Below are 55,594 nucleotides of genomic sequence, written 5' to 3' on the forward strand. Positions count from 1 at the left end.
GTATCGTGCACTGATGGACCAGAGCTGGGGTCCGGTAAGGGTCATTATTGCCGCGCAGGAGCTTCACGGCAGCGAGTACGTCAAGCCGCTCTACGACGCCATGGGTGAGGCAATCCATCACGAGGGCAACAAGGACCGCCCATCCGTGATCCGGAAGGCACTGGCCGAGGTGGGCCTTCCGGCAGAGCTGGCCCGCTTTGCCGATTCCGATGAATACGATGCCCGGTTGCGTGCCAGCCACGAGGCCGGCATATCCCTGGTGGGGCAGGACGTCGGAACGCCGGTAGTTGCCTTCAACGGCACTGCGTTCTTCGGCCCGGTGCTGACCCGGATTCCCCGTGGCGAAGATGCCGGCAAGATCTGGGACGCCACTGTTGCGCTGGCCGGGTACCCGCACTTCTTCGAACTCAAGCGGAGCAGGACCGAAAGCCCTGAATTCAACTAGCTCCTGAGGACATCCGGCCCCTGAGCCGGGCTGCCCCTCCGGCTGCTACTTCAGGAACCGCGATGTCCTTCTGTCCGCAAGGATCTTGCCGTTCGTTTGGCATGTAGCGCAGTACTGCAGGGAGGTGTCCGCGAAGGACACCTCCCTTATTGTGTCCCCACACACCGGGCAGGGCTGGCCGGTCCGCGCATGGACCCGGAAGTTGCTCCGCTTGGTGTCTTTAAGCTCGCTTGACGGCTTTCCCGCGGCAGCAGTGACGGCGCTGACAAGGACCTCCTGCATCGCAGCGTAGAGCCGGGAGATTGTTTCTTCGTCCAAGGACTTGGCTATGGCGAAAGGCGAGATTTTTGCCGCATGCAGGATTTCGTCGCTGTACGCGTTTCCGATGCCGGCAATTACCCCTTGGCTCCTGAGCAGGCCCTTGATCTGGTGCGGGCTGGACTTGACGATTTCTGCCAAGGCTTGGCGGTCAAAGTCCGGACTGAGCGGTTCCGGACCCAGGCTGGCTATCCCCGGAACATCATGGGGGTCCCGGACGACGTAGATGGCAAGGCTCTTCTTGGTGCCGGCCTCGGTGAGGTCCATACCGATGTGCGTTTCGTCAGCGGCACGTTCCAGGAGCAACCGCGCAGCAATGTTGCTTTTGCCCATCCGCAGTGCTGCTGCGGAGGGATGCTCGGTGTACCGCACCCAGCCCGCCTTGGCCAGATGGAACACGAAGTACAACCCATCGGCCTCCATGCAAACGAACTTGCCATGGCGCCTGACACCGCTGACTTCCCGGCCTTCCAATGCGGTATAGGGTGGATCGGCGGTCTTGAGCGCGGAGATGGAGTTAATGAGCACGCGCGACACTTCGGCTCCGCGGAGTTGTGTGTCCAGGTAGGTGCACAGGGCATGCACTTCGGGCAGTTCCGGCATGGCATTACTCTGCCACAAGCCGCAGCAAAAAATCCCGGAAACTACAGGTTTGTAGTTACTCCGGAGCCCTTGTGGATCGCCGGGAGCAGGGCAACAATTGTATTTACCCACTTCGAAAGAAGAGGGACACGGAAACCGAAGATTCAGTGATATGCAACCGACGCAGCCTTTGGCAAAGCCGGAAGCAAGCTACCAGTGACGTGGTAGGAAGACCTGAAATTCCGAGGAGTCCGCCAGACTGTCAAGTCGTCACCGGACAGCCGAAAAGTCGAAGCCCCACCAACGGCAAAACGCTGATGGGGCTTCCCCTTTGCCCGGAAACTTGCCCGGCTACTTGCCCGGTCTTCCGGGCCACGACGTGGCTACGAAGCCGGCGTCTCCTCCGGCTGTGCCAGGACAACGTCGCTGACGGTCAGGTCGCCTTCGCCTGACTGGAGGCTGATCTCCTGGGCGTTGGCCGCAGCCTTCAGGTCACCCAAGCCAGCCTTCAGCTGCGCGATGAGCATCTCGTTGGCCGTGATCGAGGCTGAAAGAACCTCGGTCCGTTGCTTGACCTTGGCCTCGGACTTGGCCTTGCGGATGCCGCTGAGGGCCAGGCCCACAGTCCCGAGCATGGTGGTGTCGCCGTCGGAAATTTCCAAGGCGGCGGGCCATGCTGCACGGTGGACTGAACCTGTGCGCCACCAGCTCCACACCTCTTCGGTCGCGAAGGGCAAGAACGGCGCGAAGAGCCGCAGCAGCGAGTCGAGCGTGGTAGCGAGGGCGGCCAGGACGGACGCCTGTTCGGACTCGCCGGCTGCGCCGTAGGCACGGTCCTTGATCAGTTCGACGTAGTCGTCGGTGAACTGCCAGAAGAACGATTCCGTGATCTGGAGGGCACGCGCGTAGTCGTAGTTGTCGAACGCCTTGGTGGACTGCGCCACGACGTCGGAAAGCTGCGCCAGGAGCGCGCGGTCCAGCGGGTTGGTCAGGACTGAAAGATCCGAGGTCACCACGGAGTTCTCGGTGGCGCCCAGGTTCAGGACGAACTTGGAGGCGTTCAGCAGCTTGATGGCCAGGCGGCGGCCGATCTTCATCTGGGCGATCTCGTACGCGGTGTCCGCGCCGAGCTTGGCCGATGCCGCCCAGTAGCGGACGGCGTCCGATCCGTACTCGTTCAACACATCGGTGGGCACCACGACGTTGCCCTTGGACTTGGACATCTTCTTGCGGTCCGGGTCCAGGATCCAGCCGGAGATGGCGGCGTGCTTCCACGGCGCGCTCTTCTGCAACGCGTCGGCACGGACCACGGACGAGAACAGCCAGGTACGGATGATGTCGTGGCCCTGGGGGCGGAGGTCGAAGGGGTACACCTTGGAGAAAAGTTCTTCGTCCCGGCTCCATCCACCAACGATCTGCGGGGTGAGCGAGGACGTGGCCCAGGTATCCAGGACGTCCGCGTCCCCGGTGAAGCCGTTCGGCTGGTCACGCTGTGATTCGTCGAAGCCCGGAGCTGCATCTGCTGCGGGATCCACCGGAAGCATCCCGTCCGAGGGCAGAATCGGGTTGTCGTATTCCGGATTCCCTTGGGCATCCAGCGGATACCAGACAGGGATCGGCACGCCGAAGAAGCGCTGGCGGGACACGAGCCAATCGCCGTTGAGGCCGGCAATCCAGTTCTCATAGCGGGACCGCATGAAGGCCGGGTGGAAGTCGATTTCCTGGCCGCGGCCGATCAGGCGCTCACGCCGGTCTTCATCCCGGCCGCCGTTGCGGATGTACCACTGGCGTGAGGTGACCACCTCAAGGGGCTTGTCGCCCTTTTCGAAGAAGTTCACGGGGTGGGTGATTTTCTTGGGCTCGCCGTCCAGCAGGTCCGCTGCTTTCAGGAGTTCAACCACAGCTTCCTTGGCCGAGAAGGCAGTCTTGCCGGCGATCGCGGCGTAGGCTTCCTTGCCGGCGTCGGTGGTGATCCATTCCGGGGTGTCGGCGATGATGCGACCGTCGCGTCCCATGATGGCGCGGGTGGGCAACTGCAGTTCCCGCCACCAGGTGACATCGGTCAGGTCGCCGAAGGTACAGACCATGGCAATACCGGAGCCCTTGTCAGCCTTGGCCAGCGGGTGGGCCTTGACCTCAAGCTCGACGTCGAACAGGGGAGACTTCACGGTTTTGCCGAACAGCGGCTGGTACCGGTCGTCGTCGGGGTTTGCCACCAGGGCTGCGCAGGCAGCCAGCAGCTCGGGACGGGTGGTCTCGATGTAGATCTTTTCGCCGTCTTCGGTGAAGAAGGGGTAGCGGTAGTAGGCGCCGGGGACTTCGCGGTCCTCAAGCTCCGCCTGGGCCACGGCGGTACGGAAGGTGACGTCCCAGAGCGTTGGGGCCTCTGCCATGTAGGCGTCGCCGGCGGCAAGGTTGGCCAGGAAGGCGCGCTGGGACACCGCGCGCGAGGTGTCATCGATGGTGCGGTAGGTCAGGTCCCAGTCCACGGACAGGCCGAGTGTCTGGAAGAGGTTTTCGAAGACTTTCTCGTCCTCAACGGCAAGTTCTTCGCACAGTTCGATGAAGTTCTGGCGCGAAACGACGTCGAAATCGCGCTGGTTCTTCGCAGGCTGGGCAGGCGGGCGGTAATCGGCGTTGTACGGGATGGCGGGATCGCAACGCACACCGTAGTAGTTCTGGACACGGCGCTCCGTGGGCAGGCCGTTGTCATCCCAACCCATGGGGTAGAAGACATTCTTGCCGGTCATGCGCATGTAGCGGGCCTGCACGTCCGTCTGGGTGAAGGAGAACATGTGGCCTACGTGGAGGGAGCCCGAAGCCGTAGGCGGGGGAGTGTCGATCGAGTAGACCTGCTCCCGGGTGGTGTCCGGGTTGAACTTGTAGGTTCCCTCCTCAAGCCAGCGCTGCGTCAGGGCAACCTCGAGGCCTTCAAGGGCCGGCTTGTCGGGGACGTTGATGGGGGCGGTGGCGGGCGTGTCTGTACCCTGCGTTGATTCAGCCATGGGTCAATTGTTTCATGGCCCGGGGTTACAGCCCGCCTTCGGTGGCGAGGGCCTGGATCGATAGTGTGGTGCCATGACTTTGGCAGCACAGACACAGAACAAGACAGCAGTAGTTACGGGCGCCAGCACCGGCATCGGCGAGGCTACGGTCCGGGCGCTGGCCGCCACGGGATGGAAGGTATACGCCGTGGCGCGCCGGGCCGACCGCCTGGAAGCCTTGGGCGCAGAGACCGGGGCGGTTCCGTTTCCCGCCGATGTGACCAACGACGACGACGTCGCTGCCCTGCTTGCCGCCGTCACCGAGGGCGGGGGCGCCGATACCCTCATCAACATCGCCGGTGGCGCCCGCGGCGCTGACACGATCGGCAATGCGGACACTGACGACTGGGACTGGATGTATCAGGTCAACGTGGTGGGAACCATGAAAACCACCCGTGCCTTCCTGCCCATGCTCCGTGAGAACGGCGAAGGCACAGTCCTGAACCTGACGTCTACAGCCGGACTCGCGGCCTACGAAGGCGGCGCCGGCTACAACGCAGCCAAATTCGCCCAGCACGCCATGACGAACGCGCTCCGGCTTGAGGAAGTGGGAAACAATATCCGGGTGATCGAGGTGGCCCCCGGCCTGGTCCACACCGAGGAGTTCGCACTGAACCGCTTGGGGGACAAGGATGCGGCGGCCAAGGTGTACGCCGGCGTGGACAAGCCCTTGACGGCCGACGACGTTGCGGACGTGGTCCGGTACGCGGTATCCCTGCCCCACCACATCAACTTGGACCAGATCGTGGTCCGGCCCGTTGCGCAGGCGGCCAACCACAAGCTCATCCGCAAGCAGGACTAGGGCCTAGCCGGCAGGAATACTGAGCTGCGCAATGAGGGCGGCGTGATCCGTCCCAGGTACAGGGTGCACTGAGTAGTCGCTGCCGGCAATCCGGGGCGAGGTGACAACGTGGTCGATCACCACGCCGGGCAATGCCCGTCCCTCCAAGGGCCACGTGGGGGAGAACCTTCCCCATGAGGCCGTCCCGACGTCCACCAGCTTGTTGCCGTCCGGGCCTTCATCCAACAGTGCCCTGAACTCGGCGTGGTCATAGGTTGCGTTGTAGTCGCCCATCAGGACCTGGTTGCCTTGGCTCCCGGCCTGGTGGGAGATCTTGAGAAGGTCGCTGCGCCACTGGCTGATCCGCTCATCGACGGGCGGCAGCGTGTGGACATTGGTCAGGGTCAGGGCCGCCTTGGTCCCGGAACCCTCGACCACAACGCGGGTGGCCGCCATGCGGAATGGCGTGTCCGGCAAGAGCCCCTCGGATGACAGGGGGAAGACCGAGTACACAGCGGCGCCGGATCCGTCGTTATTGGGAGTGCTGATCCTGTGGGACAGGAGGGCATCAAGGCCCTCAGTGCTGAGCCGCTCCTGCAGGGCAGGGGAAAACTCCTGAAGGGCCAGCAGTTGGACCCCGTTGTCGCGGACCAATTGCACGATCCTGGCCGCGTCGGCTTCACCAAACTCGGTGTTGATGCTCATTACCTTCAGCGGGACTGTTGCGGTCCCGTCCTTCAAAGCCACGGGACGCCCGTAGTCCAGCGGAAAGAGCCAGAACAACTGCACAGCCAGCAGGGCCGCCGTCGTCATCACCATCCAGCGACGCCGCCCCGGCAGTGCCAGCCCCAAAGCGATCCCGGCCGGTACCGTCAGCCACGGCGTAAAAGCGAGTGCTTGGACCACCGGTAACGGCCATTCAACGTCGATCGCCCGAAACAAAGACGCGCTGGCCACCGGCAGCGCAACCAAGGCCGCGAAAACGGAGCAGGCGATCGAAGCCCTGGGGCGCCCCGGACGGGTAGGACGGAGGGCAGCGGCAGGTTCGGTCATGCCGCTGAGTTTATGCAGCGAGGCCGCCCACAACCGTCCTCCCAAGGGATGAACCTGCGAGTGGAGGATGAAGCTTCCCTGCCGCTAGACTTGGGGTACAAGCTTCGACCCGGCCATCACCGGTGAGCTTCCGGAAGAACAGCGCTGACGGCCCGCAGGGAATGAAGCGCCCAGTAGAACCGGACGGGTAAGCCCGTCACAGCAGTAATGAGAGGCCGGAACATTACGTTCCGGTAAGTGAGGTGGTACCGCGGTACCGGTTTCGGCGAAGATCGAAACCGAAGCCGTCCTCGCATCCTGACAGTCAACCAGCTATCACCAGGATATGAGATGACCCACTACCCCAAGGCCTCAGCATCGCCTTCCGGCACGCAAGGCGTGTCCGCTTCCGTGAAGTTCCCGGAAATCGAAGAGCGCATCCTCAAATACTGGGACCAGGACGGCACCTTCCAAGCAAGCATCGACCAGCGCGAGGCAGGCCAGGACGGCAGCAACGAATTCGTTTTCTACGACGGCCCGCCCTTCGCCAACGGCCTGCCCCACTACGGTCACCTCCTCACCGGCTACGCCAAGGACCTCGTAGGCCGCTACCAGACCCAGCGCGGAAAGCGCGTCGAACGCCGCTTCGGCTGGGACACCCACGGCCTCCCCGCAGAGCTCGAAGCCATGAAGCAACTGGGCATGACGGACAAGACCCAGATCGAAGCCATGGGCATCGACAAGTTCAATGACGCCTGCCGGGCATCCGTCATGAAGTACGCCAACGAATGGAAGGCCTACGTCACCCGCCAGGCACGCTGGGTGGACTTCGACAATGACTACAAGACCCTCAACGTCGAATACATGGAGTCCGTGCTCTGGGCCTTCAAGCAGCTCCACGAGAAGGGCCTGACCTACAACGGTTACCGCGTCCTCCCATACTGCTGGAAGGACGAAACACCGCTGTCCAACCACGAGCTGCGCATGGACGACGACGTCTACAAGAACCGCCAGGACCAGACGGTCACGGTCACTTTCCCCATCAAGGCAGGAGAGTCCGAGGTTTCAAAGGCGCTCGCAGGAGTCCAGGCCCTCGCCTGGACCACCACGCCCTGGACGCTGCCCACCAACCTGGCGCTCGCCGTCGGGCCTGATATCAGTTACGCCGTCGTGCCCGCTGGACCCAACGGCGTCAAGGCCGCTTCTTCTGAAGCTCCGGTTACAGGGAACTTCCTCCTGGCAGCGGACCTTCTTGGGTCCTATGCCAAGGATCTGGGGTACGACGACGGCGCTGCCGCAACCGCCGCCGTCACCGCCACTTACACGGGCTCCCAGTTGGAGGGCTTGGAGTACGAGCCGCTGTGGAACGACTTCGCCGACACGGAGAAGTACGGTACGCAGAACGCCTGGCGGATCCTTGTTGCCGACTACGTCACCACCACTGACGGTACGGGCATCGTCCACCAGGCTCCTGCTTACGGCGAGGACGACCAGAAGGTCTGTGAGGAAGCGGGAATCCCGGTGGTCCTCTCCGTTGACGAGGGCGCCAAGTTCCTGCCCTTGTTTGCCCACGGAGAGCTCGCCGACATCGTTGGCCTGCAGGTTTTCGAAGCCAACAAGCCCATCACCCAGGTGCTGCGCGCCGACGGCCGGCTGGTCCGCCAGGCGAGCTACGAGCACAGCTACCCGCACTGCTGGCGTTGCCGCAACCCGCTGATCTACCGCGCCGTGTCCTCGTGGTACGTGGAAGTCACCAAGTTCAAGGACCGTATGTCCGAGCTGAACCAGGAGATCAACTGGATCCCGGGCAACGTCAAGGACGGCCAGTTCGGCAAGTGGCTCGAAAACGCCCGCGACTGGTCCATCAGCCGTAACCGCTACTGGGGTTCGCCGATCCCGGTGTGGCAGTCCGATGACCCGGAGTACCCGCGCACTGACGTCTACGGCTCCCTCGCGGACCTTGAAGCCGATTTCGGCCGGCTGCCTGTAAACAACGAGGGCCAGGTTGACCTCCACCGGCCCTTCATCGACGAATTGACCCGTCCCAACCCGGACGACCCCACGGGCAAGTCCACCATGCGCCGCGTGGAAGATGTCCTGGACGTGTGGTTCGACTCCGGCTCGATGCCTTACGGCCAGGTCCATTACCCGTTCCAGAACGAGGAGTGGTTCAACACCCATAACCCCGCGGACTTCATCGTGGAGTACATCGGCCAGACCCGTGGCTGGTTCTACATGCTCCACATCCTGTCCACTGCGCTGTTCGACCGTCCCGCTTTCCGCAACGTCATCAGCCACGGCATCGTGCTGGGCTCGGACGGGCAGAAGATGTCCAAGAGCCTGCGGAACTACCCGGACGTCTCCGAAGTCCTGGACCGTGACGGTTCCGACGCAATGCGCTGGTTCCTCATGTCCAGCCCCATCCTCCGTGGTGGAAACCTGATCGTCACCGAACAGGGCATCCGCGACGGCGTTCGCCAGGTCATCCTGCCGCTCTGGAACGTGTACAGCTTCTTCACGCTCTACACGAACGCCTCCAATGGCGGGGCGGGCTACGATGCCAAGCTTCGTTACGACGGCTACTCGGACACGCTGGACCAGTACCTCCTGGCCAACACCGGTGACCTGGTCCGCAAGGTCACCGGGAGCCTGGACACCTACGACATCTCCGGCGCCTGCGATGAAATGCGCAGCTACCTGGATATGCTCACCAACTGGTACGTCCGGCGCAGCCGGCAGCGTTTCTTCGACGAGAACGTGGACGCTTTCGACGCCCTGTACACGGCGTTGGAGGCAGTGTGCCGCGTCGCTGCCTCACTGCTGCCCCTCGTTAGCGAAGAGATCTGGCGCGGCCTTACGGGCGGTCGTTCCGTGCATCTGGCCGACTGGCCGGACGCCGACCTCTTCCCGGCCAACCAGGAACTTGTGGAGGCCATGGACCGGGTCCAGCAGATCTGCTCCACCGGTTCCAGCTTGCGCAAGGCCGCAAACCTGCGCGTCCGCCTGCCGTTGCAGGAGCTGACCGTGGTGGCACCCGGCGCGGATGCGCTGGAAGGTTTCGCCGCCGTCGTCGCCGACGAACTGAACATTCGCTCCGTGCGGTTGCTGGACGCCGCCTCGGCCTCGCCGGAAGAGTTCGGCATCCAGCAGAAGCTGGTGGTCAACGCCCGTGCGGCCGGCCCGCGCCTGGGCAAGAACGTCCAGCAGGCCATCAAGGGTTCCAAGTCCGGCGACTGGTCCGTGACCGATGCCGGCGTGGTTGTGGCCGGTGGGCTCGAACTCGAGCCGCAGGAATACACGCTGGAAACCGTCGTGGCAGAAACGGCCGACGGCGGTGCTGCCGCCGCGGCTGCCGTTCTACCGAGTGGCGGATTCGTGGTCCTCAACACCGAGGTCACGCCCGAACTTGCCGCCGAAGGCCTGGCCCGCGACATGGTCCGTGCCATCCAGCAGTCGCGCAAGGACGCAGGATTGAATGTGAGCGACCGTATCAAGACCACGGTGGAGGCGCAGCAGGACGTTGTTGACGCCCTCAACGCCAACGCGGAGCTCGTCAAGACGGAAACACTGACCTTGGAACTGGACGTCCTGGTGTCAGGCGCCGGGGAACCGAAGATCACCGTAGAGAAGGCAGGGGCCTGATCCATGACTGACGAATTCTCTGTGGAGAGCGTTTACGCCGAGCTTCTGGGCCGTGCCCCGGAGAACAAGATGGAACCGCGGCTGGCCCCGTTGTTCCGCGCCATGGACGTCTTGGGCGAGCCGAACAAGGCCTACCCGATCATCCACATCACCGGCACCAACGGCAAGACCTCTACTGCACGCATGGTTGAGGCCGGGCTTCGTGCCCACGGCCTCAGCACGGGCCGTTACACCAGTCCGCATCTGTCCAAGGTGACCGAGCGCATCAGCATCAACGGCGAACCCGTTCCCGATGAGACCTTCGTCCGTATTTGGGACGAGATCCGGCCGTACCTGGAGATCGTGGACAACGAACTGATTGCAGATGGCCAGCCGCGCCTGACCTACTTTGAGTGCGTGACCATCCTGGGTTTCGCCATTTTCGCCGACCAGCCGGTGGATGTGGCCGTGTTCGAGGTGGGCCTTGGCGGCATCACTGACGCAACCAACGTGGGTGACGGACAGGTTTCCGTGATCACCCCCATTTCCTTGGACCACACCGACCTCCTCGGCGACACAACCGAGGATATTGCCTACGAGAAAGCCGGCATCATCAAGCCCGGCGGCTTCCTGGTCAGCGCAGCACAGCCGGTGGACGCGGCCCAGGTCCTGCTGGACAAGGCACGTGAAGTGGACGTTCCGTTCCGTTTCGAGGGCGTCGAATTCGGTGTGGAGTCCCGGAGTGTCGCTGTCGGCGGGCAGGTAGTCACCATCCAAGGCTTGGCTGGACGGTATGAGGACTTGCTCTTGCCGCTGCATGGTGCCCACCAGGCCGAAAATGCGGCTGTTGCCGTTGCGGCACTTGAAGCATTCTTCGGCGGGGGGGAGAAGGAGCTTGACGCAGACGTCCTGCGCGAGGCTTTCGGGAACGTGAGCTCGCCGGGCCGGCTGGAAGTGGTGCGTACTGCGCCGACCATAGTGGTGGATGCAGCCCACAACCCCGACGGCATCCGGGTATCCGCCGAAGCCATCCATGAAGCCTTCAGCTTCAACAAGCTGGTGGTGGTCGTAGGCATCCTGCAGGAGAAGGACGCTGAAGAGATCCTCAAGACCCTCAAGGAGGCCCTCGGGGATCTTGCTGAAGAGTTCTGCTTTACGCAGTCCAATTCGCCGCGCGCCATCCCGGCAGCAGAGCTCGCCGAACTTGCAGTCGACCTTGGCTTTGGCGAAGAGAACGTGCACATCGCTGAACAGCTGGACGACGCTTTGGAATGGGCTGTGGAGCGTTCGGAATCGAATGATGACTTTGCCGGAGGTGTGCTGGTCACCGGTTCCATCACCTTGGTGGCCGAAGCCCGCATCCTGCTCGGAAAGGCCGGTGCCTGAACATGGCGAAACTGACCAAGGCACAGCGTGAATGGCGCCCGGGCATGCCGAAGAAGCGCCGCTCCACCAAAGTCATGTTTGGCTCCACTGTCCTGCTCCTTGAGGCCTTCGTGGCCTTCTTTGGGACGTTGGTCGTCTTCGGGCTCAAACGCGGCGAAGTTGCGCCCGGGATCATTCTGGGGGTCGGCATCGCCCTGAGCATCATCCTGGTCCTTGCTTGCGCGGTTCTGTCCAAGCCCTGGGGGATCGGCCTGGGTTGGGCGTTGCAGCTGATCCTTATCCTGACTGGATTGGCAGAACCCACCATGTTCATCGTTGGCATCCTGTTTGCCGCCTGTTGGTGGTACGGGATCCGGATGGGCATGAAAATCGACCGGGAAGTAGCCCAACGCGACCGGGAGCAGGCCGAATGGGACGCGGCACACCGGGACGGAGCCGAACCGGAAACACCGTAAACTGGCTGGGAAACCCACCAAGCAACCACATTGGAGCAACTGTGAGCATTGAACGGACCCTGGTCCTGGTCAAGCCTGATGGCGTAGCCCGCAACCTTAGCGGAACCATCCTCGCCCGGATCGAAGCCAAGGGATACACGCTGGCGGAGCTGAAGAAGGTCACGGCTACCCGCGAACTCCTGGAGCAGCACTACGAAGAGCACGTGGGGAAGCCGTTCTACGAGCCGCTGGTTGAATTCATGCTGAGCGGTCCCGTTGTGGCAGCGGTTTTCGAGGGACACCGCGTCATTGAGGGCTTCCGGTCCCTTGCGGGGACCACCGATCCCACCACTGCGGCTCCCGGCACCATTCGCGGCGATTTCGGCCGCGATTGGGGCCTGGCAGTCCAGCAGAACCTCGTTCACGGTTCGGACTCCGTCGAATCCGCCGAGCGTGAAATCAAGATCTGGTTCGAGTAGAAACCCGCCACAGAGCTAAATCACAGAAGGTCCCGTGTTCCAAGAACACGGGACCTTCTGTGATTTAGGGGGCAGGTCCTAGTAGCCGGACGTGCCGGCAAAGACGTGCAGGAATGCGAAGAAGATCGTGGCGATCACAGCGACGTAGAGCAGCGCCACGATGATCCACCCGGAGTCACCCAGCAACTTGGCCAGGGCAGGCGGTGCCTTAATGACTCCGTGGGTGATGTTGCGGATGGTGACCCAAACGAACATGGGAATCATTGCCGCCCAGACCACCATGCAGAACGGGCACAGGACGTTGATGACGTACAGCGCCTGCGACCAGAGCCAGACAACAAAGACAAACCCGAGCGTCACGCCGGCCTGAAGTCCAAGCCAGTAGCCCCGCGCGAACCTGGCCCCGGAGAGAAGCCCCACCGCGGTGGTGATGATGACCGCAAACGCAACAATTCCGATGAACATGTTCGGGAACCCGAAAAGTGAGCTCTGCCAGGTCTTCATGACAGCCCCGCACGAGATCCAGGGGTTCACGTCACATACTGTGATGTGGTTGGGGTCCTGCAGCTGTTGGAGTTTCTCCAGCACCAGTGCGCCCGATGCCAGCCAACCGATGACCCCGGTGACCAGGAGCAACCAGGCGAAAGGCTTGTCACGCACCATGGCCGGCAAAACTCCCTGCCGGGCCGTTGGTTCCTCGTTGGGAGCGGGAGCTTGATGGTCCAGGTTTCCCCTGGCGGCGGTTGGCATCGTTTGTGTTCCTTTGCGACTGATTGCCCGCTATCGCGGGAAGGTCTCTTGGGAGGATTGTAGCCCCGACGGCTGGAGGCTGCGCCCAGCTTCGGGCAGTGCCGGGAGGATCGCGACACCCCTGCCTGCCTGCCGAATGTGCATGGGTGTGAGAGAATGAACTTGGCCGGACGCCGATCCACATTCGTCATTCGGTCCGGTGACTTGTTCCCAAGACCGCCAGCATGAGCAGGGCCTGCCTGGATCACGTGATCCACGGTGAGCCCGCCATGACAATGGACGGCACCTGGTTGTGGCAGCAGAACAACGGGTTCCAGAACCAAGGCACTGGCCTTCCAGGGCTGCCGCACCCCAAGGATGGTGCGAACCGGAAGGAATACTACTGACTTCTGTCAACGCCTGAGGGTTTTGACAAATATTTGCCCCACTGGGCGTCGGATGTGGCGGCGTCGCTGGGGCAGGAGTGTTGCCACATATGGATAATGACCAGGTTGTAGCCGTTAATGATGAGGCAGCTCCCGTTGATGCTGCTGAAGCGCCTAAGAAAGCCACCCGGACTCGGGCCGCGCGCGCACCGCGCAAGACTGCTGCCAAGCAGGCCGGGGCGGTAGCCGCGGAAGCAGCAGAGGCACCCGTCGAGGTACCGGCCGCCGCTGCGCCCGAAGGGGCCGGCGACGCGGCCGCTGTCGAAGAAACTCCCAAGGCACCTGCCCGCCGCAGCCGGGCCCGCAAGAAGACCGAGCCCGCGGAAACCCTCCCGGGCCTTGGCGAGGACGTCCCGACCGATGCCAATCCTCAGGTACCCGAACCTCAGGTAACCGATCCGGAAGCGGACGCCGAGCCGGCGCCCGAAAAGCCGGTCCGCCGTCGTCGTGCGGCCAAGCCCAAGGTAGGGCAAGTAGCTGCCGAGTCTCCCGAGCCCGAAGCAGCGCCGGAGCTGCAAGCAACCCCCGAACCCGAAGCGGCCCCCGCGCCCGAGGCAGTGACTGTAGCGGTCCCGGAGCCGGAAGCCGCCGAAATTCCCGAGACCGAAGCTGACCAGGAAGCCGCCACGGCCCCGTCGTCGTTGTTCCTGGAGCCGGTCTCCATCACTTCCATGATCTTCCAGGCCCCGGATCTGACCACTGTGGTCCGCCCTGCTGTGGAAGAAGCTGAAAAAGACGACGAAACCGGGGACGAACCGGAAACCAATGGTGACGCTGAGCTGGAAGATTCCGGCAGCCGCCGTCGCCGCCGCAGCCGCGGAAGGCGTGGTCGCCGCGGAACAGAACGCGAAGACAACGGGGCCGAAGGTGAAGCTGAGCCGGAGGACGAGGAATCACCGGCCGCTGAGGCCCTGGAAGACGGTGTCACGTCGCGCCGCCGTCGGCGCCGTCGCCGTGGGGACCAGGATCTTGAACTGACCGGCGGCTCGGACGACGACCCGCCCAACACGGTCACCCGTGTCCGCGCGCCGCGCCCCGTCACCGAAACTGCACCCTCCAACCGGGTAGCCAGCGTCAAGGGCTCAACGCGGCTTGAGGCGAAGAAGCAGCGTCGTCGCGAATCCCGCGAGACCGGTCGACGCCGCCAGGTGATCACTGAGGCGGAGTTCCTGGCGCGCCGGGAGTCCGTGGACCGGCAGATGATCGTCCGCCAGCGCGATGACAGAATTCAGATCGGTGTCCTCGAGGACGGCGTGCTGGCTGAGCACTTTGTGTCCAAGACCCAGCAGGACTCCCTGATCGGCAACGTGTACCTGGGCAAGGTCCAGAACGTGCTGCCGTCCATGGAAGCGGCGTTCGTTGATATTGGACGCGGCCGTAACGCCGTGCTGTACGCCGGTGAAGTGAACTGGGATGCGGTCAACCTTGAAGGCCAGCCGCGCCGGATCGAAAACGCCCTGAAGTCCGGCGATTCCGTCCTGGTCCAGGTCACTAAGGATCCTGTAGGCCATAAGGGTGCCCGCCTCACAAGCCAGATATCCCTCCCGGGCCGCTACCTGGTTTACGTGCCGGGTGGCTCCATGACGGGTATCTCGCGCAAGCTGCCCGACGTCGAGCGCAACCGACTCAAGCGGATCCTGAAGGACCGCCTGCCGGAAAATGCCGGCGTCATTGTCCGTACCGCTGCTGAAGGCGCGTCGGAAGAAGAACTGACGCACGACATCAACCGGCTGCGCGCGCAGTGGGAGGGCATCGAAGGCCAAGCATCGTCCACCAAGGTGCTGGCTCCGGAACTGCTGTACGGCGAACCCGACCTGACCATCAAGGTGGTCCGTGACGTCTTCAACGAGGACTTCTCCAAGCTGATCGTCTCCGGTGACGACGCATGGGACACCATCGAGGCTTACGTCACGTACGTTGCTCCCGACCTGGTGGGCCGGCTCGAAAAGTGGACCAAGGACCAGGACATCTTCTCCGCCTGGCGCATCGATGAGCAGATCCACAAGGCACTCGAACGCAAGGTCTTCCTGCCCTCCGGTGGTTCGCTGGTCATCGACCGCACCGAGGCCATGACCGTGGTGGACGTCAACACCGGTAAGTTCACCGGCAGCGGCGGCAACCTGGAAGAGACAGTCACCAAGAACAACCTTGAAGCTGCCGAGGAAGTAGTCCGGCAACTTCGGCTGCGTGACATCGGCGGCATTATCGTCATCGACTTCATCGACATGGTCCTGGAGTCCAACCGCGACCTTGTGCTTCGCCGCCTGGTTGAATGCCTGGGCCGCGACCGTACCAAGCACCAGGTGGCTGAAGTGACGTCGCTTGGTTTGGTGCAGATGACTCGCAAACGCATGGGCACCGGTCTCCTTGAGGTCTTTGGCGAGCAGTGTGAGCATTGCGCCGGCCGCGGCGTCGTGACGCACGACGAACCGGTGGAGCATCGGCGTGCCAACGTGGTTGCCGCAGAGCAGCACCGCCCGCACTCCGAGCCGCAGCAGACCACCCCACGGGCCGAGCGCAAGCGACGCCGCGGAAAGGGCGGGGCCCAGCCTGCAGAAATCCCGACGCCGGTCCACAACTCTCCGGCCCCGGCGCATGCGTCGTCGGCTCCGGAAACGGTGGACCCTGCGCGTCAGGCAAAGGCCGAAGCAACCCGGGCGGCCCTGGCGACGATCGCCGCTGCTGCCCACGCTGCCCACCTGCACGATGACGAAGTCCACAAAGCCGAAGAGGAAGCCCGCGCGGCTGCCGCAGCCGAATCAGGTTCGCCTGAGACGAACACCGTGACGCAGGCGCAGCCGGCCGGCGAGACTGCCGGTCGCACCACGCCGGTCCTCCGTTTCGGGGGCGAAGAAGTGGCTCTTCCCTTCGTGGAACACCACGAATCGGATGAAGCCAAGCCGACCATGACGCTGGACCTCCTTGCCGAGGCGTTCTCGCACCTTGGCGGGGCTTCAGAGGCAAAGCCGGCGGAAACCGCGGTTGCCGAGCCCCAGGCCGCGGCCCCTGCGGCCGATCCTGCCGCAGCAGCGGCAGCTGGCGGGGGTCAGCAGCCGGCCGTTGACCACGGGTCCGACGACGAGCACCAGGCGGCGGGCAGGTCACGTGGACGGCGGGGTCGCCGGAACCGTAGCGCCAGCCGGGCACAGGGTGCGGCCAACGAGACAACAGTTGAACACCATGAGGTATCGGCGTCCAGCGGTGGCGGCGCAGCCCATGAAGCCAAAGCTCCGCAGGAGCCGGCAAAGAAGGCCGCGGCCGCAGCCGAGCCGATCATCCTCGGTGTAGGAGTCCCGGCTTCGGAACTGTAACCGCGTGAACGTCATGTGACCGAGAGAGGGTCCCGCAGCGCCTGCTGCGGGACCCTCTGTCGGTTAGGCTTGGAGACTGACACGGGGTGCCGGGCGTTGGGTTCGGCTGAGATCCAGACCCGTTGAACCTGTCCGGTTAGCACCGGCGAAGGGATGTCTCCATGACTTCTTTGTCGACCTCCGTTATCTACCCGCTGCCTGTTGCGGGCCGCCCCCATCCTCGGGTCCTTAGTATTGCCGGCTCGGACCCGTCAGGGGGTGCGGGCATCCAGGCTGATCTGAAAAGCATCGCGGCTCACGGTGGCTATGGCATGGCTGCCATTACTGCCTTGACGGCACAGAACACCCGGGGTGTTTCCGCCGTCCACGTCCCTCCCGTGGAATTCCTGCGCCGGCAGCTGGAAGCCATTAGCGCTGACGTTGCCATTGATGCGGTAAAGATCGGGATGTTGGGTGATGCCGATGTCATCAACGAGGTACGCAGCTGGCTTGCCAAGGTGCGCCCCGCCGTCGTGGTCCTTGACCCTGTCATGGTTGCCACCAGCGGCGACCGCCTTCTTCGGGAATCCGGCGAGGCCGCGCTCCGGGAGCTTTTGCCATTGGCAGGCTTGGTGACCCCCAACATTCCGGAACTCGCCATGCTGCTTGGCGAAGCGGAGGCGCAGGATTGGACAACCGCCCTGGAGCAAGGCAAGCGGCTGGCCGCCGAGTACGGCAACACAGTGCTGGTCAAGGGCGGGCACCTGGCGGGGGAAGAGTGCCCGGACGCCCTCGTGAATACCGCCGGGCTGCTGCGGCAGGATGTCATCGAAATCGCCGGGCCGCGGATCGCCACAAAGAACAGCCACGGGACGGGCTGTTCGCTGTCGTCTGCGGTTGCCACGGTCCAAGCGCGGACAGGGGATTGGGAAGCGTCCCTGAGGGAAGTGAAACCATGGCTCGTGGAGGCGCTGGCTACCGCTGACGTGCTGGGCGTGGGAGAAGGCAACGGCCCGATCAACCACTTCCACCACTTGCTGCCGTCAACGTCCAAGGGGGCATTCGCCGCCCGGCTGTGGCAGGAAGCGGCACCGGAACTGGAGGCCATCCATGCGCTGCCGTTTATCCGGGGACTGGAATCCGGCACGCTTCCGGAGCATGAGTTCAATTACTACCTCTCCCAGGACGCCCTCTACCTTAACGGTTACTCCAGGGTGTTGGCCCGCGCAGGCGCCCTTGCGCCCACCGAGGAAGAACAGCTTTTCTGGGCCAGGTCATCCCAGGTTTGCCTGGAGGTTGAATCGGAACTGCACCGGAATTGGCTCAGCACACGCGAGGCATCAACCGGGACCGGTCCGGTAACAAAGGCCTATGTGGACCACCTCCTGGCCGCCTCTGCCTCAGGAAGTTACGCGGTGCTGCTTGCCGCGGTCCTTCCCTGCTATTGGCTTTATGCAGAGGTGGGACGGAAACTGCATGCCAATTACCTCCAAGCGGGTTCGCCCGCGGCCCATGCCTACGCCGACTGGCTCAAGACCTACGCGGACGAAGAGTTTGCCGAAGCGACGCGGAAGGCCATCACGTTCACGGATGCCGCCGCGGCTGGTGCAAGCGACCGGGAGCGGGAAGCGATGGTGGAGGCTTTCGTTCATTCTTGCCGCTACGAGACAGCCTTCTTCGACGCTCCCCGCCTGTACTCCTAGGGCCGCCACCGCGAGTCCAAGGGCGGCCGCCGCGCGTCGGCGTCCAAATACCCGAACCTGCCGGCAGGAGCCTGTAGGCTTGACGGGCACGGTGCCGGGAAAGTCTGTTCCTGCTGGTGACAAGCGTCACCCGATGGCCTCCGGACCCGGCCTCATTTGCAGCTGAAGGTCAAACTAGCGTAATCTTGATCTTCGGTGCTTACGCCAACCCTTGGGTTATGCCCCGTGGAATTGTTCACGGGATGACTCGCGGGCTTCGATCCGGAGTCCACGGCGTTGAGGCACAGCGAGAACCAGGCCGGATTCAGGTTCTGTGTTCCGCACGCAAATTTAGTAAGAAACGTCGAGAGAAGTGAGTACCCAAGTGGTGTACGCGATTGTCCGCGCAGGCGGCCGCCAAGAAAAGGTTTCCGTTGGAGACTACGTAACGCTGAACCGCGTCGCCGGTGGAGCCGGCAGCACCCTTGAGCTGCCTGCCTTGCTCCTGGTTGACGGCGACAAGGTCACCTCCGCTGCTGCGGACCTGGCCAAGGTGAAGGTCACGGCTGAAATCCTGGAAGACCTCCGTGGTCCCAAGATCGTCATCCAGAAGTTCAAGAACAAGACCGGCTACAAGAAGCGCCAGGGTCACCGTCAGGAACTGACCAAGATCAAGATCACGAGCATCGCGTAACTTTCCTTACGCAGTTCAGATTTTCAGTTTCCCCAGATATTTAGAGGCAGGCATTTCACATGGCACACAAAAAAGGCGCGAGCTCCACTCGCAACGGTCGTGACTCCAACGCACAGCGCCTCGGCGTCAAGCGTTTCGGTGGCCAGGTAGTTTCCGCAGGCGAGATCATCGTCCGCCAGCGCGGAACCCACTTCCACCCGGGTGCAGGCGTCGGTCGCGGTGGCGACGACACCCTGTTCGCCCTGCAGGCTGGTTCGGTTGAGTTCGGTACTCGCCGTGGCCGTCGCGTAGTGAACATCGTTGCTGCTGCAGCTGCAGAGTAACAACAAGTTCTGAACCGGTGGAGCGGGCCAACAGGTCCGCTCCACTGTTCTTTTAACCGCATTACAATCGTTCAGGGCGCCGGGCGCGCTGGACTTGGCATTCGCGCTGTTTACAGCAACAGAGGAGATTCACGTGGCGAGCTTTGTAGACCGGGTAGTCCTGCACGTTTCAGGCGGAACCGGTGGCCACGGTTGCGTCTCCGTCAAGCGTGAGAAGTTCAAGCCACTCGGCGGCCCCGACGGCGGCAATGGCGGCAACGGCGGCGACGTCATCCTCCGCGTTTCCAGCCAGACCACGACGCTCCTTGACTACCACCACGCCCCACACCGCCATGCCACCAACGGAGGTCCGGGCATGGGCGACTGGCGTGGCGGCAAGAACGGCGAGACCCTGGTCCTTCCCGTTCCGGACGGCACCGTGGTCAAGACCAAGGACGGCGAAGTGCTCGCTGACCTTGTGGGCGAAGGAACCGAATACATTGCAGCCGCCGGCGGCCTGGGCGGCCTCGGGAACGCCGCGCTTTCTTCGCAGAAGCGTCGGGCGCCCGGCTTCGCGTTGCTGGGCATCGAAGGCGAGTCCAGCGATATCGTCCTGGAACTGAAGTCCATTGCTGACATCGCCCTGGTTGGTTTCCCCTCTGCCGGAAAGTCGAGTTTGATCGCGGCGATGTCGGCCGCCCGCCCGAAGATTGCCGATTATCCCTTCACGACGCTCGTACCGAACCTTGGGGTGGTACAGGCCGGAGACATCCGTTTCACCATCGCCGACGTCCCGGGCCTGATCGAGGGTGCGAGCGAAGGCAAGGGCCTTGGCCACAACTTCCTGCGCCATGTTGAGCGCTGCGCTGCCTTGGTCCATGTGCTTGACTGTGGAACCCTCGAGTCCGACCGCGATCCGCTGTCCGATCTTGCCATCATCGAAGCCGAGCTCGAGAAGTACGCAGTGGACATGAGCTACGCCGGTGTGGACGGTGAGGTAGTGCCTTTGAACGAGCGCCCCAAGCTGGTGGTCCTGAACAAGGTGGACCTGCCCGACGGCAAGGACATGGCGGAGTTTGTCCGTCCCGACCTCGAAGCCCGGGGTTACCGCGTTTTTGAAGTTTCGGCCACCAGCCACGAGGGCCTGCGCCCGCTCAGCTTCGCCATGGCGGAGATCGTCAAGGCTGCCCGGGACGCCGTCGAGGTCGCTCCGCCCAAGGTGGCACCTCCGGTCCTGCGGCCGCGCGCTGTCAACGAATCCGGTTTCCGGATCCGCCGTGAGGAAAAGAACCTCGAGCCGCTCTTCCGCGTGCTGGGTGAGAAGCCCGTGCGCTGGGTCAAGCAGACCGACTTCACCAACGAGGAAGCCATCGGCTACCTCGCGGACCGCCTCGCCAAGCTCGGCGTGGAAACCGAACTCTTCAAGGTCGGGGCCAAGCCCGGTGACACCGTGGTGATCGGTGAGGACGACGGAGTGGTGTTCGACTGGGAACCCACCATGATGGCCGGCGCGGAACTGCTTGCCACGCCTCGCGGCACGGACATCCGCGTTGCGGACATCGGCGATCGCCCTACCCGTTCCCAGAAGCGCGAAGAGCAGATCGAGCGCCGCGAGGCCAAGGCTGCCGCGCGCGCCGAACTGGAAGCCGAGCGCAAGGCGGGCATCTGGACGGAGTCCGTCAGCCGCCGTCGCGCCCAAACTGTTAAGGAAAGCAACCTGGATGCCGGTGATGACGACTAAGGCCGTCGAAGCTCCGGATCTGGAAGCAGGCGGCCGCGAAGCCCTGGCCGTGGCCAGGAGAATCGTTGTCAAGGTTGGTTCGTCTTCACTGACCAGCATCAAGGGCGGCATTTCCGAGAAGTCCTTGACCGCCCTGGTGAACGCGTTGGCGGAAAAGCGTAACGCAGGCGCGGAGATCATCCTGGTTTCCTCCGGCGCCATTGCCGCAGGTCTGGCGCCGCTGGGACTGGCCAAGCGACCCAAGGATCTCGCCACCCAGCAGGCAGCCGCGAGCGTGGGCCAAGGTTTGCTGATGGCACGCTACACGCAGGCTTTCAATGCGCACGGCGTCACCGTCAGCCAAGTGCTGTTGACGGCCGACGACCTCATGCGGCGGACCCAGCACACCAACGCTTTCCGCGCCCTGGACCGTCTCTTGAACCTCGGGGTTGTGCCCGTGGTTAACGAGAACGACACCGTTGCAACCCACGAGATCCGTTTTGGCGACAATGACAGGCTTGCCGCACTTGTGGCGCACCTTGTCCGCGCCGATGCCCTGGTACTGCTTTCCGACGTCGACGCCGTCTACGATGGCCCGCCTGCCCATGGGGCTAAACGGATTTCTTTGGTCCGTGGCCCCCAGGACCTTGAGGATGTGACCATTGGCAAGGCCGGCAAGGCGGGTGTGGGCACGGGTGGAATGATGACCAAGGTTGAGGCCGCTTCCATAGCGGCAGGATCCGGAATCCATGCTTTGGTTACGTCCACGGCCAATGCCGCTGCTGCCTTGGCGGGGGAGGACGTGGGCACCTGGTTCGCAGTTAACGGCAACCGCAAGCCCGTCCGGCTTTTGTGGCTTGCGCACCTGGCTACCGTACGTGGGCGGCTGGTGCTCGACGACGGCGCCGTGAAGGCCGTGCGCGACCGGCACAGGTCGCTCCTCCCTGCGGGAATCTCGGATGTCTCCGGAGAGTTCGAAGCCGGAGACCCGGTTGAGATGGTGGGCTTGGACGGTGCCGTGGTGGCGCGGGGCCTGGTCAACTATTCCTCCGAGGAGCTCCCGGGCATGCTGGGCCGGTCCACCCAGGAGCTTGGCCAGGCGATGGGCCGCGGCTATGACCGCGAAGTTGTTCATGTTGATGACCTGGTACTCCTGCGGACGCCGCGCTCCACTAAACTTGGAGCATGACTGAAGCGCTGACCCCTGACGCCCCTGTGATATCCGACTCTTCCGGTGCTGCCGCCGAGACGCCGGAGAACTCTGTGGCAGGCAGCGCCCCGGTCACCTCCGAGGACGTTCAGGCAGCCGTCTACGCCATCGCCGAGCGTTCCCGGAAAGCCGCCCGCCGCATGGGCCAAGCCAACCGCGCTTGGAAAGACCGGGCTCTGCGGGCCATCGGCGCCGCTCTCCTTGACCAGCAAAAGAACATCCTCGAAGCCAACGCGAAGGACGTAGCCGAGGGCCGTGCGAACGGCACTTCCGCAGCTCTCCTGGACAGGTTGACCCTGACGCCTGCCCGCATCGACGGCCTGGTCGCGGCACTGGAGAACCTTGCGGGCCTGCCCGATCCCGTAGGAAACGTGGTCCGGGGACAGACCTTGCCCAACGGCCTTCGACTGCGCCAGGTCAACGTGCCCATGGGTGTCGTGGCAGCCATCTACGAAGCCCGGCCCAACGTTACTGTGGACATCGCGGGGCTCGCACTGAAGAGCGGCAACGCCGTGATCCTGCGGGGTGGTTCGGCCGCTGCGAACACCAACGAGGCCTTGGTCCGGATCCTCCGCGAGGCCCTGGACTCCGTGGGGCTGCCTGCCGATGCCGTGCAGACGGTGGACCAGTTCGGTCGCGAAGGAGCCAACGTGCTCATGCGTGCGCGTGGCAAGGTCGATGTCCTTATCCCGCGTGGCGGCCGTGACCTGATCCAGACCGTGGTCATCAACTCGTCGGTTCCCGTGATCGAGACCGGCGAGGGCAACGTGCATATCTTCATCGACGAGTCGGCCAGCGAGGAGATGGCGGTGGATATCCTCCTCAACGCCAAAACCCAACGTCCGAGCGTTTGCAACACCGTAGAGACATTGCTTGTCCACTCAGGCTCCACTGTGCTGCCTGCCGTGGCCAAGGCGCTGCGCTCCGCGGGCGTGACCCTCCACGTGGACGACCGCATCGCAGCGGCCCTCGGCGCGGACGTTGAAACCGTCCCGGCCGACGACGACGACTGGGCCACTGAGTACATGGATCTCGACCTCGCCGTGGCGATGGTGGACAACCTTGACCAGGCCGTGAAGCACATCCGCACCTGGACCACCGGCCACACGGAAGCGATCCTGACCAACAACCTCGCCAATGCGGAGAAGTTCATTGCGGAAGTGGATTCTGCCGCTGTGATCGTCAACGCCTCCACGCGGTTCACCGACGGCGGCGAACTTGGCCTGGGCGCCGAGGTCGGTATTTCCACCCAAAAGCTGCACGCACGCGGTCCCATGGGCTTGACGGAACTGACCACCACCAAGTGGATCGTCCAGGGCGAGGGCCAGATCCGCGGCTGACAACGCTGTAACATAGAACAGAAGTCCGGAACGGCGGGAAGGCCCGTCGTCGTCATCCTTTGAGAACCAACTAGGGGAGAAGATGCTGTTTCAGCAGATCGCCACGTCCATCGCCGCCCAAGCTGAAGGCGGCCACGAGGAACTGGCCCCGCTGTGGGCTGAACCGTGGGTCTTCGGCGTCTCGATGTTCGCCCTCCTGCTGGTCCTCATGTTCGTGACGCTCTCTTACACGAACCTCGGCAACCGCCACGAGGCCGTTGAGGAGCACGCTGACCCGCACCGCCAGCACCCGAACAAGCACACCCACGGCCAGGGCCACTAACATCATCGCTGCAACACCGCGTGGGGATGCGGAGCGCAGGCTCCGGCTGGGCGTGATGGGTGGAACGTTCGACCCCATCCATCATGGCCACCTTGTGGCTGCAAGTGAGGTTGCTGCGAAGTTCAACCTGGATGAGGTCGTGTTCGTGCCCACGGGCCAGCCATGGCAGAAGTCCGACAAAAAAGTCAGCAAGCCTGAGCACCGCTACCTCATGACGGTTATTGCCACCGCTTCCAACCCGCGCTTCACCGTGAGCCGGGTGGACGTGGACCGGCCGGGACCCACGTACACCATCGATACCCTCCGCGACCTCCGGGACCAGCGTCCGGACGCCGACCTGTTCTTCATCACGGGCGCCGATGCACTGGCGCAGATCCTGTCATGGAAGGACGTTGATGAGCTGTGGTCGCTCGCGCACTTCGTAGGCGTGACCCGGCCTGGACACGAGTTGCACAATCTGGGCAGGGAAGACGACGTCAGCCTCCTGGAAGTTCCGGCCATGGCCATCTCATCGACGGATTGCCGTGACCGCGTGAATGAAGGAAACCCGGTCTGGTACCTCGTGCCGGACGGTGTGGTGCAATACATCGCCAAATACGGGCTGTACGCGCCACGGCCAGGGACAGCGGAGGAACCGTCGCCCGCCTTGACCGGATCAGACCGACAAGCACGTACTGAATGAGTTTCACATGAGCAGCCAGGAACAGCGACCCATCCGCAGCAGGCGTGAGCTTCGCCGCGCCCGGGAAGAGCAGGAGCAGGCCGTCCAAGCACCAGTGCAGGACGCCGGTCAACCGCCTGGCCAGCTTGCGCCGCCTGCCGGTCCGCCGTCCGAAGGCAACGGCGGGGGAGTACAGTCGCAGGGCAACGGCAGGAACCGACGCGCAGCAGACGGTCCCGTAGATGCCGTGGCTTCGGGCGCCCAGGAACGGTCATCGCAGATCCGCGCCCGCGACAGGGCCGCGTTGCGCACCATCAAGGAGCTGGCGGACAAGGAAGAGCAGCTCTCCGGTGGCGGGCCGCCCACCCGGCGTCAGTTGCGGCTGCAGCAACTGCAGGCGGAGGTAGCCACATCCGCCAACCCCATTGTTCCGGCGCCGGGCGCCAAGACCCCTGAGGATGCCAAGGGGGCCCAGGCATCCCAGACCCAAAGCAAGGAAACTTCGGCGACCCCAACACCGGATTCCCCGTCCGGGGACGAGATGTCCGTGGAGCAGGCCCTGGCCGTCAGGGAGCTCATCGCCGCTCAGGTACAAAACCAGACGGCCAAGCTCGAACACATAGCCGAGCAGGATCCGCTGGCGGTTGACCCCGTGGTCCTGGCCCAGCAGATCGCGTTGGCTGAACGCGCCGCAGTTCTGAACAAGCGTGCGGCCGCCAAGCAGAAGCTCGCGGAGCAGGCCCTGCCGGAAAAGCCGGAGCCGAAATCAGGCCCGGGTGCTGCTTCAGGTCCATCCACGGCCAACAACCTCGCCATGGTGACTCCTTTGGAATTCGTCAAGGTTCCGGGGGTGGAACGGCCGGTCATGAAGCGGCCAAGCACCACCTTCGTGCCGTTGGTTACCTCCGCCAACCCGAAGGCCGGCGCATCCACGCAGGCCGAGGGCCGCGGCGGCAGGGGGCGTGCCGGGGTCTTGGCCCGTGCCGAAGCGGTAGCGAGGAACGCCCGCAAGCGGAACGCCGCCGTCGTGCAGGACCAGGAAGCGGAGCGCCCGCCGGTATCCGCCAGCACTGCCTATGGGCTGGATCCGCTCGACGCCAACACTGCGGGATTGGCGCGCGCGCAGCGGAACAAGCTGTTGCAGTACGGAGTCTTGGCATTGGGCGTTATCGCGCTCATTGTCGGAATCATCATGATCACCAGCGGCTAGATCCGCCGAAACCGGCGTACGCCGCCTATTTGCCATCTGGCCCAGGCCACAACAAGGAGTTCTTTTGTCTGCTCACGAACAATCCATCACCCTCGCCCGCCATGCCGCGCGTGCCGCGGCCGAAAAGCTGGCCGAAGACATCGTCGCTTTGGACGTCAGCGAGCGTCTGGCACTGACTGACGTCTTCCTGATCGCTTCGGCTCCCACCGAGCGCCAGGTCAACGCAATCGTCGACGGCATCGAGGAAGAACTGCTGAAGCAGGACCTTCGCCCTGTCCGCCGCGAGGGCCGTTCCGAGGGCCGTTGGGTGCTTTTGGACTACGCCGATGTTGTGATCCACGTGCAGCATGCCGAGGACCGGGTGTTTTATGCCCTCGAGCGCCTGTGGAAGGACTGCCCTGTAGTTGACCTGGAGTTGGGCGATGACGTATCAGCGAATGCAGCATCGACTGAGGAATCGGGTCTTCAGTAGGGTCTCCACCTCGGAATATGCACGATTTGGAATTATCGGAAATGCTGTTCTAAGATATTTGAGTTGCTTCGGCAGGAACGGCTGAAAAGTCTCCGGCCAGGCAGCAAGGATATGGGGCTGTGGCGCAGCTGGTAGCGCACCTGCATGGCATGCAGGGGGTCAGGGGTTCGAGTCCCCTCAGCTCCACCCAGTGATCTCCCCCTTCTTCAACGCGAAGAAGGGGGAGATTTTTTATGGCCATCGATAGTTTCCTAATGTGAGCTACGTCATCCCCTTTCGATTTCGCTTCTCCTGCCTTTGTGGGTAGTATTGACGAGTTGCTTCGGCAGGAAGGGAAATCTTCCGGTTCGGGCAAGCAGTCCGGGGCTGTGGCGCAGCTGGTAGCGCACCTGCATGGCATGCAGGGGGTCAGGGGTTCGAGTCCCCTCAGCTCCACTCGGACAAAAGACCCCGTTCAATCGAGCGGGGTCTTTTTCGTTCCGAACTACAGCATTTTGGCGGCGTTACAGCATCGTGCCGGTGCCGGGTTACGCCGGCCGGGCGAACTCGGCCGCGCTGAGGAACTCGATGCCCTGGAAGGGCTGATCTCCGACCACGCGGGCATTGTGGCCGGGCGGTATGGTGTAGGAATCTCCGGCCGAAATGCTGATCCGGCCACCATCGTTGGTTTCAACATCCAAGGCTCCGGAAACGCAGTAACCAACGTGGTTAAGCTGGCAGGTATCCGTTCCGACTACTGGCTTGATGCAATCTGCCCAAGTCCAGCCGGGTTCGAAGGTATACCTTCCAACCGTATAGTCGCCCACAGTGACGATGTCCACTACGGTCTTTTCGGGTCGCCGTGTTTCGTCAGGCGAGTTGTGTGATTTCACTTGCAGTTGCGTGACAACATTGACACTCATGGCTTTCTCGCAGGAGAGGTGAGCCGCGTGTTTAGTGCTCCCGGTGCCGGGCTCAGTGGGCGTGTCGGGGCGGATGCCCTGGGGCGGGTGTTTGCATGGCTTTGCAGAAACCACGTTCCTCCCTGGCGCATCTGAAGTCGAGAACCTTTGAGTACCAAATCATTACGGACCGTGCGCATCCGGAACCGGAGCGCAGGAGAGAGTGGGAAGAAACGTCGTGACCGTAATGGATCTGGAGCAGGTCTTCGGCCGGTTGAGCAGGCTGCCCGACGTTGAAGCGGAAAATCTCCATGCGTTCGATGCCACCGACCGCCTGCTGCTTGATACGGCAGCGGATCTGGTTTCGCCGGAAACCAGCATCACGGTGATTGGCGACCGCTACGGGGCGTTGACCCTCGGCGCTTTGGCCGGGCTCGGAGTCGGGCATGTGCGTGTCCACCAGGACCTCTACAGTGGTCAAGTGGCCTTGGGCCGCAACGCTGCTGCCCTGGGCTTCGGGGGTCGGTACTCTTCCCTTCCCCTAGGGCCGGAGTTGCTGGACGGGGCGGACCTGCTGTTGTTGCAGTTGCCAAAGTCCTTGGCCGAGTTGGAAGAGATTGCCGACGCCGTAGCCCGGTTCTCTCCCCGCGGTGCGGTCCTCTTGGCGGGTGGTCGCGTGAAGCACATGACGTTGGGTATGAATGCAGTGCTGGAGAAGCGGTTCTCTGAAGTCCAGCCACAGCTGGCCCGGCAGAAGTCCCGGGTGCTGAAGGCAAGCCGGCCAAAATCTCCGGAGGGACCGCCTCCCTACCCGGTGGTTGAGCGCTTGGCGGAACTTGGCATCGATGTGTGCGCCCATGGTGCCGCCTTTTCCGGTACTAGCCTGGACATCGGTACCCGCTTCCTTCTAACTTTCCTTGACAGGATGCCCGCCGTGCGCGAAGTCGTGGACCTTGGTTGCGGCACGGGCATCCTCGCCACCATGTACGCGCGGCGGCATCGCGAGGCACACGTGAGGGCAACGGACCAATCAGCTGCAGCTGTCGCATCCGCGCGGGGTACCGTGGCCGCCAATTCGCTCACGGGACAAGTTTCGGTCATCCACGACGACGCCATGTCCACCTTTGAAACAGCGAGCGCGGACCTCATTCTCCTGAATCCGCCGTTCCATATCGGGGCCGGGGTGCATGCCGGCGCGGCGTTGAAGATGTTCGAGGCCGCTGCCCGTGTCCTTGCGTCTGGCGGAGAACTATGGACCGTCTACAACAGCCACCTCCAGTACCGGGCAGCACTCGAGCGGCTGATCGGGTCCACCACGGAGGTGGGCCGGAACCCAAAGTTCACCGTGACCCGCAGTGTGAAGGTGTAGCGCCGCCGCGCCCGGCGTGTCATGAAACACGTGTGTGCGTGGAGCGTCACATAGAATTCAGTGTCGTCGTCACCCACTCGCGATACCTGGGCTGCTGTGCGCATATCCGTCCGAACGGGGGTGACGTACGATTCTGACACCGATGAAGTTCAATGAATTGTTTTCTCTAGACGAGGGGAATCCGTGACTGAGATCCGGCAGCCGGCACCGAGGCGCGGAACGAATCTACCCCGGATGGGCGACTTCAATCTGACGGTCATCCTGGAGGCCATCCGCCGGTCTTCGGGAGGCCTGAGCCGGGTAGAGCTCGCCAGGATCGTGGGCCTCTCGCCACAAACGATCTCCAATATCTCCCGCCGCCTCCTTGACCAGGAGCTCATTGTGGAGGCCGGCAAGGAGGGCACGGGGCCAGGCAAGCCGAGGACCATCCTGCGGCTCAACCCCGCGGGCATGTACGCGGTGGGCGTGCATCTGGACCCTGCGGTGATCACTTTCGTGGTGCTGGATCTCTTGGGCAACGTGGTGCGGCACTCGAGGATGGCTACACCCGGGGGCGACCCGGCAAAGGTCATCACCGGCATCGCGCAGGAAATCAAGGCCCTCGTGGATGAATCCGGTGTGGATCAGTCCAGGATCGCAGGGCTTGGCGTGGCTGTTCCCGGTCCCATCGATCTGGATGAAGGTTCCGTCGTGGAGCCGCCGCTCCTGACCCGCTGGAACAGGGTCCGTATCCGCGAAGCCCTGAACGAAGCAACCGGACTTGAAACCTTGGTGGACAAGGATGTCACCAGCGCTGCCGTGGCTGAAACCTGGGTGGGGGGAGCAAGCGGCGCCGGCAGCTTCGTATTCATGTACATGGGTACCGGGATTGGCTGCGGCATTGTCCTCAACGACGAAGTGGTGCGAGGGACCTCGGGCAACGCCGGCGAGATCGGCCACATCATCGTGGACCCCGACGGGCCCCCCTGCGATTGTGGCCTGCGCGGCTGCGTGAAGTCTTCCTGCATACCGCAGGTGCTGGTGGCCGAGGCCGAGGCAGCCGGAGTCCTTGACGGTCACGGGGACGAATCCGACGGGCCGGCAGTCCAGGAGCGGTACGCCTTGCTTTGCGATAAGGCTGATGCGGGCGATGCGAGGGCCATCGCGATCCTGGAGAAATCGGCGGATCTCGTGGCGCGTGCCGTCTCAGTGGTAACCAATGCCCTGGACGTTGAGCGGGTAGTCTTCGGTGGGCCGTTCTGGAGCCGGATGTCGAAGTACTTCCTGGACCGTGTTCCCGGCCTCATTGCAAAGGACAGTGCAGCCGGGATGATCCATGGCATCGATGTGGTTGGTTCCGGCGTGGGAGAGGACGTTGGTGCAATCGGCGCGGCGTGCCTTGTCCTTGAGCACACGCTGGCACCGCGTGCACAGCGGCTGTTGCTGGACGGCTAGGGCCGGCAGGCCATCAGTCGATGTCCTCCACTATTTCCCCATAGGGGATGGTCTCGTCCAAATGGGCCTGGTGGCCTGTGGGACCGTGGTTGTAGGTGATGCGGACACCGTGCCGCTGGTCGGCGGCCGACTGCAGCAGCACGGGACGAATGGCATCGATGACGTGCTGGTTCTGGCTGGCGAGGTACTGCGCATAGGCGGCTGGTAGCTGAGGCATGGCAAAAGGATAGACCTGTGAAGGCCCCATGGGGAGGGGTACCCATTGCGGCCTGACCAGGCCCGGGCTTGTATAGAGTGGCCGGATAGAGTGGCCGGATGCGGGTCCCGTGCCGTTCACCGGTTATTGATGCGGGCATAGGGCGCCAAGAAGGGGACGACGAGTGCTTCAACAGACAGCCGCGACCGGCATCGATGCATCGGAGCTGGCCCGTGCACAGCAATTCGTGGGCGGCATTGTCCGGAGCTTTGAAGCCAAGGTGGTGGGCCAGGAACGACTCCGGGAAACCTTGGTCATTGGCTTGCTCACCGGCGGACACGTCCTGCTCGAGAGTGTTCCGGGCCTTGCCAAGACAACAGCGGCGCAGGCCCTTGCCGATTCCGTCAGCGCGGACTTTCGCCGCATCCAGTGCACTCCGGACTTACTGCCGAGCGATATCGCCGGTACGCAGATTTACGACGCCGGCAAGGGCACCTTCGTCACGCAGCTGGGTCCTGTCCACGCCAACATTGTGCTGCTGGACGAAATCAACCGTTCCAGCGCGAAGACGCAGAGCGCCATGTTGGAGGCGATGCAGGAGCGGCAGACTTCCATCGGCGGGGAGCCGTACCCCCTTCCGCAGCCCTTCCTGGTGCTGGCCACCCAGAACCCCATCGAGCAGGAAGGAACCTACCGCCTTCCGGAAGCCCAGATGGACCGGTTCATGGTGAAGGACGTCCTGGATTACCCCAGCCCGGCCGAGGAAGCCGAAGTCATCCGGCGGATTGACGCCGGGGTGTTCGCCGATGACCGGAAACCGCCCGCCGCGGTGTCCCTTGATGCCGTATCGGAGGTCCAGCAGCTGGTCCGTCGCGTTTACATCGATCCCGCCATCATCCGCTATATCGTGGGCCTGGCGTACGTGACCCGCAACGCGGGCCGGTACCTTGAGCCGGGGCTGGCCAAGTTGGTCGAGTTCGGTGCAAGCCCGCGTGCGAGCATCGCCTTCAGCCAGGCCGCCAGGGCACTAGCGATCCTGGATGGCAGGGACCATGTGATACCCGAGGACGTAAAGAAACTGGCGCACCGGGTGCTTCGCCACAGGATCGTGCTGGGTTTCGAAGCGGTGGTCGAGGGAACGTCCGTGGAAACCGTCATTGACGCCGTGCTCGCGGCAGTCCAGACGCCGTAACGGTCCTTGAAGGTGCCAGGACTCCTCCAGCGGGTGAAGTCGAAGATGTTCATCTTCGCGCACCGAAAAACTCTTGGCTTGCTCGAGGGCGAGTATGGTTCGGTCTTCAGAGGACGCAGCCTCGACTTCGATGACCTGCGCACGTACGTTCCCGGGGATGAAGTGCGGGATATCGACTGGAAGGCAACAGCCCGCCACGGCTCGCCCCTGGTCAAGCGCTACACGGCCGTCCGCCGGCATTCCGTCCTGCTGCTGGTGGATACGGGCAGGACCATGGCGGCGGAGGCGGCCTCCGGTGAGTCGAAGCTGGAGATTGCCGTGGAGGCCGCAGGCGTCCTTGGGTACCTGGCGTGCCGGCACGGTGACGACGTCGGCCTCCTCCACGGGACCGAAACGTCCAACCGATACCTTCCGCCGCGTGCCGGCGAACACAACTTGGAGCGGCTTCTGCGTGAAGTCCAGTCGGCGGTTTCGCCCCAGGGGCCCGCGAGCGCGCTGGCCCAGCAGTTGGATTACGCCTTGCGGTTCCTGAAAGGGCGGCTGCTGGTTGTTGGCGTGGCCGACGAGTTCATGCCAGACCAGCACACCGTGGAGCTGCTGCGGAGACTGGCGGCACGTCACGAGGTTCTCTGGCTGACCATCCGGGATGTCGAGCTGGTTTCCGACGCGACTGCCCCTTCCAGCAGGGACCTGGGAACAGGCTCGATGATCCCGTCCGCCCTCGCCGCTGACCCGGACGTGCGGAAGGCCTATCTGGCAGCAATGCATCAGCGGGAAGAGCGCCGCAGGGAACTTTTCCGCGTGTTGGGGATCGCGGAGGAACAGGTTGGCAGCAGCGACGGCGTTGTTCCGGCGGTCTTCGCACTGCTGGAGAGGCATAAAGCCGGGAGGTCCGGACGTGCAGGATAATCCCGGCTTCCTTGGTCCCCTCCAGTACCAAGGGCATTGGCTATGGCTTGGCCTCCTGCTGATGCTCCTGGTCGCGGCTTGGTACGCGTGGGTCTTTTGGCCCGTCCGGGCCAAGCCGCCCGGCAAAAAATCCAACACCACCGCCGACGTGGCAGCGTTGCGGGCCGCCTGCCTCCGCGCGATCGACGCCGTCGTGGCGGACGTCGACGCCGGCCGGCTTCCCGAGCGCGAAGCGCACCAGCAATTGAGCATGCTCGTGCGTGGATTTGCCGCGTCGGTCACGGGACACCCCGCCACCACCATGACGCTCCACGACCTCTCGGAGCAGGGCTTGGAGCCCTTCACTGCAGGCATCGCCGGGATCTATCCTGCAGAATTCGGTCCAACCACGGATCGGACCGTGGGTGAATCAGCGGTTGCGGCCCGTGGGGCGGTGGAAGCTTGGAGCTGATGTATTGGTGGGTTTTCCCGGCTGCTGCAGTTGCCCTCCTTATTGCCCTATCCGTGTTTCGCAAACGCCGTCCGGAGAATGCCAGGCTGGTGGCGCACGGCGACCGCCTGACCGGGCTGCCCGCGTACCGGCATGCACTGAGAAAGCGCAAGGCCCTGCTCATCATCGCCGTGGTGCTGGGTGCCGTCTTCCTTGCCGCAACGGCTACAGCAGCCGCAAGGCCGGTGCAGCGCAGCACTGAACAACCGGAGAAGAGGAACCGGGACATCGTCCTGTGCCTTGACGTTTCGGGCTCCATGACCGGCACGGACGCCGCGCTCGCCGCAATGTTCCAGCAACTCGCCAAGGAATTCGACGGCGAGCGCATCGGCTTGGTCATTTTCGACAGCAGCAGTGTCCAGGTGTTCCCGCTGACTGACGACTACGAATTCGCGGCCGGTCAGTTGGCTGAAGCGCAGAAGGCCCTCGACTCCGGCGCCGGGCCCTTCTTTGATGGCACATGGAACAGGGGAGGCTCTTCCCTGATAGGTGACGGACTGGCGTCCTGCGTACAAAGCTTCCCTGAACAACCTGACGACAATGGCGAGCGCTCACGATCGGTGGTACTCGCCACCGACAACTTCCTCTCCGGCGATCCGATCTTCACCCTCCCTGAGGCCGCTGCCCTGGCCAAGGAGAAGCGCGTGAAGGTTTACGCGATTAACCCCGGAGACCTGGACTACGGCAATGATGCGGAACAACCCGGCGCGCAGCTCAAGGCGGCAGCCGAAGCCACCGGGGGCAGCTACCACACCTTGGACAACTCCGAGGCTGTACCGGGCATCGTCAACGAGGTCCAGGCCACGGAAGCCGCCAGCTACCGCTCCGCACCCATTGTCCAGGTGACCGACGAGCCGGCATGGCCCCTGGGCGTCGCCGTGCTGGCTGGTGCCGGGTTGCTTGTCACGGGATGGCGGGCCAGGCTATGACGTTCGCTCCGTTGATCCCCTGGCCATTCCTGCTGGCCGCTGCCGTCATCGTGATCGCCTTCACCGGCTGGCTCGTCCTGAGCGAACGGGGACGCGGGCGAGAGGTGACGCTGCCCGCCATCCGGGCGGCCGCCGTCGTTCTTCTGCTCCTTGCCGCCCTGCGTCCCGGCTGGCCCGGCGGCGAAGCGCAGACCGCACGCGCTGAACTCGACGTCTTCTTCGTGGTGGATACCAGCACGAGTATGTCTGCCGAGGACTATAAGGGCACTGAAACCCGCCTCTCCGGGGTGAAAGCCGACATCCTGGCCGTGGCAAAGGAACTGGCGGGAGCGAAATTCTCCCTCATCACTTTCGACAACAAGGCCAGCGTTCGGATGCCCCTGAGCCAAGACGCCACGGCCCTGCAAACCGCCGTCACCACTATGCAGCCGCAAAACCCCCGTTACGCCGCAGGGAGCACCATCACGGCTGCCGGAAACCTCCTCAAGGACAGACTGACCGCCGCCCGCACGCAGCATCCCGGCAGACCGGCACTGGTGTTCTACGCCGGGGATGGCGAAAACACCGCAGCCCAAGCACCAGGGCGCTTCGCGGTGGACTCGGGCGACGTCAACGGGGGAGCGGTGCTGGGCTACGGAACGAAGGACGGGGGCCGGATGAAGGACCCCTCTGGCCCGGGCTATATACGGGACAAGAACAACGGCGACGCAATCTCCAGGGCGGACGAAGAAGCGCTCAAGGCTATTTCCGCCCAACTGGACGTGCCTTACGTGCATCGGACCGCCGGCGACAGCCCATCTCCGATGCTCAGCAAAGCCACCCCCGGTTCCCTGCAAAGCCCAGTGGACGATGGGCCCGGGAGGGTAGAGCTGTACTGGCTCATGTCGCTCGCCGCCTTCCTGCTGTTGATGCACGAGCCACTCCGCCACGCAGCCGCCCTGCGCAGCCTTCGCGGATCTTCAGATGGCCGCAGGAAGGAGCCCGGGCAATGAACGGCGCGGCTGAACCTCTGCCGGACCTGCGACGTCGGAAACGGCGCCTTGCCCTGTGGTCCGCTCTTCCAGCCGTTGGTGCGCTCGCAGTCGCCGCCAAGCTGGCCAGTGTGGGTTTACTTGGCGGGAGTGCTGCAGGTTCGTTCGAGGCAGGCAACGCAACCGACGTCGGCAATGCCGCCGCATGGCTCAAGGTAGCCAACGTCCTTGAACCCCACAAGGCCCATTTTGCTTCGGGCGACGCGCATGCACTTACCGGCGACTTCGCGGCGGCCCGCAGCGACTTTGAGGACGCCTTGGCTGCGGGCCCCGGCAATGATGAGTGCAAGGCGCGGATCAACCTGGCCCTGAGTATCGAGAAACTCGGCGACGCGGCGGCTGCATCGGACGTGCCCAAGGCAGCCGGCCTTTTCGCCGAAGCACTTGGAGTCGTGGAGTCGGCGCCGGCCGGCTGCCATGCCGCAGGGCCTGCGAATGCCGAGGGCGAGGGAAAAGACCTGGATGCTGCCAAGGAGCGGCTGAACGGGAAGCGGGGAGCAAGCAGCGACGGCGGTTCCGGGCGCCCGTCGTCGTCCAGCCAGGCGCCTGCCCCCAAATCGGAGCAACTCCAGCAACTCCAGGACAGCGCGCAGCGTGCCCAGCAGGAGCGCACCAAGGGGCAGGAACGCGACGAATACCTGCGCGGCCCGGACAACGGCGGGGGAGTGGATAGGCCCTGGTAACCCCTTTGCTACTCCCAGAGAATCTCGTCGTCCACCACGCCGTCCTCATCGGCGGCGACTACCAGCGTTTCGTCCGTGAAGTGTGAACCGAGCGTGAAGTCCAAGACGAAGTAGCGCTCCGGTTGGCCCGGATAGATGGCTACGTGGCCGAGTTTCAGGGCTTTGAGGAACACATCGTTGGTGAGCTGGTTCTTGTCCCGCACCCCGAAGACGGATTCAAGCTGCTCCTCTTTGAGCTGATTGCTGTGGAAATGCAGGAACTGCTGGGTGTTGGTCCCGTCCTGGTCCAGCTCTTCGGCGATCATTTCGCGGACCTGGTCAACGAGTTCGGGAAGGAAGCGCAAGCGATAGTCCACCTTGTGCATGGCGGCCTCGTCGAAGTGGTCGTGCGCAGTGACATTGAGGTCCAATTCCAGCGGGTTCCCGCCGATCTCGTGTTTGGCCACAAAGCAATGTTCACGCCCATGGTTGAGCTCGATTTCCCCAAAATGCTTGCTCGCTACCTTGCCCATGTGATCAATCTAACCCCATCAACCAGAGGGTTCCAGCAAGTTGGGGATATTTCACTTTCGCCGCTGCGGACCCTTGGCGGGCACTGGTTTCAGGGGCGGCAAGCCGGCTTTCCCCGTGGTTCCCCTGAGCGTGTCGGCGAGAAGCTGCGTGAACAACTGGACCTGCGCCGTGCGCTTCTCGTTGATGAGCAAGGCGAAAACGTTACGTGCCAGCCGGATGTCCGGGACGTCAAGGACCACGACGCCGGGCGGCCGGTTCCGCAGCGCCAGTTCCGGTACCAGCGAGGCCCCCAGTCCGGCCGCCGTCATCTCCAGGCTCGCGTGGAAATCGTCGCTGTAGGCCACCACGCGGGGGTGGAGGTTGCAACTGGCGAACAGGCGTTCGATCACCAGCGCGTCGCTGGTGCCGGGGTGGTGCACAATCCACGGCATGTCCGAGAGGTGGGCGGCCTCGATCTCGGCGTCCTCGCGGATCTTCCAGGATGCCGGCAGGACTACGCGGAAGTCGTCGTCGCCGATCCACTGGCGTTCCAGGGAGTGCGGCCACGCCAAGCCGGACTGGCCCACCTGATAGACCAAGGCAACATCCAGCTCCCCTCCGGTGCGCAAGCCCTGGATGGTTTGCGCGGGCTCGGCGACGGAGACTTTCAGTTCGATTCCCAAGCCGTTCCAGCGATCGTTCCGCAAGATGTCAGGCAATACGTAGGTGGCCAGGCTCGGGAAGATTCCCAACCGCAGCTCCTGGGCAGGGGTGTCATTGGTCCGCGAGGCTGCCGCCATGAGTGCCTCGACGTCGGTCAATACCTTGGAGGCATGGCGGGTCATGGTGACTGCCGCCTCGGTCGGCACGACGCTACGGGCCGAACGCTGGAAGAGTTCCACACCCGTGTCGCGTTCCAAAGCAGCCATTTGTTGGGAGACCGCCGAGGCGGTGTAACCGAGTTGTGCCGCGGCTGCGGCGAAGGAACCCAGCCGTGTGACCTCCATGAGTGTACGGAGGTGCAGGAGATTGACCATCAGCAGATTTTAGCTGTTCGCCACGCCACATTTTCAAAGTGTCACGACACGCCGGGTGTAGACGACACGCGGGAGATTAAATGTGGCTAAGTAGTCCACAGGGTGTGGATTTCATCTCTCACTTTGGCGGATTTACGGACATTTTGAGGCCCCTTGCCTGTGGACGGCCGGTGGATTGAATGACATACTTGTAATACATCATCTTGGGGTCCCCGCCGGGCGCTTGCACTACATGTAGTATCGATTTACGGATTGAGCGGGAAACCAGCACAAGACAAGAACAGCGTGTTGGCCGGTAGAGCCCGCCAGATACGAAGAGCAACAGACTTCAACTAAGGGGACAGGGATCATGACCGTTACGGTTTACACGAAGCCGGCCTGTGTTCAGTGCAACGCAACCTACCGCGCACTCGACAAGAAGGGCATCGCCTACCAGAGTGTCGATATCTCCCAGGACGCCGAGGCACTTGAGCGCCTGAAGGCGCTGGGCTACATGCAGGCTCCCGTCGTGGTAACCGAGCAGGACCACTGGTCCGGATTCCGCCCGGACAAGATCGAGGAACTGGCTCAGACCGTTTCCACCTCCGTGGCCTAAGGTTCGCCAACCCCAAACCGCCGCAACAACGAAGAATTCCTATGTAGTCGAGGTGACTCCCATGGCACCGCTGGCAGCGGCAACCGTACCGCGTGAGACGGAAGCTGTCATAACGAGGAGTCACCTCATCTACTTTTCCTCCACCTCAGAGAACACCAAGCGTTTTGTCCAGAAACTGGGCCGGGATGCAGCCCGCATTCCGCTTTACGCCCAGGACGCCCCGCTCCAGGCCCTTGAACCCTTTGTCCTCGTGCTGCCCACGTATGGGGGGACCAATGGTGAAGGTTCAGTGCCAAAGCAGGTCATCAGGTTTCTGAACAACCCGCGGAACAGGGAGCTGATCCGCGGTGTTATCGGAGCGGGGAACACCAACTTCGCGGACAACTATTGCGCAGCAGGTGACATCGTCGCCGCCAAGTGCAATGTGCCGCATCTCTACAGGTTTGAACTCATGGGGACGCCGGAAGACGTCGATCGGGTCAATCAAGGATTGGAAAAGTTTTGGACACGACTGTCGCAGAAACAGAAGTAACCGGGGGCGCTGTGGAAACGGCCAAGAAGCCACTGCCCGAGGCCTACAAGGGCCTGGGCTATCACGAGCTCAACGCAATGCTGAACCTGTATGGTGCCAACGGCGAGATTCAGTTCGAAGCCGACCGCGAAGCGGCACACCAGTACTTCCTGCAGCACGTCAACAACAACACGGTGTTCTTCCACGACCTGGAAGAGAAGCTCGACTACCTGGTGAAGAACCAGTACTACGAGCGTGAAACCCTCGACCAGTACACGATGAACTTCATCCGCGACCTCTTCAACCGCGCGTACAAGAAGAAGTTCCGTTTCGAGACATTCCTTGGGGCCTTCAAGTTCTACACGTCCTACACGCTGAAGACGTTCGACGGCAAGCGCTTCCTTGAGCGCTATGAGGACCGCGTCTGCATGGTTGCCCTGCACCTTGGCCGCGGCAACGAAGAACTCGCCACCCGCCTGGTGGATGAAATCATCGATGGCCGTTTCCAGCCGGCGACCCCCACGTTCCTCAACGCCGGCAAGGCCCAGCGCGGCGAGCTCGTCTCCTGCTTCCTCCTCCGCATCGAGGACAACATGGAGTCGATCGCCCGCGGCATCAACTCCGCCCTCCAGCTCTCCAAGCGCGGCGGCGGTGTGGCACTGTCCCTCACCAACATCCGTGAGCACGGCGCCCCGATCAAGCAGATCGAGAACCAGTCCTCCGGCGTCATTCCCGTGATGAAGCTCCTCGAAGACAGCTTCTCCTACGCCAACCAGCTCGGTGCCCGCCAGGGTGCCGGTGCCGTTTACCTGCACGCCCACCACCCGGACATCTACCGGTTCCTGGACACCAAGCGTGAGAACGCGGACGAGAAGATCCGTATCAAGACTCTCTCCCTGGGTGTCGTCATTCCGGACATCACGTTCGAGCTCGCCAAGAAGAACGAGGACATGTACCTCTTCTCGCCGTACGACGTCGAGCGCGTCTACGGTGTCCCGTTCTCCGACATCTCCGTCACCGAGAAGTACTACGAGATGGTGGACGATTCCCGGATCAAGAAGTCCAAGATCAATGCCCGCGAATTCTTCCAGACCCTCGCGGAGATCCAGTTCGAATCCGGCTACCCGTACATCATGTTCGAGGACACCGTGAACCGCGCCAACCCGATCGAGGGCAAGATCACCATGAGCAACCTCTGCTCGGAGATCCTGCAGGTTTCCACGCCCTCCATCTACGGCGAAGACCTGAGCTATGAGACCGTGGGCAAGGACATTTCCTGCAACCTCGGTTCCATGAACATCGCCAAGACCATGGATTCCCCGGACTTCGGCCTGTCCATCGAGACCTCCATCCGTGCCCTGAGCGCAGTGTCGGACATGTCCTACATCAACTCGGTGCCCTCCATCGCGCAGGGCAACGCCCAGAGCCACGCGATCGGCCTCGGCCAGATGAACCTCCACGGCTACCTTGCCCGGGAGCGCGTGCACTACGGTTCCGAAGAAGGCCTGGACTTCACCAACATCTACTTCTACACGGTGCTGTTCCACGCCCTGCGTGCCTCCAACAAGCTGTCCATCGAAACCGGCCAGACGTTCGGCGGTTTCGAGAACTCCAAGTACGCAACCGGCGAATTCTTCGACAAGTACACCGAGCAGGAATGGGCCCCGGAGACCGAGCGTGTGCGCGAACTCTTCGCCGGCCACCACATTCCCACCCAGGACGACTGGCGTGAACTCAAGGCTTCGGTCATGGAGCACGGCATTTACAACCAGAACCTCCAGGCAGTTCCGCCTACCGGTTCGATCAGCTACATCAACAACTCCACCTCCTCGATCCACCCGGTGGCCGCCAAGATCGAAATCCGCAAGGAAGGCAAGATCGGCCGCGTTTACTACCCGGCTCCGTACCTGACCAACGACAACCTGGAGTACTACCAGGATGCCTACGAAATCGGCTACGAGAAGATCATCGACACCTACGCCGCTGCCACGCAGCACGTGGACCAGGGCCTGTCCCTGACTCTGTTCTTCAAGGACACAGCCACCACGCGTGACATCAACAAGGCGCAGATCTACGCCTGGCGCAAGGGCATCAAGACGCTCTACTACATCCGCCTCCGCCAGCTCGCGCTGGAGGGGACCGAGGTCGAGGGTTGCGTCAGCTGCATGCTGTAGTCAACCACACACATAACTGAAGAGTACGACGGCGGGTCACCACCCGCCGTCGTACGCTTACCTTAAAGAACCACCCATCGCTAAAGGGGATGACATGACCGAGAAGGTCAAGCTGCTGAGCCACGTCGAGGCCATCAACTGGAACAAGATCCAGGACGACAAAGACGTGGAAGTCTGGAACCGCCTGGTCAACAACTTCTGGCTGCCGGAGAAGGTTCCGCTGTCCAACGACGTCCAGTCGTGGCACACGCTGACCCCGGAAGAGCAGCAGCTGACCATGCGCGTCTTCACGGGCCTGACCCTGCTGGACACCATCCAGGGCACCGTGGGCGCTGTCTCCCTGATTCCGGATGCGCTGACCCCGCACGAAGAAGCTGTGTACACCAACATCGCCTTTATGGAGTCGGTGCACGCCAAGTCATACTCTTCGATCTTCTCCACCCTGTGCTCCACCAAGGAAATTGACGACGCTTTCCGCTGGTCCCTCGAGAACGAGAACCTGCAGAAGAAGGCACAGATCGTCATGGACTACTACCAGGGCGACGATCCCCTGAAGCGCAAGGTTGCCTCCACGCTGCTGGAGAGCTTCCTGTTCTACTCGGGCTTCTACCTGCCCATGTACTGGTCTTCGCGCGCCAAGCTCACGAACACGGCTGACCTCATCCGCCTCATCATCCGCGACGAGGCCGTGCACGGTTACTACATCGGCTACAAGTTCCAGAAGGGCCTGGAGAAAGTTTCCGAGGCCCGCAAGCAGGAAATCAAGGACTACACGTTCGAGCTCCTCTTCGAGCTGTACGAGAACGAAGTCCAGTACACCCACGACCTCTACGACGGCGTTGGCCTGGCCGAGGACGTTAAGAAGTTCCTGCACTACAACGCCAACAAGGCCCTCATGAACCTGGGCTACGAGGCCATGTTCCCGGCATCGGTCACCGACGTGAACCCGGCCATCCTCTCCGCCCTGTCCCCGAACGCCGACGAAAACCACGACTTCTTCTCCGGCTCGGGCTCCTCCTACGTGATCGGCAAGGCCGTGAACACCGAGGACGAAGACTGGGAGTTCTAGGTCTCGCTGTATTTTGATAGTTTCAAAGCCCCTTGCGCTGAACGGCGTGAGGGGCTTTGACGTTTCGACGGAGGCCTACATGACCAAGTACCTCATCTCTTTTCCCGGCGAAGCCATGATGATTCCCGAGGGGGAGTTCCAGGCAGTCGCCGATGCCGCGCATGCAGTGATCGAGGAGGCCAAACAAGCCGGAGTCTACGTCTTCGGGGGCGGGATCAACGAGGACGTTGCGCCGGTTCGTGTTTCAGGAGACGGCGCGATCCAGCCCGGCACCTATCCGGGGCACACCGTACCCAACGGCGGTTACACCGTTCTCGAGTTGCCGTCCCGTGAGGCTGCCATTGAGTGGGCATCCAAAATCGCTGTAGCTTGTCGGTGCCCGCAGGAACTCAGGGAGTTTCAGTACGATCCCGCGAGCTGACTTCGATACCCGGGTAAAGGTGGGGCGGTGGAGTAGTAGTTGTGGCCAGTGGGCGTGGTCAGCTGGAGCGTATGTCTGACGCCGGGGTGTGATCGCGCGGCCCAGCCAGGGTTCTCCTTGGTGTAATTGCAGTGTTCGCAGAGGCCGGCTGCATTGTTGAGGGTGGTTCGGCCGCCTTTTGCCCAGGCGAAGATGTGGTCGTGGTGGCGGATAGGGGCGTCGCAGTAGGGGGTTCGGCAGGTGTCGTCCCGGGTTTCGACAAAGCGCCGCATTCCGGTCGGAAAAAAGCGCGCACGCGAGTCCGTGGCGAGGAGTTCGCCGGTGCCCGGGGCTGTGTAGAGGCGGCGGAGCCAGATGTTGAACTCCTGCTGTTGCGGCTGCGGGTCGGAGTCTTTGGTGATAAGTTGCCGTGCCAGCTCGGCGGGGATGGTTCCGTAGCCGGCCAAGCGTGCGGGTTCGGAGTCGCCCTGCAGCAGGGTGCGGTCGGTCATGACGAGTTGGAGGTCGATTCCGGTATATCCGTGTCGAGTGCCGGTGAGTTGCTCGACGAGGGTGTCTGCCATGACCTGGCCGCGTGTTCTGGCGTCGCCCAAGCCGAGGGCCGTCCCGGCGGCTTGGGTGAGGGCCGCATAGGCAGCGACTCCTTGGGCCACCGGCAGGAGTGCCGTCAGGTAGGTCATGGTGTCCGGGGCCGGGCGGAGGCTAACGTGCCGTTCAGTGGCCGCATGGGCTGCGCGTTGGGTGACTGATCGCGGGTCGCGGCGGTAGGCGGCGGCCTTCGCGGCAGCGATGATGGTTTTGTCTCCCGCGCCTTCGAAGGTCCCCGTGTCGGCGGCCAGTTCGTCGTCGACGGCGCAGCGGTCTTCGGCGGTCAGGCAGGCGGTTTCCTTCACGAGCAGGGTGGCCCGCCACTCATTCAACTGTCCGGCCTCGAGGGCTGTGAGGGTGCGTGGCATTTCGGTAACCAAGGCTTTTGCAAGGCCGAGGAGGCGGGAACCTTTGTTGGGTGATTCGCGTCGCGCCAGTGCGATTTGGGCTGCGACACCTCGGCCTTGGTCCGCGACAGGTACCCCGGACTCGGCTTGTTCCCGGCGCTGGGCGAGATCGAAGGCCACCGTGATCTTGGCCTGCAACGCCGAAATCGCAGATTTCATGTCCTCAAGAACCCGGAGTTGGTCTATCAGCCCACTGGATGCAGTTCCGACGGAGTGCGGAACGGAATCGGCGGGCACAACCAATGCCGCGGCCGCCTGCTCTTCCCGGATCTGCTCCATGTCCTCACTCTGCCAGGAGCCACTGACAATTTAGCGCCCACCTACCCACCAAGCCTCGCCGCTTCAAGAGCCAGCTCCGCCTCCAAGGTCTCGATGCTGGGCAAGCTGGAGATCAGTTCATCCGGCAGGGAATCCTCGAGCGAGGTCCGCCATTCCGCAATCCCGATCGGCGTGTTGAAGCCCCGCAAAGCGTACTCGGCCACCACGCTGTTCTTTTCCTTGCACAGCAACAGGCCAATGGTGGGCTTGTCGTCAGGATGGGCCATGAGATCGTCCACGGCCGCCATGTACATCCCCAACTGGCCAAGGAAACCGGGCTCGAATTTCACCGCCTTCAACTCAATGACCATGTAGCAGCGGAGTTTGAGGTGGTAGAAGAGCAAGTCGGCAAAGAACTCGTCACCATTGATCTCCAGCCGGACCTGCTCCCCAACAAATGCGAAACCCTGGCCCAGCTCCAGCAGGAACTTTTCAACGTGCTTCACCAATTGCAGCTCCAGATCCCGTTCGGTGTGACGTTCGGTCATGGCCAGGAAGTCAAAGACGTATGGATCCTTGGTGGCTTGCTGCGCCAAATCCGAATCGGCGGGGACCATGGTTGCCGCAAAGTTGGTGATGGCCTGCCCTGATCGCTCGTGCAAGCGCGTGCTGATCTGGTGCACCAGTACGTTGCGGGACCAGCCATGTTCGGCAGCTGCCGCAGCGTACCAAAGCCGCGTGGCGCCGTCGTCGAGCTTTTCCAGCAGGGCGATCTGGTGGTACCACGGCAATGTTGCAAGCGGCGCTTGCAACTTTGGGAAGTCGGGCCACGCCTGTGCGAAGCTCTTCATGTACCGGAGGTTCCGCGGGGAAAAGCCCTTGGCTTCGGGGAACCGGTTCCGGATGTCGGCCGACAAGCGGGTGACCACCTTCGCTCCCCATCCTTGCTCTGATTCGCGCTCGGCAAGCTGACGCCCAATGCTCCAATAGGAATTGAGAAGTTCGCTGTTTGCCGCCGCCATGGCCCGGGTACGCCCAAGCCGTACTTACCGGGCGACCGTGCTCAACAGTGCGGGATACCAGTCGGGCATGGAAGACGCGGCGGGGACGCGCGGCAAGGCCGTGGTGGTGGTGGCAAGTTCCTGCGACGCCATGTTTCTCCTGTCGGTGGCTGGTAAAACCACGCTAGGAGGAGGCACTGACAGAATAGGAGGGTGAGCGAAGCCGGTGAATTCGTGGACTACACCCTCCAACGCGAGTCGTCCTGGGAGAAGGCCTACGGGATCCAGGAACGCGCGGGCAAAGGCCTCAAGGTTTACGGTGCATCAGTGGGAGCCGTCCGCGGAACCATCCGTGACACGCTCAACCGGTACAGGAACCTGGGCCACGACGACATCACCGCCCTCAGCACGGAGTTATGGGCCGAACCGGTGTTCGAGCGAAGGCTGGCGGCCGTCGTCCTGCTGCAAACCGAGGTAGGCCTGCTAACGCATACGGACCTGACCCGCCTGGAGGGATTCATCCGGCAATCGGACACCGATGCGCTCGCAGTCCCACTTGCCAACGACGTTGTCCGCCCGCTCTTGGACCGCCTTGAGGGCCAGGCCAGGGACAAGGCAATCAAGGTCCTGCAGCGATGGAGGGATGATCCCGATCCGCGCCTCCAGCGGGCAGCGGGACTCGTAGCCGGCGACTGAACCCCTTGATTAGCGTCCGCCGCCCGCCTAGCGTTTCCTTCAACGCATGCCAGATGCCAATTTTGTGTAATTGAGGGGCAGGTTGTTGTGATGAAGTCACTGTGGTTGGACCGCGAATCCCGCTTTACGTCCGATGCGCTTCCCGATGAAAAGCATTTTGACACGATCGTTGTTGGCGCCGGGCTGACGGGCCTGGTGGCCGCGCTTCTGCTATCGCGGTCCGGGCAACGGGTGGTGGTTTTCGAGGCGCGTACGCTGGGCGCTGTCACCACGGGCAACACCACCGGAAAGCTCAGCCTCCTGCAAGGCGGAGCCCTGTCCGCCCTGCGCAGCCAGTACTCCCTCAAAGTGGTCCAGGCCTATGTCGAGGCCAACAGGACGGGACAAGCCTGGCTGACCCAGTACATGGAACAGCAGGGCGTTCCGTTCCAGCGCCGCACGGCCGTCACTTTTGCAACCAGTGACGACGGCGCCCAGCGGCTTCGCAAGGAGGCCGCGGTTTCGCGTGACGCAGGTTTGGAGGTCCACTTCAGCAGGGACGCCGGACTGCCCTTTCCCGTAGTCGAAGCGTTGGAGCTCGAGGACCAGGCACAGATCAACCCCATGGACGTTTTGGAGGCCCTGGCCGGTGACATCCGCGAGCACGGTGGCCTGGTCGTGGAGGGAGTCCAGGTCCAAAACGTCGGTTCCGGCCAACCCGTGGAAGTGGCTACCCGAAAGGGCGCCTTCACTGCGGACACCGTGGTGGTGGCAACCGGAACTCCCATCCTGGACCGCGGTTTGTACTTCGCCAAGCTTGAGCCGAACCGTTCCTACGCCGCGGCCCTGCGGTTGCCGGCGGACGCAGCAATACCTGTTGGCATGTACCTGTCCATCGATCCTCCCACAAGGTCGCAAAGGACGTACCCCGGACCGGATGGAGAACTGCTTCTGGTAGGCGGCTACGGGCATGCGGGAGGCAGGGCAAAATCGCCCCAGGCGCACCTGGATGCGCTGCTGGGCTGGGCTCGTGGGAACTACCCGGACGCCGAGGTGACACACACGTGGTCAGCCCAGGACTACCAGGCCACAAACCTGATGCCGTTCTTCGGAAAGCTTCCCCGCGGGCACGGCCGCATCTTCTTCGGCACCGGCTATAACAAGTGGGGGATGAGCAACGGAGTGGCAGCGGCGCTGTCCATTACCGCGGATATCCTGGGCGGCCAGTCCGATTGGGCCAGCACCATCCACCATCGGGTTACGTCACCGCAGGGCGCCGCGCAGGCCGTCAAACTGAACGCCGGCGTCGCGAAGCGCATGATCGAGGACAAAGCCAAAGTCAGGAACAACCCGGAGATCACCGACGAAACCCGGCCGCCGGAGGGGAGCGGCGTCGTCGGTCTTTACAAGGGCGAGCCTGCTGCGGTTTCCACGGTGGATGGCAAGGTCTGCAGGGTTTCGGCCAGTTGCGCGCACCTGGGCGGCCTGCTCACCTGGAATGACGCCGAAAAGTCGTGGGACTGCCCGTTGCATGGCTCGAGGTTCACTCCCGAAGGCAAATACCTGGAGGGACCCGCAACGCACCACCTGCAAAGAACCGTGGGCAAGAAGAAGGACTAACCCAGCCTCTCCACTCGCCGACGGGCCTGGTCCGCAGCGCGTCTCAGCTGGGTGGCGGTCCGTACAGCACGTTTCTTGTCCGACTCGGCGGTTTCGGTGTCCCTCGTGATGCCCAGCAGTTCCGCTTCGAGTGAGGCGAGCCGCTTCCTGGCTTCCTCGATGTCGGATTGCACTCCTGAGCGCCTGCGTTCGAGCTTCTTTACCGCATCCCAAGCCTTTGTTGCTGCGTCCTCGGCTTCGCGGGCCTCCTTGTCAGCGGCCTCGAATTCTGATTGCGCCTCTGCGAGGGCTGCCTGCCGTTTCGCCGCGCGCCGTTCGGCCAGGGACGTAGCAGTTTCGTCCGGCTTCTCTTCCTTGGTTTGAGGCTTGGACCGGGGCTCCTGCGCGGCGGGAGCCTTCTTCCTTGGCGCGCTTGCTTCGGTGGCAGGAGCGCGCTGAACCCTCGCGGCTTCCTCGATTCCTCCACCTGCCACCGCCCCGCTGAGGTCGACCGCTTCGAAGCCGCTTCCGCTCAATCCGCGGACCAGTCGCCCGGTAGCCACAGCCGCTGCCGCGCCGGCGTCGGCCATCGCGGCACGGAAGGTTTGCTCGACGTCGGCAGCGGCCGCCGCGCTGAGGGCGGCACCGAGGTGGGTGGCCAGGTCTTTCGCGGCGTGCACTGCGGTGGTCAGTTCCCCTTGTCTTTGCTGTCCTAGTTCCCGGAATGCCTCCGCATCCCCGTTCTCTTGCGCAGCACGCAAGGAAGCGCCAAATCGGACGACGCCGTCAATCACCTCGGGCCTGTTGGCGGCAAGGACGTTGATGGCCCATGCGCCCGAGGTCGGTTTGGCCAATCCCGCTATTTCCTTGGCGAGGTCCTTGTCCCCTGCTTCCTTGGCTTCCCGCGCGAGGGCCGCTCGCCTGGCGGTGAACTCCTTGGGCAGTATTGCGTACAGCTCCTGGGCGGCATCGCGGAGATCCATGCTTTTATCCTAGGGTTTTGGCCACGGCGGTCGGCGCAGGCCGGGCGGTGGGGGACCTTGGCTTAGGGTAGCCTAAGTCGAGTGGACCAGATCTTGAGCTTGCCCTTAGGCGTCGCACTCGCGGCGCTTTTTGCCATTGTCATGGTCCGGGTCAACGCCACCTATTGGCTGGGGCGAGGAGTCGTTGCCGGGTTTGCCCGGACCCGCTTGGGCAGCTCGTTGCAGAAGCCCCAAGCAGCCCGTGCCCAAGCGCTCATACAGCGCTGGGGACCTTACGCCGTCGTGGTTTCCTTCCTCACCATCGGGCTGCAAACGGCCATCAACCTCTCTGCCGGGGCGGCGCGCATGCCCCTTCGCCGCTACCTGCCGGCCGCGATAGCCGGATCCGCCCTCTGGGCGGTGCTGTACGCGACCATTGGTTTGGCTGCCCTTGAGGCGTGGCTGGCCTTGGCCGCGGCTTCACCTGCGGGAGCCGGGTTGGCCGTGGCGGCGGTGGTGGTCGGTGCGCTGTGGATCGTTGTGGCAAGGCGGCGTCGTAGTGCTGCCAAATCTGCGGATACAGTGGTCTGAGTTCTACTGCTGCATCGGCGAAAGGCTCGGCTTGACTACTGCATTACCGGAACTGGCGGAGGGCAATTTCTATTACGAATCGCTGGGCGATGGTCATTACCGCTCCACCATCCATGCCCAGGGCGCTTGGAATCCCCACGAACAACATATGGCTCCGGCCTCGGGCATCCTGGCCGACGCGTTGCTGCGGCACCAGCCGCGCGACGACGTCCGGATGGCCCGGATCAGCTACGAAATCCTGGGGCTGATTCCCGGCGGAGAGTTTGAAGTAACCACCTCGACGTTGAGGCCCGGCCGAACCATCGAACTGATCCAGGCCGAGTTGTCCGCGGCCGGGCGGCCGGCAATCCGCGCCACGGCCTGGCGCATTGTCACCAGCGATACCAGCGCCGTGGCCGCCGTCGAAGACGACGCGATGCCGGCACCGGATGAGTGCAAACCCTGGGACGGCGCCAGCGTTTGGCCCGGGGGTTACATCCGTTCCTTGGAAATGCGCATTGCCGAGGGGCACCGGCCCGGTTCGGGGAGGGTGTGGATCCGCACCATGCACCCGCTGACCGACAAGGACGACAGCAGCGATGTGGCCCGCTTGATGGGCTTGGTGGACACAGCCAATGGGATTGCCGCGCGGGTGCCGCCGGGAAAGGACAGCTACATTTTCCCCAACGTGGACCTTCAAATCCACATGTACCGGGAGCCGTCCGGTGAATGGTTGGGACTGGACAACAAGGTTTCGTTCGGTGCGGACGGGATCGGCCTGACTTCCACGGTCCTCCACGACCTCAACGGGCCGTTTGGCCGCGCGGAGCAGATCCTCACCTTGAGGAAGAGTTGATGGCATCCGGGACGGGGAACCTCACGGTGTACCGGCAGACGGAGACGTTCGGTGCCGCAGGGGACCTGGACTTCGCTCTGGAGATGCTGCAGCGCGCACGGAAAGGGCTGTTGGGACCGTCGCTGCGGCTTTACCGGCCCCAACCGACCGTGGCCTTCGGGCAACGCGATGCGAACCTTCCTGGCTTCAAGGCCGCCGAAGAGGCGTGCCGGGCGCTGGGTTTTGAACCGCTGGTCCGGAAAGCCGGCGGCAGGGCCGCGGCCTACCATCAGGGCACCCTCGTCATCGACCATGTGGAGCCGCATCCGGACGCCATCGTGAAGGCCAAGGCCCGGTTCTCGGAGTTCGGCGAACTGTTGGCCGGTGCGCTCCGCAGCGTAGGTGTCCATGCAGCCGTCGGCGAAATTCCGGGTGAGTACTGCCCTGGTGAATTCAGCGTCCACGGCGAGGATCCCGATTTCCCAGCCCACCGCATCAAGCTGATCGGAACGGCCCAGCGGGTGGTTTCCGGGGGTTGGTTGTTCAGTTCGGTGATCGTGGTGGAAGATTCGGCGCCTATCCGCGAAGTTCTGGCTGCGAGCTACGATGCGCTTGGCCTGGAATGGGACCCCGCGACTGCCGGTGCCGCCAACGACCTCCTTCCCCACCTGGATGTGGCTACGGTGGAGAAGGCGGTCGTCGAAGCCTATGGCACGTACGCGGAGGTCCTGGAAGGCGACTTCCGGTCACTCCTGGTTTGATGGGCCAGGGCTCGCCGGGCCAGGGCTTGACGGGCTAGTGCCCCCGGGCAATCCATTCATCCAGGTGCGGGGCCTCCGCGCCGATGCTGGTCGATTCCCCGTGGCCCGTGAGGACCACTGTGTCTTCGGGGAGGTCCAGCAGCCGGGTCCGGATGGACTCGATGATGGTGGGGAAGTCGCTGTAGGACCGGCCGGTGGCGCCTGGTCCGCCTTGGAACAGGGTGTCGCCGCTGAAAACGGTGTTGACGCCGGTTCCGTCTTCCTGTGCAGCCAACAGGAACGAGACTGACCCCGGGGAGTGGCCGGGAGTATGCAACGCTTTCAAGGTTGTTCCCGCAACGGTGAACTCGTCTCCGTCTTCAATCGCTTTGTCCGGGTTGATGCCGGGGAACACTGCGTGCCAAAGCATCCAGTCGTCACGGTGAAGATGGACGGGGGCGTTGACGAGGTCCCGGAACTCTCCGGCGAAGCGGATGTGGTCGTCGTGGCCGTGGGTCAGCAGGATGGCTTTGACGGTTCGCCCGTTGACGGCGTCCGCGATCTCGCCGGGGTTGTGGGCGGGGTCGATGACGATGCATTCCGAATCGTTGCCGATGATCCAGACGTTGTTGTCAACGTCCCACGTTCCGCCGTCCAGGGAGAAGGTTCCCGAAGTGACCACTCGGTCGATGCGTGCGGCGCCTGTCTGGGTCACAGTTCCACCACCGATCGCAGGACGGCGCCGTGGTGCATTTTGTCGAAGGCTTCTTCCACCTGGTCGATGGTGATGCGTTCGGTGACGAAGGCGTCAAGGTCGAGCTTGCCCTGCTTGTAGAGGTCCACGAGCATGGGGAAATCGCGTGAGGGCAGGCAGTCGCCGTACCAGGAGGACTTGAGCGAACCGCCCCGTCCGAAGACATCGAGCAACGGGAGTTCGAGCGTCATCTCCGGTGTCGGCACGCCAACAAGGACCACGGTCCCGGCGAGGTCGCGCGCGTAGAAAGCTTGCTTGTAGGTTTCGGGACGTCCGACGGCGTCGATCACCACGTCAGCGCCGAATCCACCGGTCAGGGCGCGGATCGCTTCCACCGGGTCTTCGGCGGAGGAGTCCACGGCGTGGGTGGCGCCAAGCTCCTGGGCGCGTTCGAGTTTCTTGGCGTCGATATCGACCGCGATGATCGTGGTTGCGCCTGCGAGCGCGGCGCCGGCGATGGCGGCAACCCCTACGCCGCCGCAGCCGATAACAGCAACTGAGTCACCGCGCTTGACGCCACCGGTGTTGATTGCGGCGCCCAGACCTGCCATGACACCGCAGCCGAGGAGCCCGACTGCAGCGGGATCGGCGTCGGCGTCCACTTTGGTGCACTGGCCGGCGGCTACGAGGGTCTTTTCGATGAAGGCGCCGATGCCCAGGGCGGGGGACAGTTCCGTGCCGTCCTCGAGGGTCATCTTCTGCGTGGCGTTGTGGGTGTTGAAGCAGTACTGGGGTTCGCCGCGCTTGCACGCACGGCAGTTTCCGCACACTGCCCGCCAGTTCAGGACGACGCGGTCGCCCGGGGCGATCTCCGTGACGTCGGGCCCGACGGCGCTGACCACGCCGGTGGCTTCGTGGCCGAGCAGGAAGGGGAAGTCGTCGCTGATGCCGCCGAGCTTGTAATGAAGGTCGGTGTGGCAAACGCCGCTGGTGAGGATGTCAACCAGGGCCTCGCCTGGGCCCGGTTCGGGGACCAGGACTGTTTCGAGGGTGGCCGGTGCGCCTTTGGAGCGCACGACTACACCTTGTACTGCGTGAACCATGAAAATATTTCCCTTCGAGGTCGCGGATGGTGCGGCCTGGGGTCCGCATAGAGGGTCCATTCTGTCTATCACACGTCAACGGCCATGTGCCGCCGCGAGCCGCAGAGTGGTCTATGCGGACGCCCGGGAAAGCGGGGTCCCTATGCTGCGAGGCGGCTCTCGACCTCGGAGGCGGAGGGGTTGGTGGCTGCGGTGCCGTCCGGGAAGAGGACGGTGGGAACGGTCCGGTTACCTCCGTTGAGCTGCTCAACGAGTTCGGCCGTGCCTTCGACTTCTTCGATGTTGATTTCGGTGTAGCCGATGCCCTTGGCGTCGAGCTGCTTCTTCAGCCGGTTGCAGTAACCGCACCAAGTGGTGGAGAACATGGTGATGGTGCCGGAGTCGGGTGTGAAGTCCACAGAGGTCTCCTTGGTCTGGATTCGGATGGTTTTCGTTCCTATCAACGGTAACCTGCGGCCTGATAATTCCCGGCGGGCAGCGATCCAGGGTTACGTCACATCCCTGCTGGTGTGTTCGGCGGCTTCAGGGCAGACTGTTTGGCATGTGTGGACGTTATGTGATGGCGCGTGCCGTGGGCGATCTCCTTGCTGAGTTCGATGCGGAACTGGAGAACGAGATTGCCATTGAGAAGTCGTGGAACGTTGCGCCAACAGATACTGTTCCGATCGTGCTTGAGCGGGCCGTTGATGACGGCATCAAGCGTCAGTTGCACGTCGCCAAGTGGGGCCTGGTGCCGTCATGGGCCAAGGATGCCAAAGGTGGCGCCCGCTTGATCAACGCCCGAAGCGAAACGCTTCTGGAAAAACCGTCGTTCCGCAAAGCCGCCGCCGCCCGGCGCTGTGCGGTTCCGGCAGACGGGTACTACGAGTGGAAGAAAGGCGAGGGCAAGAACAAACAGCCCTACTACGTCCACCCCGGAAACGGCCACGGACTGGTTTTCGCCGGCCTTTATGAGTGGTGGAAGGACCAGGCGCTGCCGGATGATGATCCTGCCCGGTGGTTGTTGTCCATGTCCATCATCACGGCTGACACACCTACGGCCGAGTCGGCCCGGACCAGGCGCAGCGCGTCGGTGTTCGACGAGCTCACGGCGCTGCACGACCGGGTTCCGTTGCCTATGAGCAAGGAGACCATGGAGGCCTGGCTGGATCCGCGCGAAAAGGACGCAGAAGGCTTGGTGGACATGGTCCGTTCCAAGGCCCACGACGCCGCAGCGGATTGGACACTGGACCCCGTGGGTGCTGCCGTGGGCAATGTGCGGAACAACTCCCCGGAACTGATTGAGCCCGTGGAGGGCCTGTTCTAGCTAGAGGTCTTCGCTGACCGGCACGCCGGACTGGAATTCGCGGCCGTCCGCCTCGCTGAATCCCGTCATCACATGGCCTTTGGCTAGCCCGTGAATGGCGGAGGCGGGAAAGCTTCCAGTGATGACGTTCCCTGAGTGCTCCACGCCTTTGATGTCGTAGTTTTCTTCGGTACTCAGGGCATGGTTGAAGGAGTAGAACGAGATCGCTTCCCCGTTCATGAATTCGATGCCGAGCCTGCGCTGCGAGGAATAATCCTCACTGGCTGCTACCAGTCCCACGACGTAGGCGCCGGAACCAGGGATGTTGCCGTCGATTTCGAAACGCGCCACGAGGTTGTTGTCCGTGGCGGTGATGGTGACCTGCTTCAGGAGTGCGTCATGGGTGCTCATGCCACAATCCTGCTCTGCGGACCCGCGGACGTCCACCCCCGGGAATCAACCTTGAAGCAGCTTCAGCACATTTGCCGCGACCGTGGAGCGCTGCAGGTCCTGTCCGCGGCGAGCCGTCAGCAGGTGCAGGGCGAGGCCGTCCCCATAGTCGGCAACGGCTTCGGCTTTCGTCCTTGGGTGGGATTCGTCCAGGGATGCCAGGATGTGTTCGAGGCCTCCCACCATGCGTGCATGGCCGGCTGCCACGAGCTCCGGCTGGTCCAGCGCCAATGCGAACCGTGCACGGGTCAGGTCGGCATGTTCATGCGCCAAAGCAAGCACCGCTCCGGCGAGCTGATCAGCCAACTCAGCCAGCGACGTCGGAAGTTCCTGGCTGCCTTGCTGCTGCAGCAGCTGCGCATCCCGCGCTTCGACGTGATCGACGGCGGCAGCCACCAGTGCGGCCCTGCTGCGGAAGTAGTTGGAAGTGGTACCAAGGGCCGCGCCGGCCTGGGCGTCGACAGCCCTGTGGGTCAGGCCTTTGAGGCCTTTGGAGGCGACGACGGCGAGGGCTGCTTCGGCCAGTTGGGTACGTCTGTCAGGCATGGTGGAAATTCTAGCTTCGCACCCTGGTTGCACTACAAATGTAGTAGTAGTCTTGGGTCATGGAAAAAGTGGACATCGTGGGCGGCGGGATCTCCGGCCTGGCGCTCGCAGCAAGGCTCGACCCCGCGAAATTCGAAGTAGTGATCCACGAACAGCGCCCTGAACTCCCCGCGGTTGGAACCACGCTGGCCATGTGGGCCGATGCCAGGAATGCGCTCGGAGAACTGGGACTCCTTGGGGCCTTGGAGGAACGGGGATCCCGCCTCACTTCCGGTGCCCTGCGCGGCCCTTCGGGAGTGCCCTTGCTCTCACTCCAAGGGGAGGGGCTCATGGGCATATCCCGCGCCAACCTCCTGCAATTGCTCGACTCGGCCGTTCCTCCGTCAGTCGGGCGGGTCACCCGCAGGGTGGAAGAAATTTCCCCGAAGGATGCACTGGTGGTCGGCGCGGATGGCGTCCACAGCACTGTGCGCCGCAGAATATGGGGGCCAAGGTTCGACGCGAAGCCCACTCCCTTCCTCGCGGTCAGGGGAATGATCCCGGGCAACCCGGAGCCGGAAGAGGTAGGGGAGTATTGGGGAAGGGGCACCCTCTTCGGACTCGCACCTGCCGGGACCGCCACCAACTGGTATGCGTCCTTCCGCACCGACCTCGGCCCGGAAAGGGTGGAAGTGGAAGAAGCGCTCGAACTCACCCGACGCTCCTTCGCCGGCCATTCGCCGGCTGTTCGCCAAGTCCTCGCCCAAGCGGCCCCTGAGACGTCCCTCGCCCAAAGGATCTGGACCATGCCGCCCCTCGGCAGATACACCCGAAAGGGCATTGCCTTGCTGGGCGACGCAGCCCACGCCATGACGCCGAACCTTGGCCGCGGCGCATGCGAAGCCCTGGTGGATGCAGTGACCCTGGGAAAGCTCCTCAACGAACACCCCAGGGGAGAAGCGTTGGCCAGGTACAACAGGAAAAGGGTGCTGCCCACCCAGCAGCTCAAAGCAGCTTCTTACGTCATGGGGCGGATAGCGCTCGCAGAAACAATGCAACCGGCACGCGATGCCCTGCTGAGTCAAGTAGGAAAACGGCTATCCGCAAAGCCTGCGGCGGCCGGAACCCGGGAGTAGGTTTTGCCGCTCCGCCGTCGTAAACTGGAACTATTCGAACATACTTTCGAATAGTGATTGCGGTGTGTTGCGGTGTAAGGAGCGTACAAATGGGACTGTTCAGTGAGTCCATTGACGTCATCTGCACGGAAGAAGGATCGCCCCAAAGGGTCAACTGGCGCGGCAACGACTACCAGGTATGTGCCGATCCTGTCCGCTGGTACGAACGGCGGCAATGGTGGTCGGAAGAAACCCGGGCCCCCTTGGGAACAGGAGCAGGGCTGGTGGACCACGAAATCTGGCGTGTCCAACTCAAGGAAATGTCAGGACCGGATACCGGCAAACTCATAACACTGGACGTCGTCCGCCACATCGGAAGCGGCAGATGGCGTCTGGTGAGAATCCACGACGCCGCGCCAAGCCGCGCCGTGGAACCCGAGGAAGCCGCCTGACCCTTGAGCTTCACACACCTCCACGTCTCCACCGCATTCAGCGCACACTACGGAGTGTCCTGGCCCGACGAACTCGCCCAATCAGCAGCCTCCGACGGCGCCACCGCCCTCGCCTGCACGGACAGAGACGGACTCTACGGCACCGTCAAACACCTCAAAGCATGCATGGACGCAGGCATCGATCCCATCGTCGGCGTGGACCTCGCCATCCTGGATGACGACGGCGACCACCGCACCCAAGTCGCGGGCCGCGTCGTCGTACTCGCCCACGGCAACAACAACGGAGCCGGCTACCGGGCACTCTGCCGCCTGGTCTCAGACGCCCACGCCCGAACATCGGGAAAAGCCGGCGGAACGGTGCCGGTTGCAGTCACCAAAGCCGAACTGGCCTCCAGGACACTGGACCCCCAAACCCTCAAGCCGGTACTGACGGTCCTCATCGGCCCGGACTCGGACGTCGGCCGCGCCATGGGTGGAAGGAAATACCTCAGACCCAGGACCCTCTTCAAACAATGGATGGACGTCATGCCACAGGGCACTATCGTTGCCGAAGTGGTCTCCCACCTCAGCGCACCCGGCGAACCACTCAGCACCGCCCATGCCGTGCGGATGCTCAAACTGGCCCTGGAACACAACGTCCCCGCCATTCTCAGCAACGCCGTACGCTACTGCGCCCAGGACGGAGCAGCCACAGCCGACGTCCTCGACTCAGCCAGGACCCT

At 63.2% G+C, this 55,594-nt stretch carries 56 protein-coding genes, 2 tRNA genes, 1 pseudogene and 1 riboswitch (2 of these 60 running past the window's edge); of the genes and pseudogenes, 42 read left to right on the plus strand and 17 right to left on the minus strand.

What is annotated here, in order from left to right:
* Positions 1-445, plus strand: partial view of a DsbA family protein gene (locus ACIPY2_RS03270; protein WP_400264924.1) — the 3' portion only. It extends 185 nt beyond the left edge of the window; the window shows 445 of its 630 coding nt (coding positions 186-630); the start codon falls outside the window, past its left edge; it ends in the stop codon at positions 443-445.
* A gap of 45 nt (positions 446-490) precedes the next feature.
* Here the strand turns inward: ACIPY2_RS03270 and ACIPY2_RS03275 are convergent, their stop codons facing one another.
* Together ACIPY2_RS03275 and valS are read right to left on the minus strand one after the other, a co-directional pair.
* On the minus strand, positions 491-1,366 hold the full coding sequence (locus ACIPY2_RS03275; protein ID WP_400264925.1) for an Fpg/Nei family DNA glycosylase: 876 nt from the start codon (positions 1,364-1,366) through the stop codon (positions 491-493).
* 362 nt (positions 1,367-1,728) lie between these two features.
* Entirely contained in the window at positions 1,729-4,350 is a 2,622-nt protein-coding gene (gene valS / locus ACIPY2_RS03280) for a valine--tRNA ligase (RefSeq protein ID WP_400264926.1), read from the minus strand.
* Positions 4,351-4,423: 73 nt separating this feature from the next.
* On the opposite strand from valS, the gene ACIPY2_RS03285 reads away from it, so the two are divergent.
* Positions 4,424-5,191, plus strand: coding sequence for an SDR family oxidoreductase (locus ACIPY2_RS03285; RefSeq protein WP_400264927.1), 768 nt, complete (start codon positions 4,424-4,426; stop codon positions 5,189-5,191).
* A 3-nt stretch (positions 5,192-5,194) separates the two neighbouring features.
* Here the strand turns inward: ACIPY2_RS03285 and ACIPY2_RS03290 are convergent, their stop codons facing one another.
* On the minus strand, positions 5,195-6,223 hold the full coding sequence (locus ACIPY2_RS03290; protein ID WP_400264928.1) for an endonuclease/exonuclease/phosphatase family protein: 1,029 nt from the start codon (positions 6,221-6,223) through the stop codon (positions 5,195-5,197).
* A 330-nt stretch (positions 6,224-6,553) separates the two neighbouring features.
* On the opposite strand from ACIPY2_RS03290, the gene ileS reads away from it, so the two are divergent.
* From ileS to ndk, 4 genes are read left to right on the plus strand one after another with little or no spacing between them, the layout of a single operon-like run.
* A complete protein-coding gene (ileS, locus tag ACIPY2_RS03295; protein WP_400264929.1) occupies positions 6,554-9,844 on the plus strand; it encodes an isoleucine--tRNA ligase in 3,291 nt (1,096 codons plus the stop codon).
* Positions 9,845-9,847: 3 nt separating this feature from the next.
* The gene (locus tag ACIPY2_RS03300) at positions 9,848-11,209 is read left to right on the plus strand and encodes a bifunctional folylpolyglutamate synthase/dihydrofolate synthase (protein ID WP_400264930.1); all 1,362 of its coding nucleotides are present in this window, start codon (positions 9,848-9,850) and stop codon (positions 11,207-11,209) included.
* A 2-nt stretch (positions 11,210-11,211) separates the two neighbouring features.
* Complete coding sequence (locus tag ACIPY2_RS03305; RefSeq protein ID WP_400264931.1) at positions 11,212-11,664, plus strand: DUF4233 domain-containing protein; 453 nt, start codon at positions 11,212-11,214, stop codon at positions 11,662-11,664.
* A 41-nt stretch (positions 11,665-11,705) separates the two neighbouring features.
* Entirely contained in the window at positions 11,706-12,122 is a 417-nt protein-coding gene (gene ndk, locus ACIPY2_RS03310; RefSeq protein ID WP_400264932.1) for a nucleoside-diphosphate kinase, read from the plus strand.
* Between the two features lie 78 nt (positions 12,123-12,200).
* Here ndk and ACIPY2_RS03315 read toward each other — a convergent pair whose 3' ends face one another.
* Positions 12,201-12,872: a vitamin K epoxide reductase family protein gene (locus ACIPY2_RS03315; protein ID WP_400264933.1), complete on the minus strand. Its 672-nt coding sequence runs from the start codon at positions 12,870-12,872 to the stop codon at positions 12,201-12,203.
* A 224-nt stretch (positions 12,873-13,096) separates the two neighbouring features.
* Here ACIPY2_RS03315 and ACIPY2_RS03320 point away from each other — a divergent pair, with 224 nt between their 5' ends.
* From ACIPY2_RS03320 to ACIPY2_RS03385, 14 genes are all read left to right on the plus strand, one after another.
* Positions 13,097-13,258, plus strand: coding sequence for a hypothetical protein (locus ACIPY2_RS03320; RefSeq protein WP_400264934.1), 162 nt, complete (start codon positions 13,097-13,099; stop codon positions 13,256-13,258).
* A gap of 89 nt (positions 13,259-13,347) precedes the next feature.
* Positions 13,348-16,608 (plus strand): Rne/Rng family ribonuclease, encoded by a 3,261-nt coding sequence (locus ACIPY2_RS03325; RefSeq protein ID WP_400264935.1) that lies wholly within the window; start codon positions 13,348-13,350, stop codon positions 16,606-16,608.
* A 72-nt stretch (positions 16,609-16,680) separates the two neighbouring features.
* Positions 16,681-16,779, plus strand: a riboswitch (TPP riboswitch).
* Positions 16,770-18,290 (plus strand): bifunctional hydroxymethylpyrimidine kinase/phosphomethylpyrimidine kinase, encoded by a 1,521-nt coding sequence (thiD, locus tag ACIPY2_RS03330; RefSeq protein ID WP_400264936.1) that lies wholly within the window; start codon positions 16,770-16,772, stop codon positions 18,288-18,290. (Overlaps the previous riboswitch by 10 nt.)
* A 364-nt stretch (positions 18,291-18,654) precedes the next feature.
* Entirely contained in the window at positions 18,655-18,963 is a 309-nt protein-coding gene (gene rplU, locus ACIPY2_RS03335; protein ID WP_400265106.1) for a 50S ribosomal protein L21, read from the plus strand.
* Positions 18,964-19,022: 59 nt separating this feature from the next.
* Positions 19,023-19,286, plus strand: a complete 264-nt coding sequence (gene rpmA, locus ACIPY2_RS03340; RefSeq protein ID WP_400264937.1) for a 50S ribosomal protein L27 — start codon at positions 19,023-19,025, stop codon at positions 19,284-19,286.
* 133 nt (positions 19,287-19,419) lie between these two features.
* Positions 19,420-21,006: a GTPase ObgE gene (obgE, locus tag ACIPY2_RS03345; RefSeq protein ID WP_400264938.1), complete on the plus strand. Its 1,587-nt coding sequence runs from the start codon at positions 19,420-19,422 to the stop codon at positions 21,004-21,006.
* Complete coding sequence (gene proB / locus ACIPY2_RS03350; RefSeq protein WP_400264939.1) at positions 20,996-22,174, plus strand: glutamate 5-kinase; 1,179 nt, start codon at positions 20,996-20,998, stop codon at positions 22,172-22,174. Before obgE ends, proB begins: the two co-directional genes overlap by 11 nt.
* Entirely contained in the window at positions 22,171-23,535 is a 1,365-nt protein-coding gene (locus tag ACIPY2_RS03355) for a glutamate-5-semialdehyde dehydrogenase (protein ID WP_400264940.1), read from the plus strand. Before proB ends, ACIPY2_RS03355 begins: the two co-directional genes overlap by 4 nt.
* Positions 23,536-23,617: 82 nt before the next feature.
* Positions 23,618-23,857 (plus strand): hypothetical protein, encoded by a 240-nt coding sequence (locus tag ACIPY2_RS03360; protein WP_400264941.1) that lies wholly within the window; start codon positions 23,618-23,620, stop codon positions 23,855-23,857.
* Between the two features lie 55 nt (positions 23,858-23,912).
* Positions 23,913-24,539, plus strand: coding sequence for a nicotinate-nucleotide adenylyltransferase (nadD, locus tag ACIPY2_RS03365; RefSeq protein WP_400265107.1), 627 nt, complete (start codon positions 23,913-23,915; stop codon positions 24,537-24,539).
* Positions 24,540-24,546: 7 nt separating this feature from the next.
* Positions 24,547-25,728 carry a hypothetical protein gene (locus tag ACIPY2_RS03370; protein ID WP_400264942.1) on the plus strand — a complete coding sequence of 394 codons (1,182 nt, stop codon included), beginning with the start codon at positions 24,547-24,549 and terminating at the stop codon, positions 25,726-25,728.
* 64 nt (positions 25,729-25,792) lie between these two features.
* Entirely contained in the window at positions 25,793-26,200 is a 408-nt protein-coding gene (gene rsfS / locus ACIPY2_RS03375; RefSeq protein ID WP_400264943.1) for a ribosome silencing factor, read from the plus strand.
* 113 nt (positions 26,201-26,313) lie between these two features.
* Positions 26,314-26,386 (plus strand) — tRNA-Ala (locus ACIPY2_RS03380).
* A 176-nt stretch (positions 26,387-26,562) separates the two neighbouring features.
* Positions 26,563-26,635: transfer RNA gene (locus ACIPY2_RS03385), tRNA-Ala, on the plus strand.
* A 92-nt stretch (positions 26,636-26,727) separates the two neighbouring features.
* Here the strand turns inward: ACIPY2_RS03385 and ACIPY2_RS03390 are convergent.
* Complete coding sequence (locus ACIPY2_RS03390) at positions 26,728-27,102, minus strand: cupin domain-containing protein (protein ID WP_400264944.1); 375 nt, start codon at positions 27,100-27,102, stop codon at positions 26,728-26,730.
* 226 nt (positions 27,103-27,328) lie between these two features.
* Here ACIPY2_RS03390 and ACIPY2_RS03395 point away from each other — a divergent pair, with 226 nt between their 5' ends.
* Together ACIPY2_RS03395 and ACIPY2_RS03400 are read left to right on the plus strand one after the other, a co-directional pair.
* Positions 27,329-28,450 carry a class I SAM-dependent methyltransferase gene (locus ACIPY2_RS03395; RefSeq protein ID WP_400265108.1) on the plus strand — a complete coding sequence of 374 codons (1,122 nt, stop codon included), beginning with the start codon at positions 27,329-27,331 and terminating at the stop codon, positions 28,448-28,450.
* Positions 28,451-28,633: 183 nt separating this feature from the next.
* A complete protein-coding gene (locus tag ACIPY2_RS03400; protein WP_400264945.1) occupies positions 28,634-29,884 on the plus strand; it encodes an ROK family transcriptional regulator in 1,251 nt (416 codons plus the stop codon).
* A gap of 13 nt (positions 29,885-29,897) precedes the next feature.
* Here the strand turns inward: ACIPY2_RS03400 and ACIPY2_RS03405 are convergent, their stop codons facing one another.
* Positions 29,898-30,101: a hypothetical protein gene (locus ACIPY2_RS03405; protein ID WP_400264946.1), complete on the minus strand. Its 204-nt coding sequence runs from the start codon at positions 30,099-30,101 to the stop codon at positions 29,898-29,900.
* 163 nt (positions 30,102-30,264) lie between these two features.
* On the opposite strand from ACIPY2_RS03405, the gene ACIPY2_RS03410 reads away from it, so the two are divergent.
* From ACIPY2_RS03410 to ACIPY2_RS03435, 6 genes are read left to right on the plus strand one after another with little or no spacing between them, the layout of a single operon-like run.
* Positions 30,265-31,272 (plus strand): AAA family ATPase, encoded by a 1,008-nt coding sequence (locus ACIPY2_RS03410; protein ID WP_400264947.1) that lies wholly within the window; start codon positions 30,265-30,267, stop codon positions 31,270-31,272.
* Positions 31,273-31,284: 12 nt separating this feature from the next.
* The gene (locus ACIPY2_RS03415) at positions 31,285-32,181 is read left to right on the plus strand and encodes a DUF58 domain-containing protein (RefSeq protein ID WP_400264948.1); all 897 of its coding nucleotides are present in this window, start codon (positions 31,285-31,287) and stop codon (positions 32,179-32,181) included.
* Positions 32,171-32,632, plus strand: coding sequence for a hypothetical protein (locus tag ACIPY2_RS03420; protein ID WP_400264949.1), 462 nt, complete (start codon positions 32,171-32,173; stop codon positions 32,630-32,632). Before ACIPY2_RS03415 ends, ACIPY2_RS03420 begins: the two co-directional genes overlap by 11 nt.
* Positions 32,632-33,600, plus strand: coding sequence for a VWA domain-containing protein (locus ACIPY2_RS03425; RefSeq protein WP_400264950.1), 969 nt, complete (start codon positions 32,632-32,634; stop codon positions 33,598-33,600). The genes ACIPY2_RS03420 and ACIPY2_RS03425 overlap by 1 nt, the downstream gene beginning before the upstream one ends.
* On the plus strand, positions 33,597-34,592 hold the full coding sequence (locus ACIPY2_RS03430) for a VWA domain-containing protein (RefSeq protein ID WP_400264951.1): 996 nt from the start codon (positions 33,597-33,599) through the stop codon (positions 34,590-34,592). The genes ACIPY2_RS03425 and ACIPY2_RS03430 overlap by 4 nt, the downstream gene beginning before the upstream one ends.
* Positions 34,589-35,314 (plus strand): hypothetical protein, encoded by a 726-nt coding sequence (locus ACIPY2_RS03435; RefSeq protein WP_400264952.1) that lies wholly within the window; start codon positions 34,589-34,591, stop codon positions 35,312-35,314. The genes ACIPY2_RS03430 and ACIPY2_RS03435 overlap by 4 nt, the downstream gene beginning before the upstream one ends.
* Before the next feature lie 8 nt (positions 35,315-35,322).
* On the opposite strand, the gene ACIPY2_RS03440 is transcribed toward ACIPY2_RS03435, so the two are convergent.
* Both ACIPY2_RS03440 and ACIPY2_RS03445 read right to left on the minus strand, forming a co-directional pair.
* A complete protein-coding gene (locus ACIPY2_RS03440; protein ID WP_400264953.1) occupies positions 35,323-35,826 on the minus strand; it encodes a DUF2004 domain-containing protein in 504 nt (167 codons plus the stop codon).
* Positions 35,827-35,877: 51 nt separating this feature from the next.
* Positions 35,878-36,843 carry a LysR family transcriptional regulator gene (locus tag ACIPY2_RS03445; protein WP_400264954.1) on the minus strand — a complete coding sequence of 322 codons (966 nt, stop codon included), beginning with the start codon at positions 36,841-36,843 and terminating at the stop codon, positions 35,878-35,880.
* A 349-nt stretch (positions 36,844-37,192) separates the two neighbouring features.
* On the opposite strand from ACIPY2_RS03445, the gene nrdH reads away from it, so the two are divergent.
* The 5 genes from nrdH to ACIPY2_RS03470 all read left to right on the plus strand — a co-directional run bounded on the left by nrdH (position 37,193) and on the right by ACIPY2_RS03470 (position 41,613).
* Complete coding sequence (nrdH, locus tag ACIPY2_RS03450; protein ID WP_347107636.1) at positions 37,193-37,438, plus strand: glutaredoxin-like protein NrdH; 246 nt, start codon at positions 37,193-37,195, stop codon at positions 37,436-37,438.
* Between the two features lie 61 nt (positions 37,439-37,499).
* Positions 37,500-37,970 (plus strand): class Ib ribonucleoside-diphosphate reductase assembly flavoprotein NrdI, encoded by a 471-nt coding sequence (nrdI, locus tag ACIPY2_RS03455; RefSeq protein ID WP_400264955.1) that lies wholly within the window; start codon positions 37,500-37,502, stop codon positions 37,968-37,970.
* Between the two features lie 11 nt (positions 37,971-37,981).
* Positions 37,982-40,123 (plus strand): class 1b ribonucleoside-diphosphate reductase subunit alpha, encoded by a 2,142-nt coding sequence (gene nrdE / locus ACIPY2_RS03460; RefSeq protein WP_400265109.1) that lies wholly within the window; start codon positions 37,982-37,984, stop codon positions 40,121-40,123.
* Positions 40,124-40,217: 94 nt separating this feature from the next.
* Entirely contained in the window at positions 40,218-41,192 is a 975-nt protein-coding gene (nrdF, locus tag ACIPY2_RS03465; protein WP_216925513.1) for a class 1b ribonucleoside-diphosphate reductase subunit beta, read from the plus strand.
* A gap of 79 nt (positions 41,193-41,271) precedes the next feature.
* Positions 41,272-41,613 (plus strand): YciI family protein, encoded by a 342-nt coding sequence (locus ACIPY2_RS03470; protein WP_400264956.1) that lies wholly within the window; start codon positions 41,272-41,274, stop codon positions 41,611-41,613.
* Here ACIPY2_RS03470 and ACIPY2_RS03475 read toward each other — a convergent pair.
* The 3 genes and pseudogenes from ACIPY2_RS03475 to ACIPY2_RS03485 all read right to left on the minus strand — a co-directional run.
* Complete coding sequence (locus ACIPY2_RS03475) at positions 41,592-42,887, minus strand: DUF222 domain-containing protein (protein ID WP_400264957.1); 1,296 nt, start codon at positions 42,885-42,887, stop codon at positions 41,592-41,594. The two genes, ACIPY2_RS03470 and ACIPY2_RS03475, sit on opposite strands and share 22 nt — an antisense overlap.
* A gap of 41 nt (positions 42,888-42,928) precedes the next feature.
* Complete coding sequence (locus ACIPY2_RS03480; protein WP_400265110.1) at positions 42,929-43,483, minus strand: PDDEXK nuclease domain-containing protein; 555 nt, start codon at positions 43,481-43,483, stop codon at positions 42,929-42,931.
* Between the two features lie 45 nt (positions 43,484-43,528).
* Positions 43,529-43,891: pseudogene (locus tag ACIPY2_RS03485) on the minus strand (DUF1016 N-terminal domain-containing protein); the annotation flags it as partial.
* A 189-nt stretch (positions 43,892-44,080) separates the two neighbouring features.
* Between ACIPY2_RS03485 and ACIPY2_RS03490 the strand changes: the two are divergent.
* Positions 44,081-44,563 carry a DNA alkylation repair protein gene (locus ACIPY2_RS03490; protein WP_400264958.1) on the plus strand — a complete coding sequence of 161 codons (483 nt, stop codon included), beginning with the start codon at positions 44,081-44,083 and terminating at the stop codon, positions 44,561-44,563.
* Positions 44,564-44,653: 90 nt separating this feature from the next.
* Positions 44,654-46,162: an FAD-dependent oxidoreductase gene (locus ACIPY2_RS03495; protein WP_400264959.1), complete on the plus strand. Its 1,509-nt coding sequence runs from the start codon at positions 44,654-44,656 to the stop codon at positions 46,160-46,162.
* Here ACIPY2_RS03495 and ACIPY2_RS03500 read toward each other — a convergent pair.
* On the minus strand, positions 46,159-47,124 hold the full coding sequence (locus ACIPY2_RS03500; RefSeq protein WP_400264960.1) for a hypothetical protein: 966 nt from the start codon (positions 47,122-47,124) through the stop codon (positions 46,159-46,161). The genes ACIPY2_RS03495 and ACIPY2_RS03500 overlap by 4 nt on opposite strands.
* Positions 47,125-47,205: 81 nt before the next feature.
* Here ACIPY2_RS03500 and ACIPY2_RS03505 point away from each other — a divergent pair, with 81 nt between their 5' ends.
* From ACIPY2_RS03505 to ACIPY2_RS03515, 3 genes are read left to right on the plus strand one after another with little or no spacing between them, the layout of a single operon-like run.
* The gene (locus ACIPY2_RS03505; protein ID WP_400264961.1) at positions 47,206-47,694 is read left to right on the plus strand and encodes a DedA family protein; all 489 of its coding nucleotides are present in this window, start codon (positions 47,206-47,208) and stop codon (positions 47,692-47,694) included.
* Between the two features lie 31 nt (positions 47,695-47,725).
* Complete coding sequence (locus ACIPY2_RS03510; RefSeq protein WP_400264962.1) at positions 47,726-48,529, plus strand: thioesterase family protein; 804 nt, start codon at positions 47,726-47,728, stop codon at positions 48,527-48,529.
* Complete coding sequence (locus ACIPY2_RS03515) at positions 48,529-49,269, plus strand: biotin/lipoate A/B protein ligase family protein (protein ID WP_400264963.1); 741 nt, start codon at positions 48,529-48,531, stop codon at positions 49,267-49,269. Before ACIPY2_RS03510 ends, ACIPY2_RS03515 begins: the two co-directional genes overlap by 1 nt.
* 34 nt (positions 49,270-49,303) lie before the next feature.
* Here the strand turns inward: ACIPY2_RS03515 and ACIPY2_RS03520 are convergent, their stop codons facing one another.
* The 3 genes from ACIPY2_RS03520 to ACIPY2_RS03530 all read right to left on the minus strand — a co-directional run bounded on the left by ACIPY2_RS03520 (position 49,304) and on the right by ACIPY2_RS03530 (position 51,443).
* Positions 49,304-49,963: an MBL fold metallo-hydrolase gene (locus ACIPY2_RS03520; RefSeq protein ID WP_400264964.1), complete on the minus strand. Its 660-nt coding sequence runs from the start codon at positions 49,961-49,963 to the stop codon at positions 49,304-49,306.
* On the minus strand, positions 49,960-51,045 hold the full coding sequence (locus tag ACIPY2_RS03525; RefSeq protein WP_400264965.1) for an S-(hydroxymethyl)mycothiol dehydrogenase: 1,086 nt from the start codon (positions 51,043-51,045) through the stop codon (positions 49,960-49,962). Before ACIPY2_RS03525 ends, ACIPY2_RS03520 begins: the two co-directional genes overlap by 4 nt.
* Positions 51,046-51,185: 140 nt before the next feature.
* A complete protein-coding gene (locus ACIPY2_RS03530) occupies positions 51,186-51,443 on the minus strand; it encodes a mycoredoxin (RefSeq protein ID WP_167267035.1) in 258 nt (85 codons plus the stop codon).
* Positions 51,444-51,586: 143 nt separating this feature from the next.
* Between ACIPY2_RS03530 and ACIPY2_RS03535 the strand changes: the two genes are divergently transcribed.
* Complete coding sequence (locus ACIPY2_RS03535; RefSeq protein ID WP_400264966.1) at positions 51,587-52,351, plus strand: SOS response-associated peptidase; 765 nt, start codon at positions 51,587-51,589, stop codon at positions 52,349-52,351.
* Here ACIPY2_RS03535 and ACIPY2_RS03540 read toward each other — a convergent pair whose 3' ends face one another.
* The gene (locus ACIPY2_RS03540) at positions 52,352-52,741 is read right to left on the minus strand and encodes a hypothetical protein (RefSeq protein WP_400264967.1); all 390 of its coding nucleotides are present in this window, start codon (positions 52,739-52,741) and stop codon (positions 52,352-52,354) included.
* 45 nt (positions 52,742-52,786) lie between these two features.
* Complete coding sequence (locus ACIPY2_RS03545; protein ID WP_400264968.1) at positions 52,787-53,326, minus strand: TetR/AcrR family transcriptional regulator; 540 nt, start codon at positions 53,324-53,326, stop codon at positions 52,787-52,789.
* A gap of 59 nt (positions 53,327-53,385) precedes the next feature.
* On the opposite strand from ACIPY2_RS03545, the gene ACIPY2_RS03550 reads away from it, so the two are divergent.
* From ACIPY2_RS03550 to ACIPY2_RS03560, 3 genes are all read left to right on the plus strand, one after another.
* Complete coding sequence (locus tag ACIPY2_RS03550) at positions 53,386-54,441, plus strand: FAD-dependent monooxygenase (RefSeq protein WP_400264969.1); 1,056 nt, start codon at positions 53,386-53,388, stop codon at positions 54,439-54,441.
* A gap of 89 nt (positions 54,442-54,530) precedes the next feature.
* Positions 54,531-54,872, plus strand: a complete 342-nt coding sequence (locus ACIPY2_RS03555) for a DUF6504 family protein (RefSeq protein ID WP_400264970.1) — start codon at positions 54,531-54,533, stop codon at positions 54,870-54,872.
* Positions 54,873-54,875: 3 nt separating this feature from the next.
* Positions 54,876-55,594, plus strand: partial view of a DNA polymerase III subunit alpha gene (locus tag ACIPY2_RS03560; RefSeq protein ID WP_400264971.1) — the beginning only. The gene runs 2,824 nt beyond the window's last position; only the first 719 of its 3,543 coding nucleotides appear in the window; it begins with the start codon at positions 54,876-54,878; the stop codon falls past the right edge of the window.

The organism is Paenarthrobacter sp. NPDC089675, from assembly GCF_044749185.1.
Taxonomy (GTDB): domain Bacteria; phylum Actinomycetota; class Actinomycetes; order Actinomycetales; family Micrococcaceae; genus Arthrobacter.

What these genes read in the sequence shown, in the direction of transcription:
- ACIPY2_RS03275 (WP_400264925.1), bottom strand. Translation starts at nt 1,366, where the DNA reads ATGCCGGAACTGCCCGAAGTGCATGCCCTGTGCACCTACCTGGACACA.
- valS (WP_400264926.1), bottom strand. Translation starts at nt 4,350, where the DNA reads ATGGCTGAATCAACGCAGGGTACAGACACGCCCGCCACCGCCCCCATC.
- ACIPY2_RS03285 (WP_400264927.1), top strand. Translation starts at nt 4,424, where the DNA reads ATGACTTTGGCAGCACAGACACAGAACAAGACAGCAGTAGTTACGGGC.
- ACIPY2_RS03290 (WP_400264928.1), bottom strand. Translation starts at nt 6,223, where the DNA reads ATGACCGAACCTGCCGCTGCCCTCCGTCCTACCCGTCCGGGGCGCCCC.
- ileS (WP_400264929.1), top strand. Translation starts at nt 6,554, where the DNA reads ATGACCCACTACCCCAAGGCCTCAGCATCGCCTTCCGGCACGCAAGGC.
- ACIPY2_RS03300 (WP_400264930.1), top strand. Translation starts at nt 9,848, where the DNA reads ATGACTGACGAATTCTCTGTGGAGAGCGTTTACGCCGAGCTTCTGGGC.
- ACIPY2_RS03305 (WP_400264931.1), top strand. Translation starts at nt 11,212, where the DNA reads ATGGCGAAACTGACCAAGGCACAGCGTGAATGGCGCCCGGGCATGCCG.
- ACIPY2_RS03315 (WP_400264933.1), bottom strand. Translation starts at nt 12,872, where the DNA reads ATGCCAACCGCCGCCAGGGGAAACCTGGACCATCAAGCTCCCGCTCCC.
- ACIPY2_RS03320 (WP_400264934.1), top strand. Translation starts at nt 13,097, where the DNA reads ATGAGCAGGGCCTGCCTGGATCACGTGATCCACGGTGAGCCCGCCATG.
- ACIPY2_RS03325 (WP_400264935.1), top strand. Translation starts at nt 13,348, where the DNA reads ATGGATAATGACCAGGTTGTAGCCGTTAATGATGAGGCAGCTCCCGTT.
- thiD (WP_400264936.1), top strand. Translation starts at nt 16,770, where the DNA reads ATGACTTCTTTGTCGACCTCCGTTATCTACCCGCTGCCTGTTGCGGGC.
- rpmA (WP_400264937.1), top strand. Translation starts at nt 19,023, where the DNA reads ATGGCACACAAAAAAGGCGCGAGCTCCACTCGCAACGGTCGTGACTCC.
- proB (WP_400264939.1), top strand. Translation starts at nt 20,996, where the DNA reads ATGACGACTAAGGCCGTCGAAGCTCCGGATCTGGAAGCAGGCGGCCGC.
- ACIPY2_RS03355 (WP_400264940.1), top strand. Translation starts at nt 22,171, where the DNA reads ATGACTGAAGCGCTGACCCCTGACGCCCCTGTGATATCCGACTCTTCC.
- ACIPY2_RS03360 (WP_400264941.1), top strand. Translation starts at nt 23,618, where the DNA reads ATGCTGTTTCAGCAGATCGCCACGTCCATCGCCGCCCAAGCTGAAGGC.
- nadD (WP_400265107.1), top strand. Translation starts at nt 23,913, where the DNA reads ATGGGTGGAACGTTCGACCCCATCCATCATGGCCACCTTGTGGCTGCA.
- ACIPY2_RS03370 (WP_400264942.1), top strand. Translation starts at nt 24,547, where the DNA reads ATGAGCAGCCAGGAACAGCGACCCATCCGCAGCAGGCGTGAGCTTCGC.
- ACIPY2_RS03390 (WP_400264944.1), bottom strand. Translation starts at nt 27,102, where the DNA reads ATGAGTGTCAATGTTGTCACGCAACTGCAAGTGAAATCACACAACTCG.
- ACIPY2_RS03395 (WP_400265108.1), top strand. Translation starts at nt 27,329, where the DNA reads ATGGATCTGGAGCAGGTCTTCGGCCGGTTGAGCAGGCTGCCCGACGTT.
- ACIPY2_RS03405 (WP_400264946.1), bottom strand. Translation starts at nt 30,101, where the DNA reads ATGCCTCAGCTACCAGCCGCCTATGCGCAGTACCTCGCCAGCCAGAAC.
- ACIPY2_RS03425 (WP_400264950.1), top strand. Translation starts at nt 32,632, where the DNA reads ATGTATTGGTGGGTTTTCCCGGCTGCTGCAGTTGCCCTCCTTATTGCC.
- ACIPY2_RS03430 (WP_400264951.1), top strand. Translation starts at nt 33,597, where the DNA reads ATGACGTTCGCTCCGTTGATCCCCTGGCCATTCCTGCTGGCCGCTGCC.
- ACIPY2_RS03435 (WP_400264952.1), top strand. Translation starts at nt 34,589, where the DNA reads ATGAACGGCGCGGCTGAACCTCTGCCGGACCTGCGACGTCGGAAACGG.
- ACIPY2_RS03440 (WP_400264953.1), bottom strand. Translation starts at nt 35,826, where the DNA reads ATGGGCAAGGTAGCGAGCAAGCATTTTGGGGAAATCGAGCTCAACCAT.
- ACIPY2_RS03445 (WP_400264954.1), bottom strand. Translation starts at nt 36,843, where the DNA reads ATGGTCAATCTCCTGCACCTCCGTACACTCATGGAGGTCACACGGCTG.
- nrdH (WP_347107636.1), top strand. Translation starts at nt 37,193, where the DNA reads ATGACCGTTACGGTTTACACGAAGCCGGCCTGTGTTCAGTGCAACGCA.
- nrdI (WP_400264955.1), top strand. Translation starts at nt 37,500, where the DNA reads ATGGCACCGCTGGCAGCGGCAACCGTACCGCGTGAGACGGAAGCTGTC.
- nrdF (WP_216925513.1), top strand. Translation starts at nt 40,218, where the DNA reads ATGACCGAGAAGGTCAAGCTGCTGAGCCACGTCGAGGCCATCAACTGG.
- ACIPY2_RS03470 (WP_400264956.1), top strand. Translation starts at nt 41,272, where the DNA reads ATGACCAAGTACCTCATCTCTTTTCCCGGCGAAGCCATGATGATTCCC.
- ACIPY2_RS03475 (WP_400264957.1), bottom strand. Translation starts at nt 42,887, where the DNA reads ATGGAGCAGATCCGGGAAGAGCAGGCGGCCGCGGCATTGGTTGTGCCC.
- ACIPY2_RS03480 (WP_400265110.1), bottom strand. Translation starts at nt 43,483, where the DNA reads ATGGTCCCCGCCGATTCGGATTTGGCGCAGCAAGCCACCAAGGATCCA.
- ACIPY2_RS03495 (WP_400264959.1), top strand. Translation starts at nt 44,654, where the DNA reads ATGAAGTCACTGTGGTTGGACCGCGAATCCCGCTTTACGTCCGATGCG.
- ACIPY2_RS03500 (WP_400264960.1), bottom strand. Translation starts at nt 47,124, where the DNA reads ATGGATCTCCGCGATGCCGCCCAGGAGCTGTACGCAATACTGCCCAAG.
- ACIPY2_RS03515 (WP_400264963.1), top strand. Translation starts at nt 48,529, where the DNA reads ATGGCATCCGGGACGGGGAACCTCACGGTGTACCGGCAGACGGAGACG.
- ACIPY2_RS03525 (WP_400264965.1), bottom strand. Translation starts at nt 51,045, where the DNA reads ATGGTTCACGCAGTACAAGGTGTAGTCGTGCGCTCCAAAGGCGCACCG.
- ACIPY2_RS03535 (WP_400264966.1), top strand. Translation starts at nt 51,587, where the DNA reads ATGTGTGGACGTTATGTGATGGCGCGTGCCGTGGGCGATCTCCTTGCT.
- ACIPY2_RS03540 (WP_400264967.1), bottom strand. Translation starts at nt 52,741, where the DNA reads ATGAGCACCCATGACGCACTCCTGAAGCAGGTCACCATCACCGCCACG.
- ACIPY2_RS03545 (WP_400264968.1), bottom strand. Translation starts at nt 53,326, where the DNA reads ATGCCTGACAGACGTACCCAACTGGCCGAAGCAGCCCTCGCCGTCGTC.
- ACIPY2_RS03550 (WP_400264969.1), top strand. Translation starts at nt 53,386, where the DNA reads ATGGAAAAAGTGGACATCGTGGGCGGCGGGATCTCCGGCCTGGCGCTC.
- ACIPY2_RS03555 (WP_400264970.1), top strand. Translation starts at nt 54,531, where the DNA reads ATGGGACTGTTCAGTGAGTCCATTGACGTCATCTGCACGGAAGAAGGA.